50 protein-coding genes and 3 pseudogenes (1 of these 53 running past the window's edge) are annotated in these 56,624 nt (G+C 70.3%); 32 read left to right on the top strand and 21 right to left on the bottom strand.

From position 1 onward, the window contains the following. Positions 1–83 precede the first annotated feature (83 nt). Positions 84–710 (top strand): winged helix-turn-helix transcriptional regulator, encoded by a 627-nt coding sequence (locus QQM39_RS06665; RefSeq protein WP_301995695.1) that lies wholly within the window; start codon positions 84–86, stop codon positions 708–710. Between the two features lie 55 nt (positions 711–765). On the opposite strand, the gene QQM39_RS06660 is transcribed toward QQM39_RS06665, so the two are convergent. The 3 genes from QQM39_RS06660 to QQM39_RS06650 all read right to left on the bottom strand — a co-directional run bounded on the left by QQM39_RS06660 (position 766) and on the right by QQM39_RS06650 (position 4,431). Continuing rightward, positions 766–1,569, bottom strand: a complete 804-nt coding sequence (locus QQM39_RS06660) for a hypothetical protein (protein WP_301995694.1) — start codon at positions 1,567–1,569, stop codon at positions 766–768. Then, on the bottom strand, positions 1,569–2,837 hold the full coding sequence (locus tag QQM39_RS06655; RefSeq protein WP_301995693.1) for a VWA domain-containing protein: 1,269 nt from the start codon (positions 2,835–2,837) through the stop codon (positions 1,569–1,571). Before QQM39_RS06655 ends, QQM39_RS06660 begins: the two co-directional genes overlap by 1 nt. Positions 2,838–2,904: 67 nt before the next feature. Then, a complete protein-coding gene (locus QQM39_RS06650) occupies positions 2,905–4,431 on the bottom strand; it encodes an IucA/IucC family protein (RefSeq protein ID WP_301995692.1) in 1,527 nt (508 codons plus the stop codon). A gap of 160 nt (positions 4,432–4,591) precedes the next feature. On the opposite strand from QQM39_RS06650, the gene QQM39_RS06645 reads away from it, so the two are divergent. Beyond that, positions 4,592–6,097: an IucA/IucC family siderophore biosynthesis protein gene (locus tag QQM39_RS06645; protein WP_301995691.1), complete on the top strand. Its 1,506-nt coding sequence runs from the start codon at positions 4,592–4,594 to the stop codon at positions 6,095–6,097. A 542-nt stretch (positions 6,098–6,639) separates the two neighbouring features. On the opposite strand, the gene QQM39_RS06640 is transcribed toward QQM39_RS06645, so the two are convergent. The 3 genes from QQM39_RS06640 to QQM39_RS06630 form a co-directional block, all read right to left on the bottom strand. Then, positions 6,640–7,797, bottom strand: a complete 1,158-nt coding sequence (locus QQM39_RS06640) for an oxygenase MpaB family protein (RefSeq protein WP_301995690.1) — start codon at positions 7,795–7,797, stop codon at positions 6,640–6,642. A 92-nt stretch (positions 7,798–7,889) separates the two neighbouring features. After that, positions 7,890–8,945 (bottom strand): polyprenyl synthetase family protein, encoded by a 1,056-nt coding sequence (locus QQM39_RS06635; RefSeq protein ID WP_301995689.1) that lies wholly within the window; start codon positions 8,943–8,945, stop codon positions 7,890–7,892. Next, positions 8,935–9,213 carry a polyprenyl synthetase gene (locus QQM39_RS06630; protein WP_301995688.1) on the bottom strand — a complete coding sequence of 93 codons (279 nt, stop codon included), beginning with the start codon at positions 9,211–9,213 and terminating at the stop codon, positions 8,935–8,937. Before QQM39_RS06630 ends, QQM39_RS06635 begins: the two co-directional genes overlap by 11 nt. A gap of 524 nt (positions 9,214–9,737) precedes the next feature. Here QQM39_RS06630 and kdpF point away from each other — a divergent pair. The 6 genes from kdpF (at position 9,738) to QQM39_RS06600 (ending at position 17,730) form a co-directional block, all read left to right on the top strand. Further along, positions 9,738–9,827, top strand: a complete 90-nt coding sequence (kdpF, locus tag QQM39_RS06625) for a K(+)-transporting ATPase subunit F (protein ID WP_016434100.1) — start codon at positions 9,738–9,740, stop codon at positions 9,825–9,827. Positions 9,828–9,859: 32 nt separating this feature from the next. Continuing rightward, the gene (gene kdpA, locus QQM39_RS06620; protein ID WP_302003502.1) at positions 9,860–11,524 is read left to right on the top strand and encodes a potassium-transporting ATPase subunit KdpA; all 1,665 of its coding nucleotides are present in this window, start codon (positions 9,860–9,862) and stop codon (positions 11,522–11,524) included. Next, entirely contained in the window at positions 11,521–13,653 is a 2,133-nt protein-coding gene (gene kdpB, locus QQM39_RS06615) for a potassium-transporting ATPase subunit KdpB (RefSeq protein ID WP_301995687.1), read from the top strand. Before kdpA ends, kdpB begins: the two co-directional genes overlap by 4 nt. 24 nt (positions 13,654–13,677) lie before the next feature. After that, complete coding sequence (locus tag QQM39_RS06610) at positions 13,678–14,310, top strand: potassium-transporting ATPase subunit C (protein ID WP_301995686.1); 633 nt, start codon at positions 13,678–13,680, stop codon at positions 14,308–14,310. A gap of 124 nt (positions 14,311–14,434) precedes the next feature. Next, on the top strand, positions 14,435–15,118 hold the full coding sequence (locus QQM39_RS06605) for a response regulator (RefSeq protein WP_301995685.1): 684 nt from the start codon (positions 14,435–14,437) through the stop codon (positions 15,116–15,118). A 68-nt stretch (positions 15,119–15,186) separates the two neighbouring features. Further along, on the top strand, positions 15,187–17,730 hold the full coding sequence (locus QQM39_RS06600; protein ID WP_302003501.1) for an ATP-binding protein: 2,544 nt from the start codon (positions 15,187–15,189) through the stop codon (positions 17,728–17,730). Between the two features lie 22 nt (positions 17,731–17,752). Here the strand turns inward: QQM39_RS06600 and QQM39_RS06595 are convergent, their stop codons facing one another. Then, positions 17,753–17,953, bottom strand: a complete 201-nt coding sequence (locus QQM39_RS06595) for a TrkA C-terminal domain-containing protein (RefSeq protein WP_301995684.1) — start codon at positions 17,951–17,953, stop codon at positions 17,753–17,755. Between the two features lie 1,008 nt (positions 17,954–18,961). On the opposite strand from QQM39_RS06595, the gene QQM39_RS06590 reads away from it, so the two are divergent. From QQM39_RS06590 to QQM39_RS06580, 3 genes are all read left to right on the top strand, one after another. Beyond that, positions 18,962–19,297, top strand: a complete 336-nt coding sequence (locus QQM39_RS06590) for a MerR family transcriptional regulator (protein WP_301995683.1) — start codon at positions 18,962–18,964, stop codon at positions 19,295–19,297. A gap of 38 nt (positions 19,298–19,335) precedes the next feature. After that, the gene (locus QQM39_RS06585; RefSeq protein WP_301994513.1) at positions 19,336–20,628 is read left to right on the top strand and encodes an IS256 family transposase; all 1,293 of its coding nucleotides are present in this window, start codon (positions 19,336–19,338) and stop codon (positions 20,626–20,628) included. 302 nt (positions 20,629–20,930) lie between these two features. Continuing rightward, complete coding sequence (locus tag QQM39_RS06580) at positions 20,931–21,134, top strand: cold-shock protein (protein ID WP_030052720.1); 204 nt, start codon at positions 20,931–20,933, stop codon at positions 21,132–21,134. A 224-nt stretch (positions 21,135–21,358) separates the two neighbouring features. Here the strand turns inward: QQM39_RS06580 and QQM39_RS06575 are convergent, their stop codons facing one another. Then, entirely contained in the window at positions 21,359–21,919 is a 561-nt protein-coding gene (locus tag QQM39_RS06575; RefSeq protein WP_301995682.1) for a hypothetical protein, read from the bottom strand. Positions 21,920–22,132: 213 nt separating this feature from the next. On the opposite strand from QQM39_RS06575, the gene QQM39_RS06570 reads away from it, so the two are divergent. Together QQM39_RS06570 and QQM39_RS06565 are read left to right on the top strand one after the other, a co-directional pair. Then, entirely contained in the window at positions 22,133–22,963 is an 831-nt protein-coding gene (locus QQM39_RS06570; protein WP_301995681.1) for a hemolysin III family protein, read from the top strand. A gap of 426 nt (positions 22,964–23,389) precedes the next feature. Beyond that, positions 23,390–23,605, top strand: a complete 216-nt coding sequence (locus tag QQM39_RS06565; RefSeq protein WP_302003951.1) for a hypothetical protein — start codon at positions 23,390–23,392, stop codon at positions 23,603–23,605. Here QQM39_RS06565 and QQM39_RS06560 read toward each other — a convergent pair. Both QQM39_RS06560 and QQM39_RS06555 read right to left on the bottom strand, forming a co-directional pair. Further along, positions 23,564–24,807 (bottom strand): annotated as a pseudogene (locus QQM39_RS06560) (PP2C family protein-serine/threonine phosphatase). The gene QQM39_RS06565 and the pseudogene QQM39_RS06560 overlap by 42 nt on opposite strands. A gap of 581 nt (positions 24,808–25,388) precedes the next feature. After that, positions 25,389–27,074 (bottom strand): ribonuclease J, encoded by a 1,686-nt coding sequence (locus tag QQM39_RS06555; RefSeq protein ID WP_301995680.1) that lies wholly within the window; start codon positions 27,072–27,074, stop codon positions 25,389–25,391. 557 nt (positions 27,075–27,631) lie between these two features. Here QQM39_RS06555 and QQM39_RS06550 point away from each other — a divergent pair. From QQM39_RS06550 to QQM39_RS06535, 4 genes and pseudogenes are all read left to right on the top strand, one after another. After that, a pseudogene (locus QQM39_RS06550) lies at positions 27,632–28,540 on the top strand (IS110 family transposase); the annotation flags it as partial. Between the two features lie 261 nt (positions 28,541–28,801). Next, on the top strand, positions 28,802–29,290 hold the full coding sequence (locus QQM39_RS06545) for a GNAT family N-acetyltransferase (RefSeq protein ID WP_302003500.1): 489 nt from the start codon (positions 28,802–28,804) through the stop codon (positions 29,288–29,290). Between the two features lie 493 nt (positions 29,291–29,783). Further along, positions 29,784–30,455: a response regulator transcription factor gene (locus QQM39_RS06540; protein ID WP_301995679.1), complete on the top strand. Its 672-nt coding sequence runs from the start codon at positions 29,784–29,786 to the stop codon at positions 30,453–30,455. Further along, complete coding sequence (locus QQM39_RS06535; protein WP_301995678.1) at positions 30,452–31,561, top strand: sensor histidine kinase; 1,110 nt, start codon at positions 30,452–30,454, stop codon at positions 31,559–31,561. The genes QQM39_RS06540 and QQM39_RS06535 overlap by 4 nt, the downstream gene beginning before the upstream one ends. Positions 31,562–32,046: 485 nt before the next feature. On the opposite strand, the gene QQM39_RS06530 is transcribed toward QQM39_RS06535, so the two are convergent. The 3 genes from QQM39_RS06530 to QQM39_RS06520 form a co-directional block, all read right to left on the bottom strand. Beyond that, the gene (locus QQM39_RS06530; RefSeq protein ID WP_301995677.1) at positions 32,047–32,328 is read right to left on the bottom strand and encodes a hypothetical protein; all 282 of its coding nucleotides are present in this window, start codon (positions 32,326–32,328) and stop codon (positions 32,047–32,049) included. 190 nt (positions 32,329–32,518) lie between these two features. Then, positions 32,519–34,306 (bottom strand): ABC transporter ATP-binding protein, encoded by a 1,788-nt coding sequence (locus tag QQM39_RS06525; RefSeq protein WP_301995676.1) that lies wholly within the window; start codon positions 34,304–34,306, stop codon positions 32,519–32,521. Positions 34,307–34,380: 74 nt separating this feature from the next. Beyond that, positions 34,381–34,605, bottom strand: coding sequence for a hypothetical protein (locus QQM39_RS06520; protein WP_301995675.1), 225 nt, complete (start codon positions 34,603–34,605; stop codon positions 34,381–34,383). A gap of 212 nt (positions 34,606–34,817) precedes the next feature. Here QQM39_RS06520 and QQM39_RS06515 point away from each other — a divergent pair, with 212 nt between their 5' ends. Then, positions 34,818–36,062 carry a DUF418 domain-containing protein gene (locus QQM39_RS06515; RefSeq protein ID WP_301995674.1) on the top strand — a complete coding sequence of 415 codons (1,245 nt, stop codon included), beginning with the start codon at positions 34,818–34,820 and terminating at the stop codon, positions 36,060–36,062. A gap of 543 nt (positions 36,063–36,605) precedes the next feature. On the opposite strand, the gene QQM39_RS06510 is transcribed toward QQM39_RS06515, so the two are convergent. Continuing rightward, entirely contained in the window at positions 36,606–37,835 is a 1,230-nt protein-coding gene (locus QQM39_RS06510) for an NAD(P)/FAD-dependent oxidoreductase (RefSeq protein WP_301995673.1), read from the bottom strand. A 294-nt stretch (positions 37,836–38,129) separates the two neighbouring features. On the opposite strand from QQM39_RS06510, the gene QQM39_RS06505 reads away from it, so the two are divergent. From QQM39_RS06505 to QQM39_RS06485, 5 genes are all read left to right on the top strand, one after another. Continuing rightward, on the top strand, positions 38,130–38,759 hold the full coding sequence (locus tag QQM39_RS06505) for an ABC transporter ATP-binding protein (RefSeq protein WP_301995672.1): 630 nt from the start codon (positions 38,130–38,132) through the stop codon (positions 38,757–38,759). Continuing rightward, positions 38,756–39,547 (top strand): hypothetical protein, encoded by a 792-nt coding sequence (locus tag QQM39_RS06500; protein ID WP_301995671.1) that lies wholly within the window; start codon positions 38,756–38,758, stop codon positions 39,545–39,547. The genes QQM39_RS06505 and QQM39_RS06500 overlap by 4 nt, the downstream gene beginning before the upstream one ends. A gap of 457 nt (positions 39,548–40,004) precedes the next feature. Beyond that, complete coding sequence (locus tag QQM39_RS06495) at positions 40,005–40,838, top strand: site-specific integrase (RefSeq protein ID WP_301995670.1); 834 nt, start codon at positions 40,005–40,007, stop codon at positions 40,836–40,838. Between the two features lie 2 nt (positions 40,839–40,840). Continuing rightward, the gene (locus tag QQM39_RS06490) at positions 40,841–41,746 is read left to right on the top strand and encodes a HipA family kinase (protein ID WP_302003499.1); all 906 of its coding nucleotides are present in this window, start codon (positions 40,841–40,843) and stop codon (positions 41,744–41,746) included. Then, positions 41,743–42,021: a SelT/SelW/SelH family protein gene (locus QQM39_RS06485; RefSeq protein WP_301995669.1), complete on the top strand. Its 279-nt coding sequence runs from the start codon at positions 41,743–41,745 to the stop codon at positions 42,019–42,021. The genes QQM39_RS06490 and QQM39_RS06485 overlap by 4 nt, the downstream gene beginning before the upstream one ends. Before the next feature lie 4 nt (positions 42,022–42,025). Here the strand turns inward: QQM39_RS06485 and aceB are convergent, their stop codons facing one another. Then, entirely contained in the window at positions 42,026–43,651 is a 1,626-nt protein-coding gene (aceB, locus tag QQM39_RS06480; RefSeq protein WP_301995668.1) for a malate synthase A, read from the bottom strand. A gap of 209 nt (positions 43,652–43,860) precedes the next feature. Beyond that, positions 43,861–44,463, bottom strand: a complete 603-nt coding sequence (locus QQM39_RS06475) for a nucleotidyltransferase family protein (RefSeq protein WP_301995667.1) — start codon at positions 44,461–44,463, stop codon at positions 43,861–43,863. A 184-nt stretch (positions 44,464–44,647) separates the two neighbouring features. Here QQM39_RS06475 and QQM39_RS06470 point away from each other — a divergent pair, with 184 nt between their 5' ends. Further along, positions 44,648–44,968 (top strand): DUF5955 family protein, encoded by a 321-nt coding sequence (locus QQM39_RS06470; RefSeq protein WP_301995666.1) that lies wholly within the window; start codon positions 44,648–44,650, stop codon positions 44,966–44,968. A gap of 1 nt (position 44,969) precedes the next feature. Here the strand turns inward: QQM39_RS06470 and QQM39_RS06465 are convergent, their stop codons facing one another. Together QQM39_RS06465 and QQM39_RS06460 are read right to left on the bottom strand one after the other, a co-directional pair. Then, positions 44,970–45,656 (bottom strand): DUF6304 family protein, encoded by a 687-nt coding sequence (locus tag QQM39_RS06465; protein WP_301995665.1) that lies wholly within the window; start codon positions 45,654–45,656, stop codon positions 44,970–44,972. 5 nt (positions 45,657–45,661) lie between these two features. Beyond that, the gene (locus QQM39_RS06460; protein WP_301995664.1) at positions 45,662–46,459 is read right to left on the bottom strand and encodes an IclR family transcriptional regulator; all 798 of its coding nucleotides are present in this window, start codon (positions 46,457–46,459) and stop codon (positions 45,662–45,664) included. A gap of 250 nt (positions 46,460–46,709) precedes the next feature. Here QQM39_RS06460 and allB point away from each other — a divergent pair. Together allB and alc are read left to right on the top strand one after the other, a co-directional pair. Further along, positions 46,710–48,049 (top strand): annotated as a pseudogene (gene allB, locus QQM39_RS06455) (allantoinase AllB). Positions 48,050–48,103: 54 nt separating this feature from the next. Then, positions 48,104–49,219 carry an allantoicase gene (gene alc, locus QQM39_RS06450; RefSeq protein ID WP_301995663.1) on the top strand — a complete coding sequence of 372 codons (1,116 nt, stop codon included), beginning with the start codon at positions 48,104–48,106 and terminating at the stop codon, positions 49,217–49,219. Positions 49,220–49,582: 363 nt separating this feature from the next. Here the strand turns inward: alc and QQM39_RS06445 are convergent, their stop codons facing one another. Beyond that, on the bottom strand, positions 49,583–50,329 hold the full coding sequence (locus QQM39_RS06445; RefSeq protein WP_301995662.1) for a 3-oxoacyl-ACP reductase family protein: 747 nt from the start codon (positions 50,327–50,329) through the stop codon (positions 49,583–49,585). A 99-nt stretch (positions 50,330–50,428) separates the two neighbouring features. On the opposite strand from QQM39_RS06445, the gene QQM39_RS06440 reads away from it, so the two are divergent. The 3 genes from QQM39_RS06440 to QQM39_RS06430 all read left to right on the top strand — a co-directional run bounded on the left by QQM39_RS06440 (position 50,429) and on the right by QQM39_RS06430 (position 52,501). Further along, positions 50,429–51,244, top strand: a complete 816-nt coding sequence (locus QQM39_RS06440; RefSeq protein WP_301995661.1) for an AIM24 family protein — start codon at positions 50,429–50,431, stop codon at positions 51,242–51,244. An 89-nt stretch (positions 51,245–51,333) separates the two neighbouring features. Then, complete coding sequence (locus QQM39_RS06435; protein WP_301995660.1) at positions 51,334–51,960, top strand: dihydrofolate reductase family protein; 627 nt, start codon at positions 51,334–51,336, stop codon at positions 51,958–51,960. Between the two features lie 154 nt (positions 51,961–52,114). After that, positions 52,115–52,501, top strand: a complete 387-nt coding sequence (locus QQM39_RS06430) for a ribonuclease domain-containing protein (RefSeq protein ID WP_301995659.1) — start codon at positions 52,115–52,117, stop codon at positions 52,499–52,501. A 60-nt stretch (positions 52,502–52,561) separates the two neighbouring features. Here the strand turns inward: QQM39_RS06430 and QQM39_RS06425 are convergent, their stop codons facing one another. Further along, the gene (locus tag QQM39_RS06425) at positions 52,562–52,762 is read right to left on the bottom strand and encodes a hypothetical protein (protein ID WP_301995658.1); all 201 of its coding nucleotides are present in this window, start codon (positions 52,760–52,762) and stop codon (positions 52,562–52,564) included. A gap of 179 nt (positions 52,763–52,941) precedes the next feature. On the opposite strand from QQM39_RS06425, the gene QQM39_RS06420 reads away from it, so the two are divergent. From QQM39_RS06420 to QQM39_RS06410, 3 genes are all read left to right on the top strand, one after another. Continuing rightward, positions 52,942–54,186, top strand: coding sequence for a sensor histidine kinase (locus QQM39_RS06420; protein WP_301995657.1), 1,245 nt, complete (start codon positions 52,942–52,944; stop codon positions 54,184–54,186). A gap of 137 nt (positions 54,187–54,323) precedes the next feature. Further along, positions 54,324–55,004: a response regulator transcription factor gene (locus QQM39_RS06415; RefSeq protein ID WP_301995656.1), complete on the top strand. Its 681-nt coding sequence runs from the start codon at positions 54,324–54,326 to the stop codon at positions 55,002–55,004. A gap of 56 nt (positions 55,005–55,060) precedes the next feature. After that, the gene (locus QQM39_RS06410) at positions 55,061–56,245 is read left to right on the top strand and encodes a cytochrome P450 (protein ID WP_301995655.1); all 1,185 of its coding nucleotides are present in this window, start codon (positions 55,061–55,063) and stop codon (positions 56,243–56,245) included. A gap of 73 nt (positions 56,246–56,318) precedes the next feature. On the opposite strand, the gene QQM39_RS06405 is transcribed toward QQM39_RS06410, so the two are convergent. Next, on the bottom strand, positions 56,319–56,624 hold the end of the coding sequence (locus tag QQM39_RS06405; protein ID WP_301995654.1) for a Gfo/Idh/MocA family oxidoreductase. Its footprint extends 717 nt past the window's final position; 306 of the gene's 1,023 nt are visible here — the last part of the coding sequence; its start codon lies off the right edge, out of view; its stop codon occupies positions 56,319–56,321.

Here is a 56,624-nt window from a genome sequence, read left to right as displayed (position 1 = left end):
GCTCGCCCCTCCGGTTTCGTGTGTTGCTTGGTTTTACCAAGTTCGAGCTTGGAAAGTCCAACAACATGTCTAGACTGCGTCGCATGTCACCTCGCCGAAGCTACGACCAGTACTGTTCCGCCGCCCGTGCGCTCGACCTCGTCGGCGACCGCTGGACCCTGCTGATCGTCCGGGAGCTGCTGGCCGGCCCGCGGCGCTACACCGACCTGCACGCCGATCTGCCGGGCGTCAGCACGGACGTACTCGCCTCACGGCTGAAGGACATGGAGCGGGACGGGATCGGCACCCGGCGCCGGCTGCCGCCGCCCGGCGCGGCGTACGTCTACGAACTCACCTCGCGGGGGCGGGAGTTGCTGCCCGTCCTGCAGGCGCTGGGGGAGTGGGGACAGACCGAGCTCGGCGAGCGGCGGCCCACCGACGCGGTGCGGGCACACTGGTTCGCGCTGCCGTTGCTCCGGTCGCTGGAGGGGGAGGGGCTCGTCGAAGTCCGGCTGGAGGAAGGGGACTTCCACCTGTACGTCGGTGCCGAGAACGGGCCGGTCTACGGCGACGGGCCCGCTCCCGGGGAGCCCGACGCGCGGCTGGTACTGGACTCCGGGACGTGCGAGGCGGTCGCGCGAGGGGAGTTGAGGGTGGCCGACGCCGTACGGGCCGGCCGTATCCAGGTGACCGGGGAAGGAACCCTCGCCAAGGCCCTGCGGGAAGGCTGACCTTGGCGAAAGGGCCCGCCGTCCGGGACGGACAGCGGGCCCTTCCGGCTTCCCGTCAGGCGCCCGGCGGCACCCGCGACGGACGCCCCGACCCGCGCGTCAGCGCATAACCGCCGATACCCGCGAGCGCGGCCAGCGCACCGCCGATCGCCGTCCACACCCACCGGTCGGACCACCAGCCGGACGCCCAGCCGCCGCTGGGTTCGAGGCTCGCGAGCAGTGTCTTCTTGGTGTACTCGTCCTCGCCGCTCTCGGAGATGGCACCGGCCCCCGGCACCAGCGGCTGGGCCAGCGCCCCGTCCACCGCCGCCGCCCCGCCGATGTCCTTGGAGTCGACCCGGACCTCGGCGTCGACCGGCAGTCCGAGGTCGGAGGTGGGGACGTCCACGACCGTCAACCGGATGTAGTACGTGCCCGGCAGTGGGTCGTTGGCCCAGGGCTCGGACCAGGCGCGGACGGTACGCAGGACGCAGGCCAGCTCGATCGAGGCGGCACCCGCCGCGGCGGTGCGCGTCTGTGCCCCGGACTGGCAGGGCTGGCGGCGCCGCAGGCCGTCGTACACGTCGATCTGCCAGGTCTCGGCGGCGTGCGTGTCCGGCAGCTTCACCGTGGCCTCGACGGTGGGGCGCTGTCCGGCGTCCGCGGGGAACGACCAGTACAGGTAGTCGCCCGCGGAGCCGCTCGCCGTGGCCGTCTGCCCCTGCTCGAACTCGGTCGCCGTACGGAAGGAGGTGCCCGCCTCGGTCGGCGCGCCGCCGTCCTCCGACGCGCTCGGCGACGGCGAGGAGTCGGCGACCGCCGGACCCGCCGCCAGCCCCAGCGTCAGCAGGGCGGCGCTCAACACGCGTGTGATCCGCATCAGTTGGTCCTCCAGACCGCGACGCGCCAGCGTGACAGCCAGCCCCAGACGAGACCGGCGAGGAAGCCGGTGAGGATCAGGGCGCCCAGCAGCCACCAGCCGCGCCCGAGGCCGAAGGAGGCCACGTCGCTCGATGCGTCCGGCCCGTGTACGACGTCGATGGTCACTTCGAGCGGCAGACCGGGGGTGGTCTGCACGCCACTGGCCGGTGAGAAGGAGTGGGTGACCTGGAGGCACACGGTCTCGGGCGCGACCTCGCCCTCCACGTCCTCGTCCTCGGCCTTCGGGTAGCGCAGGCCCGTCGAGATCACATCGGTACGGCCGTTGCCCGCCGCCTCGCCGCGGACGATCTCCCGGCCGCGCTCGGTCGTCGCGCGCAACAGCAGCCCGTACGACGGGTTCACCGCACGGTCGGCGGCGACGCTCACCGAGGCGCGCAGTTCATAGCCGTGCGGGACGGGCACGCGGTACCAGCGCTGCTGTCCGAACTCCTCGCGGTCGGTGTACAGGCCGGACCGCAGCGTCGGCGCCTTCGCGCACTGGTCCGCGCCCGTCGTCGCGACCGGCGTCACCACCGGATCGGCCGCCCGGTCCACCAACTGGTTGACCTTGTCGGCGAGTTCGTCGGTGTGCTCGACCGACGTGAAGGTGCCGCCCGTGGCCTCGGCGATGCAGCTCAGCTGCTGCCGCATCTTGGTGTTCGGGACCAGGCCGAGTGTGTCGATGGTCAGGCCGATGCCCTTGGCGGCGATCTCCCGGGCGACCTCGCACGGGTCGAGCGGGGCGCAGGTGTCCTCGCCGTCGCTGATCAGCACGATGCGCTTGGAGCCCTCGCCGCCGTCCAGGTCGTCGGCCGCCTTCAGCAGCGCGGGGCCGATCGGCGTCCAGCCGGTGGGCGTGAGGGTCGCCACCGCCGTCTTGGCCTCGGTACGGTCCAGCGGGCCGACCGGGTAGAGCTGCGCGGTGTCCTTGCAGCCCGTCTTGCGGTCGTCGCCCGGGTAGTTGGCGCCGAGGGTGCGGATGCCGAGCCGGACCTCCTCCGGCGTCGCGTCCAGCACCTCGTTGAAGGCCTGCTTGGCGGCGGCCATGCGCGACTGGCCGTCGATGTCCTTCGCCCGCATCGAACCGCTGACGTCGATCACGAGATCGACTTTCGGAGCGGTGGCGGTGGTCTCGTCGGCGACCGCCCCGGCCGGGAACGCTGTCCCGGCCGTGAGCGCGGCGAGCAGGGCGCAGACCCCGGCCGCCAGCCGTTGTGTTCTGATCATCGGCGGATCTTATTGATCAGAGGTGTTCCGCTTCAAAACGTGATCGGAACACCTGCCGGACAACCGGTCAGAACACCGCGGTGACCAGCGGATTGGGCAGCTCCGCCCACTGATCCCCGGGCGTCCCCGGCGACAGCCGCATCAGCGTCAACGCCTTCGTGGGCAGCGGTTCGTCGAGCAGCGCCGCCAGATCGGAGGTACCCGGCAGATCCCGTACGACCGCCTCCAGCACCCCGCGCAACGCGGCCCCCGAGCCGGCCGTACCCGCCAGCGCCCCGGCCACCAGCGAGCCGAACAGCTTGCGGCGCAGGGTCGTCACATCGTCCGTGACGATGCGGCCGGTCAGCTCCGGCACCGGAATGCCGTGCCGGGCCAGCCGGGCCGGGCTGACGCGGATGTCGGCCAGGTCGCGGTAGACCAGGCGCACCGGGGAGCCGCTCGCGGACAGCACCACGAGCAGGTTCTGACCGTGCGCCTCCAGCGCGACCCCCAGCTCCAGCAGCCGCAGCCCCACGGTGAGGGCGAGACGCGTGAACTCGGCGAGCCAGGCGGGAGATTCGGGCAGCCCGGTGGTGGCGAGCGCGGCCACCGGCACGACCCGCTCTCCGGGCCCCGCGTACTCCTGCGGCGACTCGCGTACGACCGCCGCCAGATCCGGCGAGTTCGCGGTGGCGGCCCCCAAGGTACGGGTGACGTGCAGCAGCCCGTCCGTCCGCGCCGCCAGCGTCTCCGCGAAGTCCGACAGCGTGGCCGACAGGGCGATCGAGTACACCGAGATGTCCCGCACCGAGGACGTCAGCCGGGCACTCAGCGCCGTCTTGACGTGCGGTCCGTCGGGGAGGGCGAGCGTCCGCAGGGACATGAGCGGATGCGCGGCGATGCCGTCGCCGTAGGGATCGCGGGGACGCTTGAGCACATGCTCGGCCTGCCATGGATGCACGGGGATCAGCAGCCGCTCCCCGTCCCGCATCCCCCGCGGCCACGCGCCCGTCACCAGGCACTCGTCCGCCCGCACCGGCACCAGCCCCAGCGGGACCACCGGCCGGTGCTCGGGCCCGTACGCCAGCTGCTCGGCGACCGAGAAGCCGGGCCGGGAACGGCAGTTGGGGTGGAACGGATGCCCGTCCACCACCCGCTGCTCCCACTCCCAGTCGCGCAGCGGCCATTCCTTCGAGTGAGCGTCCTGCCCGGCCGCCTGCCCGGCCCGCGACAGCGCCAACGAGGCGACGCTGTGGCCGAGTTCGGCGGCGAGAGACGTGCCATGCGGTACGGAGAGGTCGGCCGGCAGCCGGGCCGGATCGTCGTACGACGTCTCGTCGAGCCGCACGGCGGTGACGTACGCGGCGGTGGCGTACGGGTCCGGGTGCGGGCCGTGCAGCCGGCGGCCGTCGGAAAGGCGCAGGGTGAGGCCCTCCCGGCCCCGCTCACGGCCGGCGACCCAGGGCAGGGGTTCGTGCGTGAGCGCACGCCACAGCCGGGTCAGCACCGCCGCGCGGGCCCCGGGGAGCTCGGCCGCGTAGCGCGACGCGAGTTCGGGGCGGACATCGGCCAGTTCGGCGGCGACCTTGGCCTCGGCGCTGGGGGGACGGTGCACGGGCGGGCTCCTCGGGTACGAGTAGGGCGTCGGGGCGGGCACCGACGACAGACATACTGATCGTCTTCCCGCCCGACGGACCGTAGAGACCGTCCTGACCGGATCGTAGGGACCGTCCTGAACGGACCCGAGACCGTCCTGGACGGCCCGTAGAGAACGAGTGGATCGCGTGCACCTCAACCCTCCACCCGCCGCCGACGTCGCGGAACGCGCCGACGCCCACGCGGTCGCGCCCCTGCTCAACTGCCTGCTGCGCGAGGTGGCCGAACCGCACGGCGGGTCCGGCGAGCGGCAGGTGTACCGGCTGCCCGGCACGGGCCGCCTGCTGCGGGTCCTCGGTGAGCGGCGGCCTGCCGAGCCCGAGGTGCGGGTGGCCGGTGCCTGGCAGCGCCTCGGGCACACCGAGCTCGTCAAACTCGTCGCCGACGAGCTGCGCCGCCACACCGGTCTGTCCAACCACGAACTGCCCGCCGAGATGATCGACAGCCGGGACGCGGTGGCCGCGCTGCTCACGGCACGCGAGCGTGCGGTGCCCCCGAACGACCCCTACCTGCGCTCCGAGCAGTCCCTCCTCACCGGCCACCCCTACCACCCCGCCCCCAAGGCGCGCGGCGGCGGCCCGGTCGCGGCCTGGCTGCCGTACGCCCCCGAGGCGCACGGCCGCTTCCCGCTGACGCTGCTCGGCCTGCGCGAGGACACGGTCGTGGAAGAGGGCGACACCTCCGCCCTGGACGCCCTCGGCGAGGCGCCGCCCGGCTACCGGCTGCTGCCCGCGCACCCCTGGCAGCTCGACCTGGTCGGCCGGGAGCTCGCCGGGGCGTTCGCGGACGGCAGGCTGCTGCGGCTGGGCACGACCGGCTTCGACGCCTGGCCGACGGCCGCGATCCGCACGCTGTACGCCCCCGAGCGCGATCTCTTCCTGAAGTTCAGCCTGGACGTACGCATCACCAACGACATCCGTCGCCTCTGGCGCCACGACCTGCTGAAACTCCGCCGCACCGACACGGCCGCGGCCACCGCCCTCGCCGCGCTCGACGGCCCCGCCGGCTGGCTCGGCGACCGCGGCTACCGCACCGCCGCCTTCGCCTTCGAGGAACTCGCGGTCCTGGTCCGCGACGGCTTCCACGACCGTCTGCTCCCCGGCACGACCCCGCTGCTCGCCGCCGGGCTCGTCGAGGGCTTCGAGGGCAGCCCGCTCGCCGCCGCGGCGGACCCGGCGGTGTGGTGGGAGGCGTACCTGGCCCAGGTCGTCCCGCCCGCCCTCGCGGTCTTCGCCGACCACGGCGTCGTACTCGAAGCGCACCTGCAGAACACGCTGGTCGCCGTGGACGCCGACGGCCTCCCCGCGCAGGCCCTGTTCCGGGACGCCGAGGGCGTGAAGCTGCTGCCCGAGGTGGAGCGGGCGGCGGGCTGGGAGCGGCTGGTGTACTGCCTGGTCGTCAACCACCTCGTCGAAATCGCCGGCGCCCTCGCCGAACACCACCCGACGCTGGCCCCCTGGCCCGCCGCCCGCCGCGAGCTGGCCCGCCACGACCTTCCCGAGATCCCGGAGCTGCTGGCGGCCCCCACCCTCCCCGGCAAGACCAACCTGCTGCTGCGCTGGAACGGCGCGGACGGCGCCGACGCCCGCTATCTGCCGCTGCCGAACCCGTTGGGCCGTACATGATCCGAATCCCCCTGGCCGGTGTGCTGCGCGACGTGACTGCTGCTTGATACGCGGGCGGGGGAGGGGGCGCTGATCGGCGTCCGCATGTTCCCGATGACGCATCATGTGGAGTGCGTGGCGATGCTGGAGCCTGCGGCGAAGGGTTGACGGAGGTCCGTCGGCGCGGACCGTGAGCTGCTTGCCGAGGCTGTTCAGGGCCGCCGCCGTGACCGTGAGGGGGTAGCGGGCGGGCGTTGGTACGGCCTGCCGTTTGCAGGGCGGGCAGCAGGCCGGGGGAGAGAGTGCACGAGGGGAGGCTTGCCCATTGTCGTACGAGGTCACCCCGGAGCGGGCCATGTGCGGCGGCAGCTCCACGGCCCCTCGAGAGGAGCCCTGCAACTCGTCCCCTTCCGAGAGGTCCCTGGGTGCGGGGTGCGGGGTGCGGGGTCTCACGTTCGACCGCAGCCATGCGCGTCACTGGAATCACGGCCACGAGAAGGCACGTACACCGTCCCTTGCCCGGCGCGAGGACCCCCTTCGATCCCACGCCGCGACACGGGGCGTCAGACGGTGGCGGCCGGCGGGGTCCACCGGTGGGTGCGGGGCACCCCGCTGGTGATGCCGTAGTCCTTCTTGAGGCTTTCAGGGATCGCGTAGTGCATGACGCGTCCACGGGTGAGGGAGGACAACTCGAGGACCGTGGTGAGGTGGCCGAGGCGGTCCAGGGCCCAGGCACCGAGCGGGGAGCGGTCCTCGATGGTCTCCAGGACGCCGAGGAGGTGGGGCACGGCCTTCACGGCGGTGTCCCACGACGTGCGCGGCACGTGGAGCCAGTCGGCACAGGTGTCGCCGACGAGGTGGCGGATGAGGGCGGAGACGATGGGGTCGAAGAGGGTGCCGGGCACCACCTCCTCGTAGAGGTCGATCAGCTGCCGGGTCAGATGCGCGCCCTCCTCGGACGGCCCCATGTGCCGGACCATGTACAGGTCGAGGAACTGGCGGGCCTCGTCGAGAGTTCGGGGGACGGCCTCCTGGTCGACGCCGAGCATGGCACCGACGACGCGCCACGCGTAGTAGTACGCTTCCGCGCCCTCGGTCGACATGTGGATGCCGAGGCGGTGAAGGCTGTCCAGGACGAGCAGGGAGAAGAACATCTGCCCGCCGATCATGTCCTCCTGGCAGATCGGCGTGCCCAGCGTCGCCGTGTCCCACCGGTTCTCGCGAGCGAGGTGATGGCGGATGGCGGCGTGCAGGAGGCGGACCTTCTGGGCGGCGGGGATGAAGCGGCTGCCGGCCTCGAAGGCGTCGGGCTGCATCAGATGGACGGTGAACTGGCCGGTCTCCGCCATCCGTTTGGAGGGGTACTTCAATCCGTGGGTGGCCGACAGCAGCTTCGCCACGTGCGGGACGAGGTAGCAGGCGGGCATGGAGGCGAAGGACAGCGCCGTGGAGATGTGCACGTTGTTGTCGATGAAGAACAGCCGGGCTTTCTCCATCTCCGCCCAGTCCACCCAGGAGGGCGGTACGCGGGTGGTTTCGAGGTACTGGCGAGCGACGTCGGGCAGCCCGTCCGGCAGGGGAGCGCCGGCCGTGGAGACGTAGCGCATCAGGGTGTTGAACTTGCCCACCTCCCCCCGTTCGAAGAGCTCGGCGACGGTGGCATCGGCGAGTTCGTCCCCGGCCTGCCGCAGGCCGTCCATCGATGCGTCGGTGTAGGGCATGGAGGGTTCCTCGTCTTCCTCGGGAGCGTGCACGACAGGCGGGAGGCCGGCTGCCCGGGACGACACGGGCTCGTGCCGTCCCGATGCGAGGGTCAGGACAGGCGTACTGCTGCGGAACGCGCCAGCGTGGTCAGTCCGCCGGCGGCGTGCGTGGGTAGATCCAGTTCGTGGAGCGCACCGAGGGCCTCCTCGACCCGGGCCTGGATCATGTCCTCGATGCGGTCGGGCGCCCTCAGCCGGCGCATCACCTCGCGCACCGCGTCGAGCGTCTCCCCGTCCGTGTCACCCTGGCCCAGCAGGGAGTTCAGCAGTTCGCGCTCCGCGCCGTCGGCGAGACGCCACGCCTCTGCCAGCAGCGCCGTGGGCCGCCTGCCGCGCACATCGTCGGCATTGGCCTTGCCGGTGAGCTCGGGGTCTCCGAACAGCCCGAGCAGGTCGTCCCGGAGCTGGAACGCCTCGCCCAACGGAAGCCCGTACGCGGAGTAGCCCTCGCGCAACCGCGCGCCCGCGCCGGCCAGCGCACCACCGATCAACAGGGGCTGTTCGACGGTGTACTTGGCGGTCTTGTACCGGATCACCTTCAGCGATGCCGCGGTGTCCGGAGCGGCTCCGGTCCGCAGGATTTCCAGACACTCGCCCGCGATCAGCTCACGGGCCATCACCGCCCACAACGGGCGGGCCCGGACGAGATACGCGGTGGGCAGCCCGCTGGTGGCGAACAACTGCCCGGCCAGCGCCATCAGCAGGTCCCCCACCAGCATCGCCAACGACCGCGCGGCGGCATCGGCGTCCGGACGAGCCCCTACGGCCCCGCGCAGGGCGACGTGGGTCGTGGGGCGCCCGTGCCGCAGCGAACTGTCGTCGATGAGGTCGTCGTGCACGACGGCGGCGGCATGCACCAGCTCCATCGAGGCCGCCGCCCGCACCAGCGCGTCGCTGTCCGGCTGCCCCACCGCCCGCCACCCCCAGTAGCAGAACGCCGCCCGCAGCCGCTTGCCGTCCGCGACCGCCGCCTCCAGCCTCTCGGCCACCGCACCGAGCATCGGATCGACCGCCGCGAGCTCGTCGGCCTCCCGGGCGACGAACCGACGGACCACCTCGTCGACACGGGCCTTGAACGCGTCCTGCTCCCACCGGTCAGACGTCACCGGCGGCCTTCCGAGCCAGGGCGCGCTGGGCGAGGATCTCCAAGTGGGCCGGGGGCACTGCCGCGTACCGGTCCAGCACCAGACGCCCACGCGCCATGAGCTCGTGCTCGGCCTCCGCCGCCAACTCCGAGGCATCCGACCGGCGCAGCAGCCCCCGCACGGTCCCCAGGGCCGACCCCACCGTGCTCACCGCCAGATCAGCCAGCCCGGCAGCCAGCAACAGCGCCTGGCCGTCCAAGCCCCCGCGCCGGCCCGCTTCTTGCGTCACGCCATCCCCCTCACCCGTCGTACATCCAGGCAGCCCTGGGCGCACACCCTCCTTGCGAGCATCGCGTCCCACCGGGTGCGACAGCGGAAGAACTCACGATCGAGTGATCTCACCGCTCGACCGTACGGATCACAGATACCGCCGCCCGCACTCGCCGTCGATGGCCATGGAGTCGACAGGCCATTTCGTCGGGACAACGGTCCGGGCGGGCCTGGCGCCAGGCAGCGTCGTAGGACAAGGGGGCCCACGCGGTACGGCGCGACACGGATGCGGCGATCCGCCGGCTGCGGTTCCGGTTGTCCTGACCTCGCCGCGGCCGGCGTATGAGTTCCGTCAAGGTCGCGCAGGGCGCCGTAAGGGACCCGTCAACGGCGGTCGATTCCGGCCGTCGAGGCTGTTTCCTCTAACCGTCCCTGTCCAACGAACCTCACTCAGGAGTTCACGATGGCCGATCTGGCCTTCGTCGTCACCACGATCGCGGTGTTCGCGCTCGTGGCTCTCGTCGCCAAGGGGGTGACGAAGCTGTGACCGCCGAGAACATCGTCGGCCTCGTCGTGGCCGTCGCCCTGCTGGGCTATCTCGTTCTGGCCCTGATATTCCCCGAGAGGTTCTGACGGTGACATCAGCTGCTACCGCAGCGGGCGACATGGGTCCCGTACTCGCCGGCGTGCTCCAGCTGCTCGCGCTGATCGCGGCGCTGGCGCTCGCCTACCGCCCCCTGGGCGACTACATGGCCAAGGTCTACTCCTCCGCCAAGCACTGGCGTGTCGAGAAGTGGATCTACAAGGGCATCGGTGCCGACCCGAGCACCGAGATGCGCTGGCCCGCCTATCTGCGCGGCGTCCTGGCGTTCTCGGCCGCCGGCGTCCTCTTCCTCTACCTGCTGCAGCGGCTCCAGGGCGTGCTGCCCGGCTCGCTGGGCTTCGCCTCCATCGACCCGGACCAGGCGTTCAACACCGCCGCGTCCTTCGTGTCCAACACCAACTGGCAGTCGTACTACGGCGAGCAGGCCATGGGCCATGTCGTGCAGACCGCCGGGCTGGCCGTGCAGAACTTCGTCTCCGCGGCCGTCGGCATGGCTGTCGCCGTGGCACTCGTACGGGGCTTCGCCCGCTCGCGCAGCGGTGAGCTCGGCAACTTCTGGTCGGACATGGTGCGCGGGGTGACCCGCATCCTGCTGCCCCTCTCGATGATCGCCGCGATCGTCCTGGTGGCCTGCGGCGCGATCCAGAACTTCTCCGGCATCCACGAGGTCGGCCAGTTCATGGGCGGCTCGCAGCAGTGGAACGGCGGCGCGGTCGCCTCGCAGGAAGCCATCAAGGAGATCGGCACCAACGGCGGCGGTTACTTCAACGCCAACAGCGCCCACCCCTTCGAGAACCCCACCCCCTTCTCCAACCTCTTCGAGATCTTCCTGATCCTCGTCGTCCCCTTCTCGCTGACCCGCACCTTCGGCCGCATGGTCGGCTCGCTGAAGCAGGGGTACGCGATCCTCGGCACGATGGCCGTGATCTGGCTCGGCTTCGTCTCGCTGATGATGTGGACCGAGTTCGCCCACCACGGCCCGGCGTTCGACATCGCCGGCGGCGCCATGGAGGGCAAGGAGGTCCGCTTCGGCATCAGCACCTCGTCGATCTGGGCGGTCTCCACGACCCTCACCTCGACCGGCGCGGTCAACTCCTTCCACTCCTCCTTCACCGGCTTCGGCGGCGGCATCCAGCTGCTCGGCATGCAGCTGGGCGAGATCGCACCCGGTGGTGTCGGTTCCGGCCTCTACGGCATGCTGATCATGGCGATCATCGCGGTGTTCATCGCCGGCCTGATGGTCGGCCGTACGCCCGAGTACCTGGGCAAGAAGATCGGCACCCGCGAGATCAAGCTCGCGGCCTGCTACATCCTCATCACCCCGACGCTGGTGCTCGTCTTCACCGCCGCCGCGATGGCGCTGCCGACCCCGGCCCACTCGATGACCAACAGCGGGGCGCACGGGTTCTCCGAGATCCTGTACGCCTACACCTCGGGCGCCAACAACAACGGCTCGGCCTTCGCCGGCCTGAACGCCGACACGCAGTGGTTCAACACCACGATCGGGCTCGCGATGCTGCTCGGCCGGTTCCTGCCGATGGTGTTCGTCCTCGCCCTGGCCGGATCCCTTGCCGAGCAGAAGCCGATCCCGGCCACCGCGGGCACCCTGCGCACCGAGAAACCGCTGTTCACCGGCCTGCTGGTGGGCGCGATCCTGATCATCACCGGTCTGACCTACTTCCCTGCCCTCGCGCTCGGCCCGCTGGCGGAAGGACTGGCGGCATGACCACCGACACCAAGAAGCAAGAGGACAGCATGTCCACCGCCACCACTCCCACCCGGGCTCCCCACCAGGATGTCCCGACCGGTCACAAGGAAGGCCGTGTCGGCGCCGGGCTCTTCGACCCGAAGCAGCTGGTCAAGTCGCTGCCGGACGCCTTCCGCAAGCTCGACCCGCGGGTGATGATCAAGTCCCCCGTGATGTTCGTGGTGCTGGTCGGGTCCGTCCTCACCACCGTCTTCTCCTTCAAGGACCCGGGCGACTGGTTCGGCTGGACCATCAGCGTCTGGCTGTGGCTGACCGTGATCTTCGCCAACCTGGCGGAGGCCGTCGCCGAGGGCCGCGGCAAGGCCCAGGCCGACACCCTGCGCAAGGCCAAGACCGACACCGTCGCCCGCCGGCTCGCCGAGGACGGCTCCTCGGAAGAGCGTGTGCCGGGTACGGAGTTGAAGGTCGGCGACCTGGTCGTCTGCGAGGCCGGCGACGTCATCCCCGGCGACGGCGACGTCGTAGCGGGCGTCGCCTCGGTCGACGAGTCGGCGATCACCGGTGAGTCGGCCCCGGTCATCCGGGAGTCCGGCGGCGACCGTTCGGCGGTCACCGGCGGCACGAAGGTCCTCTCCGACCGCATCGTCATCAAGATCACGACGAAACCCGGCGAGACCTTCATCGACCGCATGATCAACCTGGTCGAGGGCGCGGCCCGGCAGAAGACGCCGAACGAGATCGCACTCAACATCCTGCTCGCGTCCCTGACGATCATCTTCCTGCTCGCGGTGGCCACGCTGCCGCCCCTCGCGGACTACGCGGGCACGCACCTGACGATGGTCGTGCTGGTCGCCCTCCTGGTCTGTCTGATCCCGACCACGATCGGCGCCCTGCTCTCCGCGATCGGCATCGCCGGCATGGACCGCCTGGTCCAGCGCAACGTCCTGGCGATGTCCGGCCGCGCGGTCGAGGCCGCCGGTGACGTCTCCACACTGCTGCTCGACAAGACCGGCACCATCACGCTCGGCAACCGGCAGGCGTCGGAGTTCGTGCCGGTGAGCGGCACCACCGAGGCCGAAGTGGCCGACGCCGCCCAGCTCTCCTCGCTGGCCGACGAGACGCCCGAGGGCCGCTCGATCGTCGTCCTGGCGAAGGAGAAGTACGGGCTGCGCGAGCGCCACCAGGGCGAGCTGGCGCACGCGGAGTGGATCGAGTTCACCGCCCAGACCCGGATGTCCGGTGTCGACGTCGACGGCCGCAAGGTCCGCAAGGGCGCCACCGCTTCCGTCATCGCCTGGGTGCGCGAGCAGGGCGGCACGGTCGCCGAGGACGCGGACACGATCGCCAACCGCATCTCCGAGGCGGGCGGCACGCCGCTCCTCGTCGCCGTCGAGGACTCCGAGGGCGCTCGCATCCTGGGCGTCATCCACCTCAAGGACGTCGTCAAGGACGGCATGCGGGAGCGGTTCGAGGAACTGCGCCGCATGGGCATCAAGACCGTCATGATCACGGGTGACAACCCGCTGACGGCCAGGGCGATCGCCGAGGAGGCGGGCGTCGACGACTTCCTCGCGGAGGCCACTCCCGAGGACAAGATGGCGCTGATCAAGCGGGAGCAGGCCGGCGGCAAGCTGGTCGCGATGACCGGTGACGGTACGAACGATGCCCCCGCCCTGGCTCAGGCGGACGTCGGCGTGGCGATGAACACGGGTACGTCGGCCGCCAAGGAGGCCGGCAACATGGTCGACCTCGACTCGAACCCGACCAAGCTCATCGAGATCGTCGAGATCGGCAAGCAACTCCTCATCACCCGGGGCGCGTTGACCACGTTCTCCATCGCCAACGACGTCGCGAAGTACTTCGCGATCATCCCGGCGCTGTTCGCGGCCGTCTACCCGGGCCTGGACAAGCTCAACATCATGAACCTGTCCTCCCCGGACTCCGCGATCCTGTCCGCGGTCGTCTTCAACGCGCTGATCATCATCGCGCTGGTGCCGCTGTCCCTGAAGGGCGTGCAGTACCGGCCGGTCAGCGCGGACAAGATGCTGCGCCGCAACCTCGGGATCTACGGCCTCGGCGGACTGATCGCGCCCTTCATCGGCATCAAGATCATCGACCTGCTCATCTCCCTCATCCCCGGGCTGTAATTTCTCAAAGGCGTGCTGATCACCATGAACAACTCCTTTACCAACACCGCCCGGTTGCTCGGGGCGGGCCTGCGCGCCCTCCTCGTGCTGACCCTGGTGACCGGCGTCATCTACCCGCTGGTCGTCACCGGCATCGCCCAGGGGCTGTTCCACGACAAGGCGAACGGCTCCGAGATCAAGGCGGACGGCGAGGTCGTCGGCTCCTCGCTGATCGGTCAACAGGGCTACAGCCTGGACTACTTCCAGCCCCGTCCGGCCAACGGACTGGGTGAGAACTCGGTCAACACCCAGTACCAGCTGATCCTTTCCGGCGCCACCAACCGTTCCGGCGACAACCCGGAGCTGATCAAGTGGGTGAAGGAGGCGAAGGCGAAGGTCATCAAGGAGAACTCGGTGCCCGGCTACACGGTCAGGGCCTCGCAGGTCCCCGCCGACGCGGTCACCTCCTCCGGTTCCGGCCTGGACCCGAACATCTCCCCGGAGTACGCGGACATCCAGGTGCACCGGGTCGCCGAGAAGAACGGGTTGTCCGTCGCGCAGGTGCGGAAGCTGGTCGACGACCACACCGAGGGCCGCACCCTGGGCTTCATGGGCGAGCCCCGGGTGAACGTCCTCGAGCTCAACATCGCGCTCAAGGATCTCGTGGCGAGCAACTGATGGCGTTATGCGCCCCCTGCGGGGGCCGGCGGCCCGGAGCACACTCCGAGTCCGTCGGCTCCCGCCGCCGTAAGGAAACCGGTGGTGGTCTCTGCCCCGCGCATGACAGGAAAGGCGCACACCGATGACTCGGGTGCTGGTCGTGGAAGACGACCCCCAGCTCGTACGAGCCCTTGTGATCAACCTGCAGGCCCGCCGGTACGGCGTGGACCCGGCGCCCGACGGCGCCACCGCGCTCCGCCTCGCCGCCGCACGCCAGCCCGACGTGGTCCTGCTGGACCTCGGACTGCCGGACATGGACGGCGTGAACGTCATAAAGGCGCTGCGCGGCTGGACCCGCGCACCGATCCTGGTGCTGTCCGCGCGCCGCGCCTCCGACGAGAAGGTCGCGGCGCTCGACGCGGGCGCCGACGACTACATCACCAAGCCGTTCAGCATGGACGAACTCCTCGCGCGCCTGCGGGCCGCCGTCCGCCGCACCGAGGACCTGCCGCTCGCACCCAAGACGACCCTGGTCGAGACCGGTGACTTCACCATCGACCTGCTCGCCAAGAAGGCCCGCCGCGCCGGGCACGATGTGCGCCTGACCCCGACGGAATGGCACCTGCTGGAGATCCTGGTCACCAATCCCGGACGCCTCATCACCCAGAAGCAACTCCTTCAGGAGGTGTGGGGTGCGTCGCAGAGCAACAAGACCAACTACCTGCGCGTCTACATGGCCCAACTCCGCCGCAAACTGGAGGCGGACCCCTCCCACCCGCGGTACCTCATCACCGAGCCCGGGATGGGATACCGCTTCGAGGGGTGACCCTGACCGCAGCCCACTCCACCGCCCTGACCACTCTCCTGACCGCCCACGACCGCAGAGACGAGACCATGGCACGCGGCAAGCTTCGGATCTACCTCGGTGCGGCACCGGGCGTCGGCAAGACCTACGCGATGCTGTCCGAGGCCCACCGCCGTATCGAACGCGGAACCGACTGCGTCGTCGCCTTCGTGGAGCACCACCACCGGCCGCGGACCGAGGTGATGCTGCACGGCCTGGAACAGATCCCGCGCAAGGAACTGGAGTACCGGGGAACGACGTTCACCGAGATGGACGTGGACGCCGTCCTGGCCCGGCGCCCTCAAGTGGCGCTCGTGGACGAACTCGCCCACACCAACGTCCCCGGCTCCCGCAACACCAAGCGCTGGCAGGACGTCGAGGAACTGCTCGCCGCCGGGATCGACGTGATATCCACGGTCAACATCCAGCACCTGGAATCCCTGGGTGACGTGGTGGAGGCGATCACGGGCGTACGGCAGCGGGAGACAGTCCCCGACGAGGTCGTCCGCCGCGCGGGCCAGGTGGAACTGGTCGACATGTCGCCGCAGGCGCTACGGCGCCGCATGGCGCACGGCAACATCTACAAGCCCGACAAGGTCGACGCGGCCCTGTCGAACTACTTCCGGCCCGGCAACCTGACCGCCCTGCGGGAGCTGGCGCTGCTGTGGGTGGCCGACCGGGTCGACGAGTACCTGACCGAGTACCGCAGCGAGCACCAGGTGTCCAGGATCTGGGGCTCGCGGGAGCGGATCGTGGTGGGCCTGACCGGCGGACCGGAGGGCCGGACGCTCATCCGCCGGGCCGCGCGCCTCGCGGAGAAGGGCGCCGGCGGCGAGGTGCTGGCCGTCTACATCGCCCGCAGCGACGGCCTGACCTCCGCGTCCCCGAAGGAACTGGCCGTGCAGCGCACCCTGGTGGAGGACCTCGGCGGCACCTTCCACCACGTGATAGGCGAGGACATCCCGGTGGCGCTGCTCGATTTCGCGCGCGGGGTCAACGCCACCCAGATCGTGCTCGGTGTCTCCCGCCGCAAGGGCTGGCAGTACGTCTTCGGACCGGGCGTGGGGGCGACGGTGGCCCGGGACTCCGGGCCCGACCTGGACGTCCACCTGATCACGCACGACGAGGCGGGCAAGGGGCGCGGACTGCCCATCGCCCAGGGCGCACGGCTCGGCCGCTCCCGGATCATCGCCGGCTGGCTGGCCGGCGTGGCCGGCCCGGCGATCCTCGCCCTGCTCCTGACCAACATCGACGCGAACCTCGGTCTCGCGAACGACATGCTGCTGTTCCTGGCGCTGACGGTGGCGGCCGCCCTGCTCGGCGGCCTCTACCCGGCCCTCGCCTCGGCGGCGTTCAGCTCCCTGCTGCTGAACTACTACTTCACCCCGCCGCTGCATCGGCTGACCGTCGCCGACCCCAGGAACATCGTCGCCATCGTGGTCTTCGTCGCCGTGGCGGTGTCCGTGGCATCCGTGGTGGACCTCGCCGCCCGCCGCACGCACCAGGCGGCCCGGCTGCGCGCCGAGTCGGAGATACTGTCCTTCCTCGCCGGCAGCGTACTGCGCGGTGAGACCAGTCTGGAGGCACTGCTGGAGCGGGTCCGGGAGACCTTCGCCATGGAGTCGGTGGCCCTGCTGGAACGGGAGAGCGACGTCGACCCGTGGACGTGTGCCGGCAGTGCGGGCCCGCGTCCCTGCCGGTCCCCGGAGGCGGCGGACGTCGACATGCCGGTCGGAGACCACATGGCGCTCGCCCTCTCCGGCCGGGTGCTGCCCGCCGAGGACCGTCGGGTGCTCGCTGCCTTCGCCGCCCAGGCCGCCGTGGTCCTGGACCGCCAGCGTCTGCAGCACGAGGCCGACCAGGCCAAGGAGCTGGCCGAGGGCAACCGCATCCGCACGGCCCTGCTGGCTGCCGTCAGCCACGACCTGCGCACCCCGCTCGCCGGGATCAAGGCGTCGGTGTCGTCCTTGCGCTCCGACGACGTGGAGTGGTCCGAGGAGGACCACGCCGAACTCCTGGCCGCGATAGAGGACGGCGCCGACCGGCTCGACAACCTGGTGGGCAATCTGCTGGACATGTCCCGTCTGCAGACCGGCACGGTCACCCCGCTGATCCGGGAGATCGACCTCGACGAGGTGGTGCCGATGGCGCTCGTCGGCATCCCCGAGGACACCGTGGAGCTGGACATCCCCGAGACGCTGCCCATGGTCGCCACGGACAAGGGACTGCTGGAGCGGGTCGTCGCCAACGTCGTGGAGAACGCGGTCAAGTACAGCCACGCCGACGAGCCGGTCCTGGTCTCGGCCAGCGCCCTCGCCGACCGTGTGGAGGTCCGGGTGGTGGACCGCGGACCCGGTGTCCCCGACGAGGCCAAGGACCGCATCTTCGAACCCTTCCAGCGCTACGGCGACGCTCCCCGCGGCAACGGCGTCGGCCTCGGCCTCGCGGTCGCCCGCGGCTTCGCCGAGGCCCTGGGCGGCACTCTGCACGCCGAGGACACTCCCGGCGGCGGGCTCACCATGGTCCTCAGCCTCCCGGCCGCGGCAGGCCGCCCCCCGGCCACGCCCGACCTTTCCGCGACGGCCGTCTCGTAGCACGCCGCGCGCGGACAACCGCTCACTGTGCCCTCAGCTCCGCGAACACCTCCACGGCACGGGTCCTGCCGGTGACGATGATGACGTCGCCCGGGTGGACGACCGTCTCGGCGGTGGCGTGCGTGAAGTCGGCGCCGGGCCGTTTGATGCCGACGACGGTCACGCCGTAAGTGATGAAGTCCAGCATCCGGCCGGTGACCAGGTGGGCGACGCGCTCGCCCATCCCGGGACCGTCGAGGGCGGCGCAGGGCCTCCTGCCACGCTCGTCAACGGCCGACCTGGGGGGCGTCACGGCTGGAAACGTCCGTCCCGGCCGGTGGAATTCTCCACGAGACGCAGTGTCGGCCGGTGCCCGCCGACGGTAGCCGCGGCGCAGTTGGCGACGTCACGCTCAGCCCGACGTGCTGCGCGGCGGGGGATCCCTGCGCGCCGGTCTGAGCCCCGAAGCTGCTTGAACCATCCATGGACCGGTCGAGGCAGACTGGTCGAGACGGACTATCTCATCTTCGACCACGCGGAAATCTATGCCAGCTGAAGTAGACATTCGTCGGCAGGGTGGTTATGGTTTCTCTCGTAGCCGAGATCGAGCAAGGCCCGGCAGAGATGAACTGCCGGGCAGCAGTACGCAGTTGCAGTTCGCAGGGCGGTGCGGTGGTGGAGTTCCGAAGCCAGGGTTGTTGCAGGACGGCGACGGGACTGACGACCGGACCGGGTGGCCCGCAGTGATCAGGGGCCGCCATGAGCAGCACCGCAGTGGCAGTACCAGTAAGTGAAGGTTCGCAGTACCCAGCAGTGAAGTCGGTGAGCAGTACCTCGGTGAAGGCGTCGGCTGCGGGCGCGCGCACCGGGAGGTTCGGCAGTGGGGTTCTAAGCCAGAGCAGACGCAGGACGGGCGACGGGGCTGGCTGCCGAAGAGTGGCGCTGTTCGAGGCCACCAGCAGTTCGCAGTTTCGGTTAGTGAGCAGTTGATCAAGAGGGAAGAACGGAGGAGCGAGCGCCATCAGGATCGCCCGGGCGGAATTCTTTGTCCCGGGTACCGCAGGACATCGATAGTGAGGTGGTCTCCGGTCAAGCAACCGCGATCCCCGCGCCCCCGACAGCATCTCGGTCGGGTCTGCGGAAACAGAGGGCCGGTGCAGTATCAGGGCCGGCAGATGGTGTAGCAGTTCCTTCGGGGCCCTGGTGCCAGTACGGCGCCAGGGCCCCTCCACGCGTTCCACAGAGAGGTGCAATGACAGCAGACGACACGTTCGGCCGTCTCGATGACGACGACTACCCCGCCTACACCATGGGCCGAGCCGCCGAACTGCTCGGCACCACACAGGGCTTCCTCCGCGCCATCGGCGAACACCGCCTCATCACCCCACTCCGCTCCGCAGGCGGACATCGCCGCTACTCCCGCTACCAACTGCGCGTTGCCGCCCGCGCCCGGGAACTCGTCGACCACGGGACCCCCATCGAGGCCGCCTGCCGGATCGTCATCCTCGAAGACCAGCTCGAGGAAGCCCAGCGCCTCAACGCCGAATACCGCCGCGCCGCCGAATCAGCGAACCCAACGGGACTGTAAATCGTTCGGTGTAACTCCCGATCATGGAAGATGCACCGATGACCAGTGAGAACGTGGCCGAGCACGAGGTCGGCGAGTCGGCGGCGGCTGTGTCGGCGAAGGCCGTCGACGACCAGCTGATCGACGAGTTGGTGAGCCGGGCGCAGGCAGAGGGTCTGCAGCTGACCGGTGAGGGCGGGCTGCTCCAGCAGCTGACCAAGCGGCTGCTGGAGTCCGCCCTGGAGGGCGAGATCACCGACCACCTCGGCTATGACAAGCACGATCCGGCGGGCAAGGACGGCGGCAACTCCCGCAACGGCAAACGCTCCAAGACCGTGCTGACCGAGGTTGGGCCGGTGGAGATAGCCGTGCCCCGAGACCGGGACGGCTCGTTCGAGCCGAAGATCGTCAAGAAGCGGCAGAAGCGCCTGACCGGCGTCGACGAGATGGTGATCTCGCTTGCCGCGAAGGGCCTGACCACCGGCGAGGTCCAGGCCCACCTGGCCGAGGTCTACGGCGCCGAGGTCTCGCGGCAGACCATCTCCACCATCACCGACAAGGTCCTCGAGGGCATGGCCGAATGGCAAAGCCGCCCACTCGACGCCGTCTACCCGGTGGTCTTCATCGACGCCATCCACGTGAAGATCCGCGACGGCGCAGTCGCCAACCGGCCCATCTACGTGGCCCTGGCCGTGACCGTCGAGGGCCGGCGCGAGATTCTGGGCCTGTGGGCCGGCGACGGCGGGGAGGGTGCCAAGCACTGGCTGCACATCCTCACCGAGATCAAGAACCGCGGCGTCGCTGACGTGCTGATGCTCGTCTGCGACGGGCTCAAGGGACTGCCCGAGGCGGTGGAGACGGTCTGGCCCCGCACCATCGTGCAGACCTGCGTGGTCCACCTGCTGCGGAACTCCTTCCGCTATGCCGCCCGCCAGGACTGGGACAAGATCGCCAGGCTCCTCAAGCCCGTCTACACCGCGCCGACCGAGGAGGCCGCCCTGGACCGGTTCGCGGAGTTCGCCGACGCCTGGGGCAGGAAGTATCCGGCGATCGTCAAACTCTGGGAGAACGCGTGGGAGGAGTTCACTCCGTTCCTGCGCTTCGACACCGAGATCCGCCGCATCGTCTGCACCACGAACGCGATCGAGTCGGTCAACGCCCGCATCCGGCGGGCAGTCAAGGCCCGCGGACACTTCCCGAACGAGCAGGCCGCCTTGAAGTGCGTCTACATGGCCATCATGTCCCTCGATCCCACCGGCAAGGGCCAAGCCCGATGGACCATGCGCTGGAAGACCGCGTTGAACGCCTTCGACATCACCTTCGACGGCCGGCTCTCAGCGGCCCGCCACTAACCCAACCACCCCAGTTACACCGTTCGTTTGACAGACCCAACCCAACGGCAGCAGCATGAGATGAGCGTGCCCGTCAGCGTCGGCGGGCACCGCACGCGCGGTCTCGGTGTGCGGCGTGATCATTTCCTATGGTGACGCGGTGTGCGGGCGTGTAGCGTCTGCGTCAGCTGTCGTGGTTCGGAATTCCCTCTTGCCCACGCCCCTGGTGTGGGCGTCTTGCTGTGCTGTGCCACAGGAACCAGGGCGATCACCTCCGTCTGCCACATGGAGTGGGAGGCGTTCATCGACTGGAAGGCATGACTATGGCTACGGGAACCGTGAAGTGGTTCAACGCGGAGAAGGGCTTCGGCTTCATCGCCCAGGACGGCGGCGGCCCGGATGTCTTCGCGCACTACTCCGCGATCAACTCCACAGGCTTTCGTGAGCTCCAGGAGGGCCAGGCCGTGACGTTCGACGTCACCCAGGGCCAGAAGGGCCCGCAGGCCGAGAACATCAACCTGGCCTGACCTCGCGACCTGCCCGAGGGATTCACGCCGCGTCCGGCTCTCATGCCGGGCCGGCACAGGATCAGGGGCCGCGCAGCAATGGCTGCGCGGCCCCTGATCCTGTGGAGGGCCCGGGCCGGTGCGACTTCGGCCCGGAACCTCCCAACCTCAGTCGCTGCAAGCGTCGTCGGGCACGGGAACCGCATGTCCCGCGCGGCTGCCGTGCAGCTCGAAGGAGCCGACGTTCAGACGCTCGTCCAGGCGTCCAGGAAGGCTTTCCGTCCAGCCGGATCGTCCGACCTGCGGTCTGCGTGCAGGACACGCCAGGCGGTGAGCTCGAGATCTCGGAGCCACAGTTCCCCGATGACCTGTGTCTTGAGGTCGGGCAGATGGTCGGACTCGACGAGGGCCTGACCGATCACCTCCGCGGCCGCGACGCGCTGGGGCGGGGTCATCTCATCGACGGCCGAGAGGATCTGCCGGGCCAGGGCGGTTCCTTCTCCTGCCAGGGAACGAAGCACCGGAGCCTTGATGTTGACGGGCAGCAGGTACGCGGTGCCCGACGACCTCCACAGGTCCGACCAGAAGCGTTCTCCTGCCTTGGTGGGGGCGGGCAGCGCGGCCAGCAGCCCGAGGAGATGGCCGGTGGCCGCATAGCCATCGGAGTGGGCGGCTGCGACCACCGCAATCCCGGCGACGCGCTCCACATCGAGCTGGCCGGCCTCGAGATGCGGAGCCAGGTCCAGTTGGTGATCCAACTGGTCTGCGAGGGCGGTGGATACGTGGGGGCGGACCTCAGGAAGCATCGGCGATCCTTGCGCGTAGGCGAGCGGAGATGCCCGTTCGGAAGCTCTGATCGTTCCCATGACCAGCCGCTCTACTCGGCTTCGGCAGGCCCAATTGGCGGTAGCGTCAACGGGACTGGAGTTCACACGGTGGCGAACCGTCCCGGGCCCGGCGACGTGGCTCTGGACCGACCTCCCGTCATGTGTCCGGGTGAGGTTTCCTAGCATGACTGCATGGTTGCCAGTGACACCCAGGGGCCCGGGGGAGGAAGAGAAGCTGTGTCCCGCGACGCCGCTGAAGTCAAATGTGGTCACGTCGTGTCAGCGCGTGGAGAGCGCCGTACAGCGGGGCTACCCGACCAATCACCGGGCGACCATGCGGGGGAGGGGGCTCACTCGGTCGCTGCTCTGGTGGAGCGGGTGGCCGACTTGGCCGAACCGATCAAGCCGAGGTTGCGTGGCTGGCTCCATGCCGGAATGGTCCCTGCCGCACTGATCGCAGGCGTCGTACTCATGTGCCTGGCCCGTACTCCGCAGGCGGTCCTGGCCTGCGCCGTGTACTCGGTCACCGCCTGGCTGCTGTTCGCGACGAGCGCCATCTACCACCGCGGCACGTGGGGGCCGCTCGGCGAGGCTCTTCTGCGACGTCTCGACCACGCCAACATCTTCCTGATCATCGCCGGCACCTGCACCCCCCTGGCCGTGCTCCTGCTCCCGCCGGACCAGCGGTCCGTGCTGCTGTGGATCGTGTGGGCGGGAGCGTTGGCCGGCATCGCGTTCCGGGTCCTGTGGGTCGGAGCTCCGCGCTGGCTTTACACCCCGTGCTACCTGGCGCTGGGGTGGGCACCGGTGAGCTACCTGCCCGACTTCCTGCACACCGGCGGAGCAGCCGTAGTCGTCCTGATCGTTGTCGGCGGTCTCCTCTACAGCGCGGGCGCTGTGGTCTACGCCCTCCAGCGGCCCGACCCCGCACCCCGCTGGTTCGGCTTCCACGAGGTCTTCCACGCGCTGACCGTGGCGGCCTTCACCGCGCACTACACCGCCATCTCCCTCGCCACCTACTGACCCGCGACAGTGTTCCGGTCCGCCGCTCAACGCCCACGTCGCCGCGCGCTGGACCGCGACGGGCCGGTCGGTCGCCGAGGCATCGCCCCGCGCGTGAAAGCCGTCCACCGTCCGGCCTGCAAGTTGGCTGCTCTCCAGCAGGTGACGCTCCGAAGGCAGGTAAGGGCGGAGGAGCGAAAGGAAGACGAGACAGCGGTCTTCAGCTGACCTGCCTCGGAGGGGCCCCGTGTTCGAGGCGGAAGACATCCGGGATGGCGAGGCCACGACGTGGTCGACCAGGAGCGGCACGGACGGCGAACCTCTCGCGGAGGACGAGAGGGGGTCTTCGCGCACTATGAGCTCGCCTACCGAACGGGTGCGGGCGGCGAACGTTGCCTCGCCCGCCGCTGATGCCCCACCAACTTCCCCCACCATGAGGTGACACGGATGGCTCTCTTCCTCCTGCTGGTCAATGTGGCCATCGTGCTCGGCATCATCGGAGTGGGGGCGAAGGGCCTGTTCTACTTCTTGGTCATCGGTGTGGTGATTCTGGTCGCCGACTTCGTCCTCCTCGGCCTGCACCTGGGCCGGCCGCCGCAGGAGCCTGCCCCCGAAACGCGGTCACCCGGCGCAAAGCTCCCCGCTTCGCCCGCCCGTCCGTGACGGGGCGGAGGCGTCGGCGAGGTCGGCGCCGGTGTCGGCGTCCCACCGGGAGTGGCCGACGCCCTGCCAGTCCAGGCACATGACGGTCGCGTCGTCCTGCAGGTGACCGTGGTGGGCGTCGACGACCGCCGCGATGAGGGTGCGGGCGGCCTCGCGGGGATGCAGATCGCGGGTGCGTACGATCAGGTCGGACAGATCGAGGCTGCCTGCGCTCCAGCATGCCGTCGGTCAGCATCACCAGCCGGTCTCCTGGGCGCAGGTCCAGCGACTGGACCCGGTAGCTGTGAGGGCAGGGAAGCCGAACGGCATATCGATCTTCGGGGTGATCTCCCGTACCTGTCCGTCCCGCATCCGCAGCGGCCAGGGGTGCCCGGCGTTGATGAACTCGGTTGTGCCGTTGATCAGGCTGATCCGCAGGAGCTGGCCGGTGACGTAGCCGTGGCGGCCGTGTTCGCGCAGGGCCTGGTCGGCCTGGCGGGCCTGATCGGCGAGGTCGGCACCGGCCCGCCGGTTGCGGCGCAGGGCGCCCACCAGGAGGGTGGCCAGCAGCGCGGCGTCGACGTCGTGACCCATGGCATCGGTGACGGAGAGCTGGACCCGTGTCCCGGTCGATGACGTAGTCGAAGGTGTCACCCCCCGACGTGGTCGGTCGGCTCCAGCACTCCGGCCACCGTGAACTGCGCCGCCTCACACGCCAGCGACGCCGGGAGCAGCCGGTGCTGGATCTCCGCGGCCAGGCTCAGCGGGACGGTACGGCGGCCCCACTGGTACATGTCGGTGTAGGACCGGTTCGCGATGACGAGGTAGGCCAGGGCGTGCGCGGTCTCGCCGATCTCCCGCATCACCTCCGCGTCCGGCGCCGCGGGCAGGAACAGTTCGAGGAGACCGATGGCGTCCCCACGGTTGGTCACAGGGGCGACGATCCGAACCAGCGCGCCGTCGCCCTTGTCCTCCACGCTCGGCCGCTGGGTGCGGATCACGTCGTCGTACAGGGTGCCGCCCAGCGTGATGCGCCGGGCCGGTTCATCGGTCTCGACGCTGCCCGCCGCCCCAAGCCGCACGACCGAGCCGCCGGTGAAGTCGGTGATCAGGAACGACACCGACGCGGCCCCGAGGCGCTCCTTGAGCATGCGCGCGACCACGTCGAGCGACTCCGCGGGCGCCGCGGTCTCCGCCGCCGCCGGCGTCCCCGCCAAAGTCATCGTCCTGCCCGGCCACGCCCGTTCTCCCGAGTACGACTGGCCGGCCCACCGTCCCCGTCAGGCTCGCATACGGTCACCGTGACTCCTTGCCGCTCGCTGGTGCTCAGGATTTCCGTCCCGGCGGCGCGAGGGGCCCACGCCAAGCCCGGTGCCGGGCAGATGCTATGGCACCGCAGAGCCCCCTGAACGGTATTCCACTCGGCCAAGCACCCGTTCCTTTTCGCCGGCTGCTTGCTGGATCTGGTCGATGAGGTGGTGCTTGACGCCGTCGGCGAACGTGGTTTCCTCTGTCGTGCCCGGTGGTCTTGTTGCGGGTGAAGGCTGCTACAGATGGGCGAGGTTCTGCACGCCCTCGCATGGCGTGACCGTGACGCTCCTGACACTTCAGAGACCGTCCCGAAGGTGGGACAACCCCCGCTGAACTGAGGGTTGTCGCGCCTCCAGCCCTTGGGAAGTAGTCTCGATGACTCATCATGCGGAGTGGGTTGCCACCCTGGTCTCCTGGGGTGGCTGCTGACTCCCGTGCCCGACCTCGATGCCCGCGGGCCGCGGAACCGGGGACAGTGCTGCCGGGCTGTGGCTCAGGCGTCGATGATGACGGGGATGATGAGGGGCTTGCGGCGGTGGGTGCGGAACGCCCAGTTCGCCACGGCGCGGGCGACGAGTTGTTCGAGTTGGTGCGCGTCCCCGACGCCTTCCTCGGCCGCGGTGGCCAGGGTCTTCTCGATGACGGGGATGACCGGCTCGAAGGTGGTGTCGTCGTGGACGAAGCCGCGGGCCAGGAAGTCGGGGGCCTCGGCGAGGGCGCCGGTGTCCGCGTCGACGATCGCCACGACCGTGACCACGCCTTCGGCGGCGAGGGTGAGGCGGTCCTTGAGGGACGCTTCGGTGGCGCCGCCGACTTCCATGCCGTCCACGTAGACGTTGCCGGCGGGGACCTTGCCGGTGATGGACGCGCGCCCGTCGACGAGGTCGACGACGACGCCGTCCTCGGCGATGACGACCCGGTCGGGGTCGACGCCGGTGCGGATGGCGAGGTCGCCGTTGGCCCGCAGGTGGCGCCATTCGCCGTGCACGGGCATGACGTTGCGGGGTTTGACGATGTTGTAGCAGTAGACGAGTTCGCCGGCACTGGCGTGCCCGGAGACGTGCACCTTGGCGTTGCCCTTGTGGACCACGTGGGCGCCCCACCGGGTGAGTCCGTTGATCACCCGGTAGATGGCGTTCTCGTTGCCGGGGATGAGGGAGCTGGCGAGCAGGACGGTGTCGCCCTTGCCGATGCGGATCATGTGGTCGCGGTTGGCCATGCGTGACAGCGCGGCCATCGGTTCGCCCTGGGAGCCGGTGCACACCAGAGTGATCTTGTGGTCGGGGAGCTTCTCCAGCTCCTTCGTGCTCACGACCAGACCGGAGGGGACCTTCAGGTAGCCCAGGTCGCGGGCGATGCCCATGTTGCGGACCATCGACCGGCCGACGAAGGCGACCTTGCGGCCGTGCTGGTGGGCGGCGTCCAGGACCTGCTGGATGCGGTGCACATGGCTGGCGAAGCTGGAGACGATGACCCGGCGCGGCGCGGTGCGCATCACCTGCTCGATCGCCGGGTTCAGCTCACGCTCGGAGGTGGTGAAGCCGGGTACTTCGGCGTTGGTGGAGTCGGTGAGGAACAGGTCGACGCCTTCCTCGCCGAGGCGGGCGAAGGCGCGCAGGTCGGTGATGCGGTCGTCGAGGGGGAACTGGTCCATCTTGAAGTCGCCGGTGTGCAGCACCATCCCGGCTCCGGTGCGGATCGCGACCGCGAGGCTGTCCGGGATGGAGTGGTTGACCGCCACGAACTCGCAGTCGAAGGGCCCGAAGCCGCGCCGGTCGCCCTCCCGCACCCGCACCGTGCGCGGCCGGATGCCGTGTTCTTTGAGCTTGGCCTCCAGGAACGCCAGCGTCAGCTTGGAGCCGACGACGGGAATGTCGGACCGCTCGCGCAGCAGGTACGGCACGCCGCCGATGTGGTCCTCGTGGCCGTGGGTGAGAACCACGGCCACGATGTCGTCCAGCCGGTCACGGATCGAGGTGAAGTCCGGCAGGATGACGTCCACGCCGGGCTGCGTCTCCTCGGGGAACAGCACGCCGCAGTCGACGATGAGCAGCTTGCCCGCGTGCTCGAAAACGGTCATGTTGCGGCCGATCTCCCCCAGACCGCCCAGGGCGACGACCCGCAACCCTCCTTCGGGAAGGGGCGGGGCGGCTTTCAGCTCGGGGTGCGGATGACTCATACCCTGACGGTACCCGGAGAGCGGGACGGCATGATCCACTGCCTGTGTGATCTCTTCTTCCCGACGGAGCGGGGCGTCCGCAGTGGGTGCCCCGGGACGATCGGATCACGCCGGCGGACGGCCCGGGCATGCACTCACGGCCGCTGAAGTCGAGGTTGCACGTGATGACGACCTTCGCGGCCCGTTGTGGTCGGCCGGAATCGGATTCAGGGTGCCCCATGAGCTGGGATCGTGCATGTTCTGCGGTCTTGGACCGGGGGCCACTGAGTGTGGGGAGAATTGGCGGGTGCTGCCCAGCGGCGGGGTCTGACTCTTGAGATCTCTGACCGGGGTGTCTTGCTCACGCTGTGTCGACCGCTGGTCGGGGACGGTGCGTTGCTGGTACCGGGCCGGCCGGGTGTGTCTCGATGGGGGCTTGCCGACCAGACGTCGTCACGGTTCTGACCGTCCGCGCGCTCCGGTGCCGGCTACGCGACAAGCCGTCGAGTCGGAAGGAGACCGGTCGTGACTGGCACGCCCCCTTCCCCGCGTAGCCAGCGACGCCGGCCAGTGGGGAAGTGGTCCTCGGAGTGGACACGCATCGGGATGCCCATGTGGCGGCTGTGCTTTCCCTGGTGGGGAGAGTGATCGGCGCGGAGGCGTTTCCCACCACCACGGCCAGGTACCGCGATCTGCTGGAGTGGGCCAGGGGGCTGGGCACGGTGCGTCGGGCCGGCGTGGAGGGGACTGGTTCCTTCGGGGCGGCCCTGTCCCGCTATCTGTTGGCTCAGGGCGTGGACGTGTTCGATGTGAACCGGTCCGACCGGTCCGACCGCCGTCGGCGCGGCAAGTCGGACCCCCTTGATGCCGAGAACGCGGCCCGGGCGGTGTTGAGCGGGCGGGCGCGCGCTCAGGCCAAGTCGGGTGATGGGCCGGTGGAGGTCGCCCGGATGTGCAAACTCGCCAAGGGGACGGCGGTCAAGGCCCGCACCCAGGCGATCAACCAGCTCAAGGCCGTCCTCGTCAGTGCCGACCCGAACCTGCGGGAAGACCTGGCCGGGCTACACAACGCAAAACTCATCCGCACCTGCGCACGGCTCGCCGACGACGGCAAGAACGGCGAAGACGGCGAAGACGGAGAAGAGGCGGTGCTGCAGACCACCCGCACTACCCTGTGTCTGCTGGCCCACCAAATCGGGCAGCTCACCGAGCAGATCCAGGACTTGGACGGCCGCCTGGCCCGGCTCGTGAAACGCCACGCACCGCAGCTGCTCACCGTGGTGGGTATCGGTCCGGACACGGCCGTCACTTTGCTGATCACGATGGGGGACAACCCGGAACGCCTGGGCACTGAGGCGTCCTTCGCCGCGCTGTGCGGGGTCAGCCCTGTCGAGCGTTCCTCGGGCACTCGGCAGTACCGGCGTCTCAACCGTGGCGGCGACCGGCAGGCCAACGCCGCCCTGCACCGGAATGTGCAGACCCGCTCGCGCGTCGACCCGCGCACCCGGGACTACTACGAGCGCCGCACCAAGGAGGCCAAGATACGGCGAGGCCCGCCGGAAACCGTTCCGACGGGGACCTCCGCGCGGAGCCGTGAGACGCCGAAGCCGCACCGAAGCGCTCCGGCGCGGCTTCGGCGTGAGATCGGTTGCGCTCGCACGAGTGGTTCCCGGGAGCAGTGCAGGAACGCCTGCCCGAGCAGCCGACCCGCCGCAGGAAGGCACTCCCCGGTGCGAAATACTCTCCCGATGAGTTCACGCACTTCCCAGATCAGCCAGCCGATCACGATACGGAGGGCAGTCGCGCGGGATGCCAAACGGCTCACGCGGCTCGTGCGTGGCTCAGGCGCCTACGAGGGTAAGTACGCAGCCGCAGTCGCGGGCTACCGGGTCGGTCCTGATTACATCGAGGCCCACCGCGCCTTTGCGGCCGTCGGCGCCGACGAGCATGGAGGCCGGGTCCTCGGGTTCTACTCGCTCGTCCTCGCTCCACCGGAGCTCGACCTGCTGTTCGTTGCCGACGAAGCGCAAGGACGGGGTATTGGACGGCTGCTCGTGGCGCACATGCAGTCCGAGGCCCGTGCCGCCGGGCTCGACCGTGTCAAGGTCGTGTCGCATCTTCCCGCCGAGGGCTTCTACGACCGCGTTGGTGCAGTGCGGACCGGGACCGCGCTCGCGAACCCGCCCGCCGTGCCGTGGGACCGTCCCGAATTCGAGTTTCGCATTCCTTCGGAATGACGCGGTGTGCCGGTTCGCAGGGCACCGGCTTCGCCTGCATGGTGGCCGGCATGCAGGAGCCGCTGGACGCCGCGCGCTCCGTGTGCCGTCGTCTCCGCCCTGGCGGGGGAATCGCCTGTGCCAGCGGCCTCTCCCGGCGACTCCCTCGCCTCCGGCACTCCCAGGGCCGTCTCCGGCACCCGGGCCAGGTCCAGTCCGACCAGCCGGCCCACGCCGGGCGCGCCGGCCGAGGGCTTGGTGCGCTCGCGTTCAGGGGACGGTGCGTCGGCCGGGAGCGGCGGGGAGCCCGGGTGATGTGTCATGCCGTCAGGCTGGAGACCGGGCCGATCGTGGAGTATCCGACAGATGGCTGTGGTGTCCCTGCCGACCGGAGGGTGATACCCCGCCGTGTGGCTGGAGCTGCCGTTCGTCGGCCCGCGGGGGCTCTTGGGGGCTTTAGGGTCGGGTCGGCATGGGGTGGGACGGGCATGGACGAAGGTGAGGCGGAGCGCGCGTGATCCGGGTAGTGGTGGTGGACGACGAGGCACTGGTCCGCTCGGGCTTCGAACTCATTCTGGGTGCCTCGCAGGACATCGAGGTCGTCGCGACCGCGGGCGGGGGCGACGCCGTGGAGACCGTCCGCGGGGCGCGGCCCGACGTGGTGCTGCTGGACATCCGGATGCCGGACGTCGACGGGCTCACCGTGCTGCGCGAGCTGCGGACGATGCCTGATGCTCCGGTGGTGGCGATGCTGACGACGTTCGACGCCGACGAGTACATCCTGACCGCGCTGCAGTGCGGCGCGGCCGGTTTCCTGCTCAAGGACACCGAGCCGGAGCAGCTCGCGCATCTGGTGCGCACCCTGGCCGCGGGCGGTGTGGTGCTGTCCCCCAAGGCGTCGCGGACGCTGCTGCACAGCCACCAGGGCACCCAGACGGCCGTCGACGAGGAGGCGGCCCGCGTCCGGCTGCTCACGGCGCGTGAGCGCGAGGTCCTCGTCCTGGTGGCCGAGGGGCTGTCGAACGCCGACATCGGGGCGCGCCTCCACCTGAGTGCCGGCACGGTGAAGGACCACGTCAGCGCGATCCTCACCAAGCTGCGGGTGACCAGCCGGGTGCAGGCCGCGCTGCTGGCGCAGCGGGCCGGACTGCTCGACGAGCGCCCGCGGTCGGAGACCGGCCGATGAGCCGTGCACGCGCCGTGTGGCAGCGGGTTCCCGCACCGGTCGTCGACATCGTCCTGGTTGCGGTGGCGGCCGTGGACGTATGGCTGAACATGTGGGAGCACACGCGCCTCGGTGTCGCGCTGGCCGCGCTCGGCTGCGCCGCGTTGGCTTTCCGGCGCAGGTTCCCGCTCGGCGTGTTCCTGCTCAACCTGCCCATCGCGCTGATGCAGGACATCGCCGTCGCTGTGCTCGTGGCGCTGTTCACGCTGGCCGAACACTCCCGCAACCGCCGTCTCCTCGCGGGGTGCGTCGCCCTGTCCGCCATCGCGGGCAGCACTCCGTGGCCCCTGGCCGACGTCGACCGGACCATGACGCTGGTCGTCTTCGTCTACAGCCTCGCGACCGCCTCGGCCCCGGTCCTCTTCGGCCAGCTTCTCCAGGCGCAACGGGACTTGGCGCGGCGACTGGTCGAGATCGAGGAGGCCAGGGAGCACGAGCGGGCCCTGCACGCCCAGGCCGTCCTCGCCCGCGAACGCGCCCAGCTGGCCCGCGAGATGCACGACGTGGTCTCCCACCAGGTCAGCCTGATCGCCGTACGGGCCGGAGCCCTGCAGGTCGCCACCCAGGACCTGGACGCCAAGGAGGCCGCCCGCACGATCCGTTCGCTGAGCGTCACCACACTCGACGAACTGCGCACCATGGTCACGCTGCTGCGCGCCTCCGGCGGCCACGGCACGGAGCTGACTCCGCAGCCTACCCTGGCCGACCTGCACAAACTGGTGGAATCAAGCGGCACTCACGTACAGCTGACGGGTGAGCTTCCGCCCGCCGTGGGCACGCCCGCCCAACGGGCCGTCTACCGCACGGTCCAGGAGGCGCTGACCAACGTACGCAAGCACGCCCCCGGCGCCACGGCCCGCGTCGAACTGTGGCAGGACGGCGACGACGTCGGAGTGACCGTCACCAACACCGCGCCCACGCGTCCCTCCCTGCCCCTGCCCGGTTCACGGCAGGGCTTGGTCGGTCTGCGGGAACGGGCCGACATCCTGCACGGCACCCTGGAGTCGGGCCCGACCTCGGAGGGCGGCTACCGGGTGCGGCTGCGGATTCCGCTCAGTGCGGACTGACCGGCCAAGACCTCATGCTGGCCCGTCGGCTTGCTCCGGCTCCACAGACCCGCTCGGGCTCCGTGCGCTTCGCTTCGGGGACCTTCTGCAGACGTGTGCCCTCGACGTCCAGTCGGGCAGGGTGCGGCCCAGGGGCTTGGGGTCTTCCCTCGGGCCAGACGTGCAAACCCACACGCCTTCGCGGACGCCGGTTACCCGTTCTGACTCTGTCAGGTGCCGCGTCAGGACGGCGAATACCCCGGCACCAGGCTGACGGCCCTGGTTTCCGCCTCGCCCAGGGGCGGACGACGGGAGCTTGACGCGGGGTCCTCGGCGGCCGTGACCAAAATGCCGTGGTGGTGGCTGTGGGTGCACCTCGCTGACGTCCAAACCTCCTGTCACGACCCGCAGTTCCGTCCGCCAGGCGGCGGGTTGTGTCCTGCCGTCCAGCGGGGGCGTGCGGACTTTGGCCGGAGCCGTTGGCGACGAGCGCGCGGGCGAATCGACTATTCGATGCCCTGGGAACGCCACCAGCCACGGCCCGCCCCAAACAGCAGCAGTGTGGCGGGCAGCGCCGCCAGCACCAACGGCCATTCGCCGAGCACGGCACGCACCACACCCAGTACGCCAGGATGGCCCTGGGCATCGCGGTGGCCGATCCGGTGGGCATAACCATGGGCCAGGACCGAAGCGAGGGCGGTGAACAGGACCCACAGAGCGTCGTCCATGCGCGCCGCCCGAGTCACCTCGCCGAATTGCGTGAGCGCGGCGACGGCCGAACTCGACACCAGGAGCCCTTACACGCCGCCGAACAGCGCCGTCGGCTGGGCCAGCCAGCCTTACATCGCATGTCTGTAAGGGATGGCGGACTCGGTGTGCATGCGGGCCTTTCGCGGTCTTGGTTTGCGTGGGCGTCGGCGCGTGTGGTTGTCCGGCCGAATGGGGCAGTGGACGGCCGGACAACCCTACGGGGGTGGGTCATCGCGCGGGGGCCAGGAGCTGGGTGGCCGCCAGCTGCGCGTACAGCTGGTCCTGGGCCACGAGTTCATCATGGGTGCCCACCGACCGGACCCGTCCGGCGTCCATCACGACGATCCGGTCGGCTTCTGTCACCGTCGACAGGCGGTGGGCCACCACCAGCACGGTGGTCTCCCGAGCCACCTCCGCGACGACGTCCCGCAGCGCCAGCTCGTTGACGGCGTCGAGCTGCGACGTCGCCTCGTCAAGGAGCAGCAGCTGGGGCCGCCGCAGCAGTGCGCGGGCGATCGCGATGCGCTGCCGCTCGCCGCCCGACAGCTGCGAGCCGCGGTGTCCGACCGGGGTGTCCAGGCCGTGGGGCAGGCGCTTGACGAGGGTGTCGAGCTTCGTCCGTGCCAGGATGTCGCGGATGTCGTCGTCCGTCGCGCGGGGCGCGGCGAAGACCAGGTTCTCGCGCAGCGTGCCGGCCAGCACCGGAGCGTCCTGCTCCACGTACCCGATGGCAGACCGTAGTTCGGACAGGGACCAGTCCTGTACGTCCTTTCCGTCGACCAGGACCCGGCCGCCAGTGGCCTCGTAGAACTGCTCGATGAGCGCGAAGACCGTCGACTTGCCCGCACCGGAGGGGCCGACGAAGGCCGTCATCCCGGTGCCCGGCACCTCGAAACTCACCTGCTGGTGGATATACGGCAGGCCCGGACGGTAGCGGAAGGACACGTCCTCGAAGCGGACCGACGCCGGGCCCGGCACCGCTGCCCGCTGCCTGGGCAGGGCGCCGTTCCGCTGGGCGGGCGGCTCCGTCGACAGGCGTTCCACGTGCGCGATCCGGGAGATCGCGGCCGCCCCCTCCTGATAGTGGGACACGGCGTCGACCAGCTTGGACACCGGTTCGATCAGGTAGAAGAGGTACAGCAGGAAGGCAATGAGGGTGGACACGGGGATCTCCGCGGACGCCACCCGCGCCCCGCCGACCGCGAGCACCGCGAGAAAGGCCAGCTGTACGGCGAGTTCGTCCGCCGAGCCTGCCACGGCTTCCCACTTCGCGCTCTTCACGCCGTGCCGCCACGCCCGCCGTGCCGCCGCCTCCACCCGGGCGGTCTCCCGCTCCTCGGCACCGGACGCCTTCACCGTGCGAAACGCCCCGAGAGCCCGCTCCAGCGCGACGGAAATCTCCCCGACCGCCTCCTGCGACCGCTCGGTGGCCCGGGCGATCCTCGGCATCACCAGCGCGACGGCCCCACCGACCAGCACGACCACGCCGAGCGTCACACCCAGCAGCACGACGTCCAGGAACGCCATCATCACGATCGCCGCCACGAAGGCCACCGCGCCGCTCGCCGCGGAGACGACCGCCTGGGTGCTGACCGCCCGCAGCAGCGTGGTGTCCGAGGTGACCCGGGACATCAGATCACCCGGCGGGATCCGCTCCCACTCCGCGATCCGCAGCCGCAGCAACCGCCCCACAAGGGTGCGCCGCGCGGCCAGGACCACCGACTCCGCCGTCCGTTCCAGCACATACGCGCCGAACGCCTCGACCGCCGTGCCCAGCACCACCAGCGCGGTGAGCGCGATCAGGATCCCGGCGATGGTCTCACCTGTCGCGAGCCGGTCCACCAGTGCCTTGGTGGCCAGCGGCTGCAACAGTCCCCCGGCGGCCCCGACCAGGGCGCACAACAAGCCGAGAGCGACGGCCCACCGGTGCGGTCGGACATACGCGTACAGCGCCTTGACCGTCTCTCGGGCGGACAGGGACGTTTCATCCGTCGTCGGGGCGGATGCGGTGTTCACGAGATTCCTTTCTTCTGCGGTCTGCCGGGCACCGCAACAGCGGTCCGGCACACCAGGGGTGAGCATGTGCCGGCTCAGGGGACGAAGGCGGCTGTCCTCGCGGCGAGGGCGTGCACCAACGTTTCGGAGACCTCAGGACGCACGACGACGAACAGGACGAAGGCGCCCGCCGACAGGGTCAGGCCGAGGAACTCCAGAAACTCGCCCCTGCCAGGGATGGCGTCACGGCCCGGTACGCCGGCCGATGATCCGAGGAAGTCCTCGTCCTCGCACTCCTTGTGTCGTGCACGGTGTGTCATGCCTCCAGCCTGGAAGCCCGGCCGCCTCGCGCCCATCCGGCAACTGTCGGGTCCACCCCCGCCGAGTGGCTGGAGAAGACCGCCGTCCGGTCGCGCCGGACCGGTCGGGACGAGACTCCGCCGGTCGGCGGGGCGGTACCCGCTGATCGGCGGGGCCGTTACCGAAGCCTGCCGGATGGTCCGCCTCCTGACGTCCACGCGAGATTCTCCGTATGACAAAGTCGCAGCCGCTGCAGGAGACGTCAGCTCCGCAGGAGAACTCGCCGCCGCAGCCCCGAACCCCGCCGGAGTCCGCCGTGCCGGCCTCGCCCGGTCCGTCGATAGGACGCCTCGTCGGGGTGGACCTGGCCCGCGCGCTGGCGGTGTTCGGCATGTACGTCGTGCACATCGGCCCCCCGCTGTCGGCCACGGACGGCGTCGCCAGCTGGATCCGGTACCTGGCGGACGGTCACTCGTCGGTCCTCTTCGCCACCCTCGCCGGGTTCTCACTGATGCTGCTCGCCGGCCGCCGGGAGCCGAAGACCGGCCTGGCCGGCCGGCAGGCGAAGGCCAGGATCGCGATCCGCGCCGTGATCCTGCTGACGCTGGGCACCGCGATGGCGATGGAATACGGGGGAGTGATCATCCTCGGCTTCTACGGGGTCTACTTCCTGCTCGCCCTGCCCCTGGTGCGACTGCGCGCCAAGACACTCGCGATCACCGCGGCCGCCCTCGCCCTCGTCACACCACAGCTGGCGTTCGCCCTCAACTCGCTGCTGACCCAGCCGATCCAGCAGAGCATCAACGCCTACGACCCGCTCCACCGGCTCAGCGACGTGGGAGTGCTCGATCTCCTGTTCACCGGCTTCTACCCGACGATCACGTGGATGTCGTTCGTGATCGCCGGTATGGCGCTGGCCCGCCTCGACCTGTCCGCGACCGCCGTCCAGCGGCGCCTGGCCGCGCTCGGCGCCGCCCTCACCGTGGCCGCGTACGGCATGTCCTTGCTGCTGGCCGGCAAGGACGCGTTGGACAGCTTGGCGGAAGGCGGGCCGTCGTCCGGTAGCTCCGGGGCGATGTCCCCCGACGGCGGGTCGTTCGAGCCCCAGGCATCGATGCTCTTGACGGCCGGGCCGCACAGCGGTACCACGTTCGACATCATCGGCAGCGTGGGAGTCGCGATCCTCGTGATCGTGGGCGCGACGGCGGCGATGGACCGCCTGCCGCGACTGCGCCGCCTGGCCAAACCGGTCATCGCCGTGGGCACCATGTCCCTGACGGCCTACGTCGGCCACTTCGTCGCACAGTCCGCGCTGTCCATGCCCAGCGGAACCAGCACCCAGCAGTCCTGGGTGCCGCTGCTCCTGTTCGTCCTCGGGGCGATCGTGTTCGCCGCGATCTGGTCCCGCTTCTTCCGCCGCGGACCCCTGGAGTATCTGCTCTACGCCGCGACCAAGCCGACGAAGCACATCCGATGAGGCCCGGCCGGGGCGGCTCGCCGCCGCGCCCCACCCCGGCCTGGACCGCTCACGGAGCCGGCAAGCGGCTCAGCCCGTGCGGCGGTGGGTGCGGGACGCCCCACCGCGCCTGCGTCCCCGGCGGCCAGCATGGATGCCGTCACGTCCGTCAGATGCATCGGACCGTACCCGCCACCAGCGCTATGCCCGCCGGCATGCGCGTCCCACGCCCACTCCCGATAGGGCCACCGCCAGCAAACGCGGCTGAAGGAGGCACTGAACCGGGCAGTGGCCCGGCGCCTGGTCGCCGCGAACGTTGCCCAGGAGGCCACGATCCCTCGGAAGACACGCAAGGCGGAGCGCAGGGCCAAGGCGGTGGTTCAGCCCTGGAACGTCGGGGAGGGTTTCCCCCACACCGTGTGCGGCGCTCTGCCCCCACCGACGTCCCCCTCACTTACCAGGCATGCGCTCCGTCGAAGTGTCCACGCCTGTCTCCTACCGCCGCCGCGGCATCCAATCGCCGTACAGGCTGCGCCGCTGAAGGGCCAAGCTTTCGAAGCTCCGTCAGCTCGGACTGTGCCCTTGTTGGGGTGTGCCGGCTGTGCGGTCGCCGACCTGGGCGGTGAGAAGGGGTGCCCGCGCCGTCTCACGTCGAAGTGCGTGGGTGATGGCGCGTGCCTCGATGCCCGCCTGGCGAAGGACACCCGTAAGGGGATTGGTGTATCCGGCGAAGTACAAGCGCGGGGCTTCGGGATGGGTCTGTGCCCCTACGGCGAGGGGTTGCCCGGCTTCGTCGAGTACGCCCAGGGACCCGACCAGGTCGTGCAGGGCGGGCCGGTAGCCGGTGGCCGCGATGACCGTGTCGGGTTGCAGTCGGGTGCCGTCGGCCAGTAACACGTCGGGGCCGTCGAACGCCTGGACGGCCGCGACCGGCTCGACCCTCCCGGACCGGACGGCGTCCACGAACCCGTGGTCGAGCACCGGGTTGACCCCTTCGCGGGCGTTGCGGGTGTACAGGCCCGTGCGGGGCCGCGGCAGTCCCCGTGACGTCAGGTCGGGCACCGCGAGACGCTGCGTGAGCAGGGAGGTGCGGTCGCGCCACGCGAGCGGGAGGGCCTCCGTCAGCCGCCCGACCGCATGCCACCGGGCGCTGGAGCGGGGCAGGATGTTGGGTGGCGTACGGACCGCGATCCATACCCGTTCGGCTCCGGCCCCGGCCAGGACGCTCGCGATCTCGGTACCGCTGTTGCCGGCGCCGACCACCAGGACGTGCTGCCCGCGGTAGGGGGCCGGAGAGCGGTAGTGGGCCGAGTGCAGCAGTGTTCCGGTGAAGGTCGAACGCCCGGGCCAATGGGGGAGGTTCGGGGTATGGCAGCGGCCGGTGGCCACCACGACCGCGCCAGTGGGCACGGGACCGTCCGGGGTGTGGACCAGCCACCGTGCTCCCGAACCGGGCTCGGCCCGTTCGACGCGTTGCACCGGGCTGCTCACCCGGACGTCGAGTCGGTGATGGGCGACGTAGTCCTCCAGGTATCGCACGTAGTCGTCCCGGCTCACCCATGGGCCTGCCTGGCGCGGCACCGGCAGGCCGGGGAGCTTCGAGGCGCCGGGGGTGGTGTGCAGGCGTAGATGGTCATACCGCTGGGTCCAGTTCGCTCCGACCCGGTCCGCCTGTTCCAGTATCACGGTCGCCACCCCGGCGCGGCGCAGTAGCGCGGCAACCGCGAGGCCATGGGGACCGGCTCCGATCACGATCGTGGACGCGTGGAAGTCTGGCTGTGGTGTCGGGGGCATCGCTTTCTACAACGGCAGATGGCGCCGCACGTCACGCCCAACTGGGAGGCGCACAGCCTGTGGAGTGGCGATGCTGATGCGGTGGCTGCCGTTACACCAGCGGTACGGACTCGTTGAACCGCGCATCAGCGCGCACCGCGCGCAGGCGATCGGTCCGCCGGGGCCGGACCGTCCGGGCCGAGCGCAGCTGATCGGCCAGGTCCCGGATGAAGCAGGTAGGTGTTGGTCTGCCGGTGGGCCCCCTGCGGACCGACGCGCTACGCCCATCCGATCTCACGAGGGGCTGATGTGCAGATGGCAACGACGCGTCACCGGCCACGGCTTCGGATCAGCGGAGTATGCAAGGAGTACGGCGGCAGGCAGGTCCTGCGCGACGTCCACCTCGATGTGCCCGCCGGGACGCTGGTAGGAGTCGTCGGTGAGAACGGGGCGGGCAAGAGCACTCTGCTGCAGATCGCCGTAGGACACCTCGCACCCGACCGCGGAACGGTGACCCGGGCCGGGGCGGTGGGGTACTGCCCGCAACGAGTGGTACTGAACGATGCCTTCACCGTCGGGCAGCATCTGCGCTTGTTCCAGATGGCCTACCGGCTGCCGACGCTGGAGCGCGTCGACGAGCTGATGGAACTACTGGCACTGACCGGCTGCCGACGACAGCAGGTCGGCGAGCTCAGTGGCGGAACGCGACAGAAGCTGAACCTGCTGATCGCCCTCATGCACGATCCGCAGCTGCTGGTCCTGGACGAGCCCTACCAGGGCTTTGACTGGGACACCCATCAGCGGTTCTGGACCCTGGCCGCCGATCTGCGTGATCAGGGCCGGTCGATCATCGTGGTGTCGCACCTGCTGCACGACCTGCACCACTTCGACGCGATCGCTCATCTGCGTCAAGGGCGTCTGCACTTCGAGGAGACCAACCGTTGAGGCTGTCCTGGGCGGCATTCACCGAACTGCTGCGCTGCACTCTGCTGGGTCACCTGCGCAACCGGCTGGCCTTGGTTCTGGCAGTGGCGTTCATCCCGGTCTGGATCGCTGTGGCACGCCTGTGCACGTCCGACGCAGTGGTGGGCATCTGGCTGGACGCCATCAGCGCCCCCGTCTCCGGCCGGGCCAGCCAGGTGGGCCAGGTGGCCAGCGCTCTGGGCGCCGTCACCCTGGTCGCCGGCTTCATCACCTTCACGGAGACCTTCCAGTCGCGGCAGATGGACCGCCGTCTGCTGTTGGCCGGCTACCCCCGGCTTCCGATGCTGCTGGCGAAACTGGCTGCCGTCGCCCTCACCGCCGCCCTGCTGGCGTTCTACACCACGATTCTGCTGTGGATCTCCCTGCCCGTGCGCCACGCCGGCCCTCTGGGGCTGGCGCTTGCGGGCGCGGGCCTCGCCTACGGCGGCATCGGTCTTCTGCTCGGCTCTCTGGTCCGCGGCGAGCTGGAGGGCTTCTTCCTCATCATCATGCTCAGCCTGGTCGACACCGGCCTGCAGAATCCCGTCTTCAACACGCTCATGGATGTGGCAGGCGTGTCCGTGCTTCCTCTGTACGGCGTGACCCAGCTGGCGCTGAGCTCAGCCCTCACCGCGCACATTCCCTGGTCCCACGGCCTGCTCTCCCTCACCTGGTCCGCAGCGACCGGCGCCCTGGCGCTGCTCGTCCTCCACACCCACCGCCCTTCCCGCTCCCCGCGGTCCCGCAGGACGAGAGTCCAGGCAGGGTGATCACGGTGAGGATGGTCTTCCTCCCGGGCCCTGGTCGCCGGCCCGGGGACTGCCCGACCAACGGTGTGCCGGTTCGCCGACGGCCCTTGAAGCAGCCGGCCTGCGAGGCGGAGGCTGCCAGACCCGAGGCGGACCTGCGGGAGCCACGACCAACCGCGGTCCTGCACGGCCTCGTGCGAGGCCGTAGCGTCCTCGCCCCCGGCGATCGTGCCCGGCTGCGTGGCGGTACCGAAGGCCCCGGGGCGGCGGCCGCCAGCCCCCGCGTCTGGTCGACGTTGCCAGCCGCGACGGTCCCGTTTCGCACCCGTGTCCGGGTGCTTCCCAGGCGTCACCATTCGCAGCGCGGGCGACGCACGAGGTCGCTTTCTCATCCTGCAAGGAGCGAGCACCATCCGCCGGACTTGTTGCGCCGCTCCGGAACATCACGGCAGCCGAACTCCGCGCGTACATAGCTACGTTGGAGACGACAGTCTCCTCGGTCGACTACCGGCGCGGCATCTTGTCCGAGCTGTCGAGCATTCTGGAGGCTGCCGTCGACGACAAGCGGCTCGCCAGGAACCCCATGCACGCGAAGTCCGTGCGCTGGCCGAAGGCGCCGAAGGAGCGACGCGAAACGTGGCCGCTGGAGACGGCGCTCCGAGTCCGTGATGTGATCAGTCCGCGGCACCGAATAGCCGTCGTCGTCGGGCTGGGGTGCGGACTTCGGCAGGGCGAAGTCTTCGGTTTGAGCCCAGAGGACATCGACTGTGCCCGAGGCGTTCTCCACGTTCGTCGCCAAGTTCAGGCCATCAAGGGGACGTTGTACTTCGCCCTGCCGAAGGGGGCGAAGACGCGCATCATCGACATGCCCTCCTCGGTGGCGGACGAGCTGAAGCGTCACGTCGAGGCGTTCCCGCCGGTGGAGGTGGAGCTTCCGTGGGGGAGGCCAGAGGCGGACAAGCAGCGGAAGAAGTTCTCCCTCCTGCTCACCACCCGATTCGGCAACGCCGTGGCGGTGAACACGTGGAATACCTACACCTGGAAGCCGGCGCCGGCCAAGGCCGGCGTCATTCCGCCGCGCGCCAAGGGTGCGAAGGACTGGCAGCGGGAGGCGGCGCCGAAGGACGCCTTCCACGTGCTGCGGCACACCTACGCCTCGATCATGCTGGAGGCGGGGGAGTCCGTGGTGACGCTGGCACGATGGCTCGGGCACTCCTCCCCGGCTGTCACGCTTGGTTACTATGCTCACTTCATGCCGGAGGCCGGAAGTAAGGGGCGCACTGCCATCGACGGACTGCTGTGGGGCCTTTGAAGATGCTGAGAGAGGTCACCGCCACCCGCTATATCGAGCCCCTGCGCTCCGGCGGCTCCGTGCCCGGAGTCGTCGAGGCCGACGACCTGGGCACCTACGTCGTGAAGTTCACCGGCTCCGCGCAGGGCCGCAAGGCGCTGGTCGCCGAGGTGATCGTCGGTGAACTCGCCCGCGCCCTGGGGCTGCGCTTCCCCGAACTGGTCCTGGTCCACTTCGATCCCGCGATCGCGGAGCACGAGCCGCACCAGGAGGTGCGGGAGCTGCACGCGTCCAGCGCGGGGGTCAACCTCGGCATGGACTGTCTGCCGGGCGCGGTGGATTTCACCCCGGAGGTCGCCAAGACCTTCCGCGTCGACCCGCTGGAGGCCGGCCGGATCGTCTGGCTGGACGCCCTGACCACGAACGTCGACCGTACGGTGCACAGTTCGAACCTGATGATCTGGCCGACCCTCGGGACCGTCCCCCCGCACCTGTGGCTGATCGACCACGGGGCGGCCCTGGTCTTCCACCACCGCTGGGACGGCTCCGACCCCGAGAAGGCGTACGACTTCCGTCACCACGCCCTGGGCCACTACGCCCCGGACGTACGCGCGGCCGACGCGGAGCTGGCGCCCAAGGTGACCGAGGAACTGCTGCGGGAGATCGTGGCCGAGGTCCCGGACCCCTGGCTGACCGACTTCGCCACGCCCGGCGAGGCACGGGAGGCCTACGTGACGTACCTCCACGCGCGCGTGCGCGCCTCGCAGCAGTGGCTGCCCACGGACTTCCCCAGCCGGGAGGAGCTCGCCGCCGAGGAGGCCCTCCGGGCGGCGAAGACACAGCAAGGCCGGCCGAAGTGGCTGAAGCAGGTCCCCGACCTGCACGGCAAGCCGGCCGCGGAACAGGATTGGACGGTGCACCTCGGATGAGTGGCCGTGTGGAGATCGAGTACTGCACCCAGTGCCGCTGGCTGCCGCGCGCGGCATGGCTGGCACAGGAGCTGCTCACGACCTTCGAGGCGGAGCTGTCCGAGCTGGCGCTGAAGCCCGGCAAGGGCGGCGTCTTCGTCGTCCGCGTCGACGACGAGGTCGTATGGGACCGCAGGGAACAGGGCTTCCCGGAGCCCACGGCCGTGAAGCAGGCCGTACGCGACCGAGTGGCCCCGGGGAAGTCCCTGGGCCACTCGGACACATCGGTCTCCTGAGGGCTCAGCCCTTCAGCTGCTCGTACGCCGGCAGCGTCAGGAAGTCCGCGTAGTTCTCGTCGAGGGAGACCTCCAGAAGCAGGTCGTGGGCCTGCTGCCAGTGGCCGGCCGCGAAGGCCTCCTCGCCGATCTCGGTGCGGATGGCGGACAGTTCCTCGGCGGCGACCTTGCGGGCCAGCTCCGGGGTGGCCTTCTCGCCGTTCTCGAACTCGACGCCCGCGTTGATCCACTGCCAGATCTGGGAGCGGGAGATCTCGGCGGTGGCCGCGTCCTCCATGAGGTTGAAGATGGCGACCGCGCCGAGGCCGCGCAGCCAGGCCTCGATGTAGCGGATGCCGACCTGGACGGCGTTGACCAGGCCCGGGTACGTCGGCTTGGCGTCCAGGGAGTCGACGGCGATCAGGTCGGCCGCCTCGACGTGGACGTCCTCGCGCAGGCGGTCCTTCTGGTTCGGCTTGTCGCCGAGGACCTTGTCGAAGGACTCCATGGCGATCGGGACCAGGTCGGGGTGGGCCACCCAGGAGCCGTCGAAGCCGTCGCCGGCCTCGCGGTCCTTGTCGGCGCGGACCTTCTCGAAGGCCACCTTGTTGACCTCGGCGTCCCGGCGGGACGGGATGAACGCCGCCATGCCGCCGATCGCGTGCGCGCCGCGCTTGTGGCAGGTGCGGACGAGGAGTTCGGTGTACGCCCGCATGAAGGGGGCGGTCATCGTCACCGCGTTGCGGTCCGGGAGGACGAACTTGGCGCCGCCGTCACGGAAGTTCTTGACGATGGAGAACAGGTAGTCCCAGCGGCCGGCGTTCAGCCCCGAGGCGTGGTCGCGGAGTTCGTAGAGGATCTCCTCCATCTCGTACGCCGCCGTGATCGTCTCGATCAGGACGGTCGCGCGGACGGTGCCCTGCGGGATGCCGACGTAGTCCTGCGCGAAGACGAACACCTCGTTCCAGAGGCGGGCCTCCAGGTGCGATTCCGTCTTCGGGAGGTAGAAGTACGGGCCCTTGCCGAGGTCGAGCAGACGCTGGGCGTTGTGGAAGAAGTACAGGCCGAAGTCGACGAGCGCGCCGGGGACCGGGGTGCCGTCCGCGTCGACGAGGTGGCGTTCGTTCAGGTGCCAGCCGCGGGGGCGCATGACGACGGTGGCCAGCTCGTCGTTCGGCCGCAGGGCGTACGACTTGCCGGTGCGCTCGTCCGTGAAGTCGATGTTCCTGGTGTAGGCGTCGGCCATGTTGACCTGGCCGAGGACCACGTTCTCCCAGGTGGGCGCCGAGGCGTCCTCGAAGTCCGCGAGCCAGATCCGCGCGCCCGAGTTGAGGGCGTTGATGGTCATCTTGCGGTCGGTGGGGCCGGTGATCTCCACCCGGCGGTCCTGCAGTGCGGGCGGGCAGGGGGCGACCCTCCAGGAGTCGTCCGCGCGGATCGCGGCCGTCTCGGGGAGGAAGTCGAGGGTGGACGTACGGGCGATCTCGGCACGGCGCTCCGCACGGCGGGCGAGGAGCTCGTCACGCCGGGGCGTGAACCGGCGGTGCAGCTCGGCCACGAAGGCGAGGGCCGCCTCGTTAAGGACCTCCTCCTGCCGGGGCAGGGGCTCGGCGTCGACGATGGCCAGCGGGGACGGCGCTGGTGCGGACATGAGCTGTCACTTCCTTCAGCGAACTACGAAGACGAGCGGTCGAGCTTTGGCACCGGGTGCCAGTCTTCCCGGGTAGGGCGAATCACGCCCGTGGAGCGGAGGGGCGCTTCTGAACAGTGGATACTAGTTTCCTCATGGTGGAAGTTCAATCGTTTGTTGATGTCGAGATTCTCTGAATCGAGGGAAGGTGGCTCTGGGTGCCACCACCCTTACTCAAGGTGGGTGAGATCGGCCTCCGTGTCGATGTCGTACGGCCGCGCCACATCCCCGCACTCGACAAGACGGATCGCCTCCGCACGCTCCTTCAGATAGGCGCGTGCCCCTTGATCGCCGGTCGCAGTCGCCGCGATGCCTGCCCAGTGGGCGGCCCCGAAGAGAACGGGATGCCCGCGTACGCCGTCGTACGCGGCCGAGGCGAGCGACGTCTCGTCCTCGTACGCGGCCAGCACGCGCGCGACCGCCTCCGCTCCGATGCCGGGCTGGTCGACGAGCGAGACGAGCGCCGCCCTCGCCCCCGTACCGGCGAGCGAGTCGAGCCCGGCGCGCAGAGACGAACCCATCCCGTCGGCCCAGTCGGGGTTCTCCACCAGCGCACAGCCACCGAGCTCCGCCCGCTCCCGTACGGCGGCGGCCTGCGCCCCCAGCACCACGTGCACGCGGGCACAGCCGGCCGCGCGCAGCACCCCGACCGCGTGCTCGACGAGCGGCCGGCCGCGGTGCTGGAGGAGTGCCTTGGGCCGTCCGCCGAGCCGTCGTCCACCGCCTGCGGCGAGGAGTAGACCGGCGACCGGGGGTGCTTCTTTCTCCGTCATGCGTCCTGCATACCTGACGTCCACGGGTGCGCCGGGTTTCCTTGGGCTGAATTTCGGTCCGGACGGTGGCGCGCCCGGCATGGGTGGCGTTTACTGACCCGCGTCCCGGCGCTCGACCATCGCCAGGGTGGCTCAATGGGGAGCGGGACTACTGGCGCACAACGGCGTGCGAGGGGGGAGTGCTGTGTTGCGGAGCTTGGGACAGAGGCCGGTGACGGGCAGCGACGAGGACCCGAGGGTGGCGGAACTGCGGACGGCGGTGTCACGTCTGCGCCGCGAACTCGCCGCGCATCCCTCCGAGTTCCCCGACCGGGCCATCGCCGAGGACGAGCTTGCGGCGCTGGCCGCGATGACGGTCGACGGGGTGCCGGAGACACCGCGGCTGCGGAGGTCCTTGCTCTTGATCGCGGGGGCGATCGGGTCCGTGAGCGCGTTGTCGCGGGGCTTGTCGGATGTTCGTAACGCCGTGGATCTGTTCGGGGAGCAGTCGCGCGGGCGGGGTTAGCTCACCGGAGCGGACCCAGGTAGGGGAACGGCCCCCGGTAGCCCCGGTCCGAGGTCCGGTGCTCGAACTCCTCGCAGAGCCATGTCTCCTGTACGAACTCCGTGCGCTCCTGCCAGATCGCGAAGATGCCGTGCGGGCCGTGTTTGCCGTCGCACCGCCGGTAGAGGTCCTTGGCGTCACGGAAGCAGGCCAGCCCCGCCATCAGCGGGGGGCCGCCGGGGCTGTAGTCGGACCAGGCGCACGCGACGCACGCCTTGATCCGTGCCCCTCGCGGCAGTTGGCGCTGGATGTCGTGCAGCGCCTCCTCGAATTCGTCCTGGCTTTCCGTGTTGCGGTACTCGTGCCCGTCGAGACGCAGGGTGGTGATCAGGCTCTGCTCGTCCAGGCCCGGGCCCACCGGCTCCCCGAGCCGCAGGGCGCAGTGCAGCACTCCCGCTCGCACGCCCTGCCCCTCGACCTCGACGGGCATCGGCACCTCCCACTCCAGGAGGCAGGAGCACAGGGCCCCGTCGAGGAAGGAGAACACCTGCTCGGGCGGGGTCCCGCTCAGGGCGCCGAGGTCGTCCATCATGTCGCCCTCGAAGACGACACCCCTGATCGTCGTACGGATCGACTCCCGGCCGTCGGACTCGAAGACGATCTCCTCCGAGCCGTGCCGGTCGGTGTACCGCCCGGGCCAGCGCTGCATGGCCGTCAGGCGTGGTTCTGGCTGGCCAGTGCCTCGGACAGTTCGCCGGCCACCTGCTGCAGCACCGGCACGATCTTGTCCGTCGCGGCCTCCGTGACGCGGCCCGCCGGGCCCGAGATCGAGATCGCGGCCGCGGTGGGGGAGTTGGGGACGGAGACCGCGAGGCAGCGGACGCCGACCTCCTGCTCGTTGTCGTCGACCGCGTAGCCGTTGCGCCGCACGTCCTCCAGGGCCGCCAGGAAGCCGTCCGGGGTGGTGATCGTCTTCTCCGTGGCGGCGGGCATGCCGGTGCGGTACAGCAGGGCGCGCACCTCCTCCGGCGGGAACCCGGCGAGCAGCGCCTTGCCGACGCCCGTGGAGTGCGGCAGCACGCGCCGGCCGACCTCGGTGAACATGCGCATCGAGTGCTTGGACGGCACCTGGGCGACGTACACGATCTCGTCGCCGTCGAGCAGGGCCATGTTCGCCGTCTCGCCGGTCTCCTCGACCAGCCGGGCGAGATAGGGCCGGGCCCAGGTGCCGAGCAGCCGGGCGGCGGACTCGCCGAGGCGGATCAGGCGCGGGCCGAGCGCGTAGCGGCGGTTGGGCTGCTGGCGTACGTATCCGCACGCGACGAGCGTCCGCATGAGGCGGTGGATGGTGGGCAGCGGCAGCCCGCTGCTCGCGGACAGCTCGCTCAGACCCACCTCGCCGCCCGCGTCCGCCATCCTCTCCAGCAGGTCGAAGGCGCGCTCGAGGGACTGGACACCGCCGCCGTTGCTGGACCTGGCGGAGTCGGTGGTGCTGGCGCTGGACGTCGGCACGGCGCGTTCCTTTCGGGACCGGTGGGAGGGCGCAAGCCTACCCGCCAGTCGGTTGACTCCCCGCTTGTACGTAACTACGTTCTGCGTGCTGGAATTCTAATTCCGCTTTGTGGAAACGTCCAGAGTGCGTGGGGTGGGTGCACTGTGGAGAAGTGTGCCCTTGACGGTAACGGGAGCGGGAGCGGAGACTCCTTCAACAGAAAGTTGAATTCCGTTACGCGGAAGTTAACGGCGGCAGAGAGGGGTCCGGGTGTCCGACGTCGAACTGGTGCTGCGCTCGACGCGCGTCATCACTCCGGAGGGGACGCGGGCCGCTTCGGTCGCGGTCTCCGCCGGCAAGATCACGGCCGTACTCGGGTACGACGCCGAAGTCCCGGCCGGCGCCCGGCTGGAGGACCTCGGCGACGACGTCCTGCTGCCCGGCCTGGTCGACACGCACGTGCACGTCAACGACCCCGGCCGCACCGAGTGGGAAGGCTTCTGGACCGCCACGCGCGCGGCGGCGGCCGGCGGCATCACCACCCTCGTCGACATGCCGCTCAACTCCCTCCGCCCACCACGACGGTCGAGCACCTCCGTACCAAGCAGGACGTGGCCGCCGACAAGGCGCACATCGACGTCGGCTTCTGGGGCGGCGCCCTGCCCGACAACGTCAAGGACCTGCGCCCGCTGCACGAGTCCGGCGTCTTCGGCTTCAAGGCCTTCCTGTCGCCGTCCGGCGTGGACGAGTTCCCGCACCTGTCCCAGGACCAGCTCGCCCAGTCCCTGGCCGAGATCGCCTCCTTCGGCGGCCTGCTGATCGTGCACGCCGAGGACCCGCACCACCTCGACGCCGCCCCGCAGCAGGGCGGCCCCAAGTACGCCGACTTCCTGGCCTCGCGCCCGCGCGACGCGGAGGACACGGCGATCGCCCAGCTGATCGCCCAGGCGAAGCGCCTGCACGCGCGCGTGCACGTACTCCACCTGTCCTCGTCCGACGCGCTGCCGCTGATCGCCGAGGCCAAGCGGGACGGCGTACGGATCACCGTGGAGACCTGCCCGCACTACCTGACCCTCACCGCCGAGGAAGTCCCGGACGGCGCCAGCGAGTTCAAGTGCTGCCCGCCGATCCGCGAGTCCGCCAACCAGGACCTGCTCTGGCAGGCGCTGGCCGACGGCACGATCGACTGCGTGGTGACCGACCACTCGCCGTCCACGGCCGACCTGAAGACCGGCGACTTCGCGACCGCCTGGGGCGGTATCTCCGGGCTCCAGCTGAGCCTGGCGGCGGTATGGACCGAGGCCCGCAGGCGCGGGCACGGCCTGGAGGACGTGGTCCGCTGGATGTCCGCGCGGACGGCCGAACTGGTCGGGCTCGACGACCGCAAGGGCGCCATCGCGCCGGGCCGCGACGCCGACTTCGCCGTCCTCGCGCCCGACGAGACGTTCACCGTGGACCCGGCCGCCCTCCAGCACCGCAACCGTGTGACGGCGTACGCGGGCAAGACCCTGTACGGCGTCGTGAAGTCCACTTGGCTGCGAGGCGAACGCATCGTCGCGGAGGGTGAGTTCACCGACCCGAAGGGCCACTTGCTCACCCGCGCCCACTGACCACCCCTCCACCCTCCCGCACCCGCAGCGGCCGATCCCTGAAAGGCACACCTCGTGACGGCGATACCCAGCTTCACCGGCGACGCGAACCCCTACGGAGGCGGCGACCCGTACGCGGACTACCGCACCGCCGACTTCCCCTTCACCCAGTACGCCAACCTCGCCGACCGTCGGCTCGGCGCCGGTGTCGTCGCCGCCAACGACGAGTTCTTCGCCCAGCGCGAGAACCTGCTGGTGCCCGAGCGGGCCGAGTTCGACCCCGAGAACTTCGGGCACAAGGGCAAGATCATGGACGGCTGGGAGACGAGGCGTCGCCGCGGCGCGTCCGCCGACCACCCGTGGCCGACGGCCGAGGACCACGACTGGGCGCTGGTGCGCCTGGGCGCGCCCGGCGTCATCCGCGGCATCGTCGTCGACACGGCCCACTTCCGCGGCAACTACCCGCAGGCGGTGTCCATCGAGGGCACGTCGGTGCCGGGCTCTCCGTCGCCCGAGGAACTGCTGGCGGACGACGTGAAGTGGACCCCGCTGGTGCCGAGCACCCCGGTGGGCGGACACGCGGCGAATGGTTTCTCCATCGCCGTCGAACAGCGCTTCACCCACCTGCGGGTCAACCAGCATCCCGACGGCGGCATCGCCCGCCTGCGCGTGTACGGCGAGGTGGCACCGGACCCGGCGTGGCTGGAGGCGCTGAGCACCTTCGACGTGGTCGCCCTGGAGAACGGCGGCCAGGTCGAGGACGCCTCCAACCTCTTCTACTCACCCGCGACGAACACCATCCAGCCCGGCCGCTCCCGCAAGATGGACGACGGCTGGGAGACGCGCCGACGCCGCGACCAGGGCAACGACTGGATCCGCTACCGACTGGTGGCGCAGTCCCAGATCCGGGCGATCGAGATCGACACGGCGTACCTGAAGGGCAACAGCGCCGGCTGGGCGTCGGTGTCGGTCAAGGACGGCGAGGACGGTGAGTGGACCGAGATCCTCCCGCGCACCCGCCTCCAGCCCGACACCAACCACCGCTTCGTCCTGCCGACCCCCGCCGTCGGCACCCACGCGCGCGTGGACATCTTCCCGGACGGCGGCATCTCCCGACTGCGACTGCACGGCTCGCTGACGGAGCAGGGGGTGACAGGGCTGGCGGCCCGGCATCAGGAACTGGGCGGCTGAGCAGGCGACACCTGCAGACAGCACCCTCGAAACGCCGGCCGGGGAACTCCAGCCCGTCCGGTGTTCGCCCCCCGGCGGGGGGAGCTCCGCCTCTGGTCGCCGGCCCGCGTTATTCAGCCCGTAGGGGGCTTGACCTCTTGACGCCGGTCCGGGCATTTCGGCTTGCCCGGCGTTTGAGGACGGGGTCGCGCCGTCCCTAGCCCCCACCCACCCGTAGGGGGCCTGACCTGTCAACGCCGGCCGGCATCATTCAGCCCGTCCGGCGTTTGAGGACGAGGCCCCTTCAGGGCCGAAGCGGGGGTCTGGGGGCGGCAGCCCCCAGGGACGGGACGGGTAGGGGCGGCGGGGGCGAAAACCCCCGCATCACGCCGCGTGGCCCCCGTCCACCGCGAACTCCGCCCCCGTGACGTAGTCCGCCCCCGCCAGATACGCCACCATCCCCGCCACTTCGTCGGCCGTCCCGAACCGCCCCAGGGCGGTCATCGCCGCCTGGTCGGGCGCATACGGACCACCCGCCGGGTTCATGTCCGTGTCGATGGGACCGGGATGGACGATGTTCGCGGTGATGCCGCGCGCCCCCAACTCTCGCGCCAGGGCTTTCGTCAGGCCGACGAGGGCCGACTTGCTGGTCGCGTAGAGCGTTCCGCCCGGGCCCGGCACCCGCTGGGCCATGCAGGTGCCGATCGTGATGATCCGACCCCCTGCCGTCATGCGGGCGGCCGCTGCCTGGGAGGCCAGGAAGACGCCCCGGACATTCACGGCGAGAACCCGGTCCACGTCCGCGAGCGACAGTCCCTCCAGGGGGCCCAGGACGCCCACGCCCGCGTTGTTCACCAGCACGTCCAGACCCCCGAGTGTCTCCGCCGTACGCCGCACCGCGCCCTCCGCCTCGTCCGCGTCACCGGCGTCCGCCCGCAGGGCCACCGCTCGCCGCCCCAGCGACTGGACGGCCCGTACGACCTCCTCGGCCGCCTCCTTGCCGCTGACGTAGGTCACGGCGACGTCCGCGCCCTCCCGCGCGAGCCGCAGTGCCGTCGCCGCGCCGATGCCGCGGCTGCCGCCGGTGACCAGTGCGATCTTGCCGTGCAGGGTTCCGTAAGTCATTGTCATGGGTCCATCCCACCGCTGTGCGCACCCGAGCGCTGGCGGCGAACGGACGTCGAAACCGGCGAGCGGAACTCTTTGCTCCGGTTCCCTCGTTCCCTCCACGTGACTCTTCAGCAAGAAATCGTCGGCAACGCCATGCAGATGGCGGTCGTCACCCTGCAGCCCGGTCAGACCGTGTACTGCGAGGCGGGCAAGTTCCTCTTCAAGACCACGAACGTGACCATGGAGACCCGCCTGACAGGCCCGTCCAACGGCGGCGACGAGCCCCAGGCGGGCGGCAGCGGTGGCATGGGCGGCATGCTGCGCCAGGCCATGGGCACCGCCATGCAGGTCGGCCAGCGCGTCCTCGCGGGCGAGTCGATCGCGTTCCAGTACGTCACGTCCCAGGGCGCAGAGGGCACCGTCGGCTTCGCGGGCGTACTGCCGGGCGAGATGCGCGCCCTGGAGCTCGACGGCACGCGCGCGTGGTTCGCCGAGAAGGACGCCTTCGTCGCCGCCGAGTCCACCGTCGACTTCGGCATCGCGTTCCAGGGCGGCAGGACCGGCATGAAGGGCGGCGAGGGCTTCGTCCTGGAGAAGTTCACCGGGCGCGGCACGGTGATCATCGCCGGCGCGGGCAACTTCATCGACCTCGACCCGGCCGACTTCGGCGGCCGCATCGAGGTCGACACCGGATGCGTCGTCGCCTTCGAGGAGGGCATCCAGTACGGCGTCCAGCGCGTCGGCGGCCTCAACCGCCAGGACCTGATGAACGCCGTCTTCGGCGGCGAGGGCCTGTCCCTGGCCACCCTGGAGGGCAACGGCCGCGTCATCCTGCAGTCCCTCACCATCGAGAGCCTGGCCAACGCCCTGAAGAAGGCCCAGGGCGGAGACAAGCAGGGCCCGACGGGCGGCCTGTTCTCGACCCACGCGGGCTGAGGCGGCACCCGGCGGAGCGATGAGTTGCGAGTGCCCGTGGGGTCTGAGGTGATGACAGCAGGTCCCACCCCGGAAAAGAGGCACTCCTCATGGGCAAGCTCGTTTCCACCCTCTTCGTCACGCTCGACGGCGTCTACCAGGCGCCCGGCGGCCCGCAGGAGGACACCCGCGGCGGCTTCGAGCACGGCGGCTGGAGCTTTCCGTACGCCGACGACGACTTCGGCCAGTTCATCAACGAGGTCTTCGCGCGCCCGGGGGCCTTCCTCCTCGGGCGCCGTACGTACGACATCTTCGCGTCGTTCTGGCCGAAGGTGACCGATCCCCTCGACCCCGTCGCCTCCAGGCTCAACGCACTGCCGAAGTACGTCGCCTCCTCGACACTGACGGACCCCGAGTGGGCCGGCACCACCGTGATCAGCGGCGATCTCGGCAAGGAGGTCACCGCCCTCAAGGAGCGCACCGACGGCGAGCTCCAGGTGCACGGCAGCGGCGCCCTCGTCAGGTCGTTGCTGTCCCTCGGCCTCGTCGACACCCTCCACCTGCTGACCTTCCCGGTCGTGCTCGGCGCGGGCCACCGTCTGTTCGCCGAGGGCGCCGTGCCCACCGCGTTCAGGCACACCGCCGGCCGCACCACGAGCAAGGGCGTCGCCATCCACTCGTACGACCGTGCGGGCCGCCCCGAATACGGCTCGTTCGAGCTCCCCGAGAACGCGTGACGACCCGTCCGCGGCGTTCTCGCACGGCCACCTATGGAGATCGCGTGAGAACGCCGGGGCGCACGTTAACTTCCCGAAAACTCATCGGACTTGCCGGGAAAATCTCCACTGTTGTCATTGACATGCCACTGTCTACGCGCGTCATCATGAAGGCATGAGATTCCCCCCACGAATCACTCGCATCGGCGCCGCAGCCGCCGTCCTGTCCGCCCTCCTCGTCGGCGGCACCGTCACCGCCACTCCGGCGGCCGCCGCGGTCGGCAGCATCTGCTACAGCGATCTGCCTGCGCAGGCGTACGACACGCTCGAACTGATCGAGCAGGGCGGTCCCTTCCCCTACTCGCAGGACGGCACCGTCTTCCAGAACCGGGAAGGCATCCTGCCCAGCCAGTCGACCGGGTACTACCACGAGTACACGGTCATCACCCCTGGCTCGTCCACGCGCGGAGCTCGCCGGATCGTCACCGGTGAGGAGAACCAGGAGGACTACTACACGGCCGACCACTACGCGTCGTTCGACCTGATCAACTACGGCTGCTGAGCCCGCGGATCACGGTCGGCGCCGAGGAACGGCGCGACCGGCCGGGAGTCCGGTCCGCGCTCAACCGGACTTCCGGCTCTCGGCGGCGGCGAACAGCGCGAACGCCAGCACGAGCAGTGCGACGCTCGCGTAGATCTCGAAGCCGTCGAGGAAGCCGGCCCGCTGTACGAGTCCCCAGTGCCAGTCGGTGAACTCGTGCACCAGGCCCGCGACGCCCTGCACCAGGGCGATGAATCCGAGGAACTCCAGCAACTGCTTCATGCCATGACTCTCGCCCCGCGGACCCCCCACGCCAATCGGCCGCGGGGCGAGCCATGCACCACGGAAGTCCACCTTCCGCCGCGGCCCGCCGCGACCAAGGTCTGCGATGTCGCGACTTTGGTCGTCGATCGGACCCGAGGGGCCGCACCGGGGCCCGGTACTGCGTAGATTTGTCGACCGTGAGTGGTGACAAGCCGGAGTCGGTACCGCAGGTCTTCGAAGGGCGGCGCTGGCTGCTGCCCTCGGCCCTGATCAAAGAGTTCGAGCTCGACCCCGAGCGCTCCGGACGGCCCCGGCGCACCGCGCGCGACTGGGTGGTCGACTTCTCCTGCTTCCTTTTGGCCGTGATCATCGGTCTGCTGACCGCGGAGACGGTGGCCGACGAGCACCTCCCGGTCGGCCTCGCCGCCGTCGACCAGCTCCTCGGCGCGCTCGCCTGTGCCGCGGTGTGGCTGCGGCGCCGCTGGCCGGTCGGGCTCGCGATCGCGATGGTCCCGGTCTGCTTCGTGTCGAGCACCGCGGGTGGCGCGGGCGTGGTGGCCTTCTTCACGCTCGCCGTGCACCGGCCCTTCCGGTACGTGGCCTGGGTGGGCGGGGTCTCCGTGGCGCTGCTCCCGCTGTTCTTCTGGCTCCGCCCCGACCCCGATGTGCCCTACGGCTGGGCGATCTTCCTCGGCGTGCTGCTGACCGGCGGGGTGGTCGGCTGGGGCATGTTCGTACGGTCCAAACGGCAGCTCATGCTGAGCCTGCGCGACCGCGCCCGGCGCGCCGAGACGGAGGCACAGCTGCGTGCCGAACAGGCCCAGCGGCTCGCCCGCGAATCCATCGCCCGGGAGATGCACGACGTCCTCGCCCACCGCCTGACGCTGCTCAGCGTGCACGCGGGCGCCCTGGAGTTCCGGCCCGACGCGCCCCGGGAGGAGATCGCGCGGGCGGCGGGCGTCATCCGGGAGAGCGCCCACGAGGCCCTCCAGGACCTACGGGAGATCATCGGCGTGCTGCGGGCGGGCGAGCCGGACGACGCCGGCCGCCCGCAGCCGACCCTCGCGGCGCTGGAGGCGCTGGTCGCCGAGTCCCGGGAGGCCGGCATGAAGGTCACCCTCGACCAGTGCGTCACCGACCCCGCAGCCGTGCCCGCCTCCGTGGGCCGCACCGCCTACCGCATCGCCCAGGAGGGCCTGACCAACGCCCGCAAGCACGCCCCCGGCACGGAGGTCACGGTGGCGGTGGCCGGCGCACCGGGCGAGGGCCTGTCGGTAGCGGTACGCAACCCCGCGCCCGAGGGTGAGGTTCCCCATGTCCCCGGCTCCGGACAGGGCCTGATCGGGCTGACGGAACGGGCCACGCTGACGGGCGGCCGCCTGGAGCACGGGCCGGTGGCGGACGGCGGGTTCGAGGTGCGGGCCTGGCTGCCGTGGGGGTGAATGGGGCTACGGGGGTGACGCCGGCCCCCACGCGCGCGTGCGGCGCCCCTCACGTCACGGAGTGAGCCCGCGTGTCCGAGGAGCGCTCCTCGCCGTACCGCACGTGCACGCCGTACAACCGTGATTACGTAAGGCACATGACTGCGATCAGACTGCTCCTCGTCGACGACGACCCCTTGGTCAGAGCCGGCCTGTCCTTCATGATGGGCGGCGCCGACGACATCGAGATCGTCGGTGAGGCGGCCGACGGCGCAGAGGTCGAGACATTGGTCGACCGGACCCGGCCGGACGTGGTCCTGATGGACATCCGGATGCCGTCGGTCGACGGCCTCACCGCCACGGAGCGGCTGCGCGGCAGGGCGGACGCCCCGCAGGTGGTGGTGCTGACCACCTTCCACGCCGACGAACAGGTGCTGCGCGCCCTGCGCGCGGGCGCCGCCGGGTTCGTCCTCAAGGACACGCCGCCCGCGCAGATCGTCGACGCGGTGCGCCGGGTCGCGGCCGGTGACCCGGTCCTGTCGCCCACCGTGACACGCCAGTTGATGGACCACGCGGCGGGCACCGCGGCCGACACGCGCCGCACGCGCGCGCGTGAGCGGCTCACCACCCTCAACGACCGCGAACGCGAGGTCGCCGTCGCGGTGGGCCGGGGCCTGTCCAACGCCGACATCGCCGCGGAGCTCTTCATGAGCGTCGCCACCGTCAAGACCCACGTCTCCCGCGTCCTGGCCAAGCTCGACCTCAACAACCGGGTGCAGATCGCCCTGTTGGCGTACGACGCGGGACTTCTGGAGGAAGTGGAGGAAGACGGGCACTAGAGGGGGGTCCCGCGCGTTCTCGGTGTGGTGGGAGGGGGAGTCTTGGGGGGAGTCTCATGACAGAAGTGATCGACCTGGGGGAGTACGGCGACGGGTTCCGCACCGACCCCCACCCCGTATACGCGCGGCTGCGAGAGCGCGGCCCGGTGCACCGGGTGCGGTTGCAGGTGCCGGACGCTCACCATGTGACCTGGCTCGTCGTCGGGTACGAGGAGGCGCGCGCGGCACTCGCCGACCCGCGGCTGGCCAAGGACGGCAGCAAGATCGGGGTGACGTTCCTGGACGAGCAGCTGATCGGAAAGTACCTGCTGGTCGCCGACCCGCCCCAGCACACCCGCCTGCGCGGACTCATCACGCGCGCGTTCACGATGCGCCGCGTCGAGGAACTCCGGCCGAGAATCCAGCAGATCACCGACGAACTGCTCGACGTGATGCTGCCACACGGCCGGGCCGACCTCGTCGAGTCGCTCGCCTACCCGCTGCCGATCACCGTGATCTGCGAGCTGCTCGGCGTCCCCGAGATGGACCGTACGGAGTTCCGCAAGCTGTCCACGGAGGCCGTCGCGCCGACGAGTGAGAAGAGCGAGTACGACGCCTTAGTGCGCCTCGCCGAGTACCTCATCGAGCTCATCGACGACAAGCGGCGTGCCGGGCCGAGCGCCGACCTGCTGGGCGACCTGATCCGCACCACCGCCGAGGACGGCGACCGGCTCTCCCCCCAGGAACTGCGGGGCATGGCCTTCGTCCTGCTGATCGCCGGCCACGAGACGACGGTCAACCTCATCACCAACGCCGTCCACGCCCTGCTCACCTACCCGGACCAACTGGCCGCCCTGCGCGCCGACATGACGCTCCTGGACGCCGCGATCGAGGAGGCGCTGCGCTACGAGGGCCCGGTGGAGAACGCGACGTTCCGATTCGCCGCCGAGCCCCTGGAGATCGCCGGAGTACCCATCGCACAGGGCGAGTCGGTGATGGTCGGCCTGACCGCCGCCGACCGTGACGCGGCCCGCTTCCGCGCCCCGGACCGCTTCGACATCCACCGCGACGCCCGCGGCCACCTCGCCTTCGGCCACGGCATCCACTACTGCCTGGGCGCACCTCTGGCCCGCCTGGAGGCCCGCACGGCGATACGGTCCCTGCTGGAGCGAGCGCCGGACCTGGCCCTGGACGGGGCGCCGGGGGAGTGGCTGCCGGGGGTGTTGATGCGTGGGGTGCGGAGTCTGCCGGTGCGTTGGTAGCGGCAGGGGCGCCGTTGGTAGCGGGAAGGCCGCGGAGGCCTGTGGAGGGCGGCCCCCGCGCCGGGGCCGGCCGTCACAGAGCCGCAGCCTGAGCCCCGCCCGCGATCTCCGCGAGCGCGACCGGTCGTCTCTCACTCCGCGACAGCTCGCACGCCTCCGCGATCCGCAATGCCTGCAAGGCCTCCCGCCCGTCGCAGGGATTGGCCCGCTCCCCGCGCACCACCTCCACGAACGCGTTCAGCTCCGCCTCGTAGGCCGGTCCGAACCGCTCCAGGAACCCCGACCAGGGCTTGTCCGCCGCGGGCGGCCCGGTCGGCTCCGTGGACGCGATCGGCGTACGGTCGTCCAGACCCACCACGATCTGGTCCGACTCCCCGGC

This window comes from Streptomyces sp. DT2A-34 (assembly GCF_030499515.1).
In the GTDB taxonomy this organism is placed as follows: Bacteria; Actinomycetota; Actinomycetes; order Streptomycetales; family Streptomycetaceae; genus Streptomyces.
Note: the sequence above shows the minus strand (reverse complement) of the source record. Positions and strands in the feature narration are given on the sequence as shown.

Coding starts and splice junctions, on each gene's coding strand:
- QQM39_RS06585 (WP_301994513.1), top strand. CDS start 19,336: ATGACCAGTGAGAACGTGGCCGAGCACGAGGTCGGCGAGTCGGCGGCG.
- QQM39_RS06570 (WP_301995681.1), top strand. CDS start 22,133: ATGGTTGCCAGTGACACCCAGGGGCCCGGGGGAGGAAGAGAAGCTGTG.
- QQM39_RS06510 (WP_301995673.1), bottom strand. CDS start 37,835: ATGCCCCCGACACCACAGCCAGACTTCCACGCGTCCACGATCGTGATC.
- kdpA (WP_302003502.1), top strand. CDS start 9,860: ATGGGTCCCGTACTCGCCGGCGTGCTCCAGCTGCTCGCGCTGATCGCG.
- QQM39_RS06655 (WP_301995693.1), bottom strand. CDS start 2,837: ATGATCAGAACACAACGGCTGGCGGCCGGGGTCTGCGCCCTGCTCGCC.
- QQM39_RS06410 (WP_301995655.1), top strand. CDS start 55,061: ATGACAGAAGTGATCGACCTGGGGGAGTACGGCGACGGGTTCCGCACC.
- QQM39_RS06665 (WP_301995695.1), top strand. CDS start 84: ATGTCACCTCGCCGAAGCTACGACCAGTACTGTTCCGCCGCCCGTGCG.
- QQM39_RS06575 (WP_301995682.1), bottom strand. CDS start 21,919: ATGCTTCCTGAGGTCCGCCCCCACGTATCCACCGCCCTCGCAGACCAG.
- kdpB (WP_301995687.1), top strand. CDS start 11,521: ATGACCACCGACACCAAGAAGCAAGAGGACAGCATGTCCACCGCCACC.
- QQM39_RS06515 (WP_301995674.1), top strand. CDS start 34,818: ATGACAAAGTCGCAGCCGCTGCAGGAGACGTCAGCTCCGCAGGAGAAC.
- QQM39_RS06555 (WP_301995680.1), bottom strand. CDS start 27,074: ATGAGTCATCCGCACCCCGAGCTGAAAGCCGCCCCGCCCCTTCCCGAA.
- QQM39_RS06475 (WP_301995667.1), bottom strand. CDS start 44,463: ATGACGGAGAAAGAAGCACCCCCGGTCGCCGGTCTACTCCTCGCCGCA.
- QQM39_RS06640 (WP_301995690.1), bottom strand. CDS start 7,797: ATGCCCTACACCGACGCATCGATGGACGGCCTGCGGCAGGCCGGGGAC.
- QQM39_RS06445 (WP_301995662.1), bottom strand. CDS start 50,329: ATGACAATGACTTACGGAACCCTGCACGGCAAGATCGCACTGGTCACC.
- QQM39_RS06595 (WP_301995684.1), bottom strand. CDS start 17,953: ATGGGCGAGCGCGTCGCCCACCTGGTCACCGGCCGGATGCTGGACTTC.
- QQM39_RS06415 (WP_301995656.1), top strand. CDS start 54,324: ATGACTGCGATCAGACTGCTCCTCGTCGACGACGACCCCTTGGTCAGA.
- QQM39_RS06565 (WP_302003951.1), top strand. CDS start 23,390: ATGGCTCTCTTCCTCCTGCTGGTCAATGTGGCCATCGTGCTCGGCATC.
- QQM39_RS06435 (WP_301995660.1), top strand. CDS start 51,334: ATGGGCAAGCTCGTTTCCACCCTCTTCGTCACGCTCGACGGCGTCTAC.
- QQM39_RS06545 (WP_302003500.1), top strand. CDS start 28,802: ATGAGTTCACGCACTTCCCAGATCAGCCAGCCGATCACGATACGGAGG.
- QQM39_RS06520 (WP_301995675.1), bottom strand. CDS start 34,605: ATGACACACCGTGCACGACACAAGGAGTGCGAGGACGAGGACTTCCTC.
- QQM39_RS06490 (WP_302003499.1), top strand. CDS start 40,841: ATGCTGAGAGAGGTCACCGCCACCCGCTATATCGAGCCCCTGCGCTCC.
- QQM39_RS06580 (WP_030052720.1), top strand. CDS start 20,931: ATGGCTACGGGAACCGTGAAGTGGTTCAACGCGGAGAAGGGCTTCGGC.
- QQM39_RS06535 (WP_301995678.1), top strand. CDS start 30,452: ATGAGCCGTGCACGCGCCGTGTGGCAGCGGGTTCCCGCACCGGTCGTC.
- QQM39_RS06425 (WP_301995658.1), bottom strand. CDS start 52,762: ATGAAGCAGTTGCTGGAGTTCCTCGGATTCATCGCCCTGGTGCAGGGC.
- QQM39_RS06605 (WP_301995685.1), top strand. CDS start 14,435: ATGACTCGGGTGCTGGTCGTGGAAGACGACCCCCAGCTCGTACGAGCC.
- QQM39_RS06590 (WP_301995683.1), top strand. CDS start 18,962: ATGACAGCAGACGACACGTTCGGCCGTCTCGATGACGACGACTACCCC.
- QQM39_RS06610 (WP_301995686.1), top strand. CDS start 13,678: ATGAACAACTCCTTTACCAACACCGCCCGGTTGCTCGGGGCGGGCCTG.
- aceB (WP_301995668.1), bottom strand. CDS start 43,651: ATGTCCGCACCAGCGCCGTCCCCGCTGGCCATCGTCGACGCCGAGCCC.
- QQM39_RS06600 (WP_302003501.1), top strand. CDS start 15,187: ATGGCACGCGGCAAGCTTCGGATCTACCTCGGTGCGGCACCGGGCGTC.
- QQM39_RS06660 (WP_301995694.1), bottom strand. CDS start 1,569: ATGCGGATCACACGCGTGTTGAGCGCCGCCCTGCTGACGCTGGGGCTG.
- QQM39_RS06485 (WP_301995669.1), top strand. CDS start 41,743: ATGAGTGGCCGTGTGGAGATCGAGTACTGCACCCAGTGCCGCTGGCTG.
- QQM39_RS06465 (WP_301995665.1), bottom strand. CDS start 45,656: ATGCAGCGCTGGCCCGGGCGGTACACCGACCGGCACGGCTCGGAGGAG.
- QQM39_RS06505 (WP_301995672.1), top strand. CDS start 38,130: ATGGCAACGACGCGTCACCGGCCACGGCTTCGGATCAGCGGAGTATGC.
- QQM39_RS06430 (WP_301995659.1), top strand. CDS start 52,115: ATGAGATTCCCCCCACGAATCACTCGCATCGGCGCCGCAGCCGCCGTC.